We start from the raw sequence: 57,264 nt of genomic DNA, 5'->3' as shown, positions 1-57,264 counted from the left end.
CTCGGCCTTTTCGGCGAGATTGGCGAGCCAGGGATTGGCGTCGCAGAAGTCGAAGATCACCCGGGCGTTGGCGTCTGCCCGCGCCATCAGCGCCTTCAGGCCGCCGAGTTCCTTCGCCCAGAGCAGCGCGTCGATATAGTCTTCGACGCAGAGCATGGAGGGCGTGTTGATCGTCTCGCCCTGAAAGATGCCTTCGATCAGCTTGCCGCCCTTGGTCATGCGGAAGATCTTCGGCAGCGGCCAGGCCGGCTCATAGCTTTCGAGACGCGCCACGGCCCGCGGGCTGAGGATGATCACGCCATGCGCGCCCTCGCCGCCCAGCACTTTCTGCCAGGAGTAGGTGACGACGTCGAGTTTAGTGAAATCGAGGTTCTGCGCGAACGCCGCCGAAGTGGCGTCGCAGATCGTCAGGCCCTGGCGGTCGGCCGGGATGAAGTCGCCATTGGCGACGCGCACGCCCGAGGTCGTGCCGTTCCAGGTGAAGACCACGTCGCGATCGAAATCGATGGCGGAAAGGTCGGGAAGTTTGCCGTAATCGGCGGTGAACTTGCGGACGTCGGCGAGCTTCAGTTCCTTGACGACGTCGGAGACCCAGCCGGAGCCGAAGCTTTCCCAGGCGACCATGTCGACGCCGCGCGCGCCCAGCAGCGACCAGAGCGCCATTTCAACTGCGCCGGTGTCGGACGCGGGCACGATGCCGATGCGATAATCGGCGGGCACGTCGAGAATTTCGCGGGTGAGATCGATCGCCTGCTTGAGCTTGTTCTTGCCGAGCTTGGAGCGATGTGAGCGGCCCAGCGCTGCATCTTGGAGCGCGGCGAGCGACCAGTTCGGACGCTTCGAGCAGGGGCCGGAGGAGAAATGCGAATTTGCCGGGCGCAATGCCGGCGCGGCGAGTTCTACCATGATAAACTACCCTTCCAGGTATATGGCCTCTCGTTGGGGAGAGGTGTCCCGCCGCCGTGTTTATGGGAGCGGCAGAGTCGGGTCAAGTCGTTTTTCAGAACGTTTTTGTCTTTTTTGGAATGGGTCGTCGATGAAATAGGAAACCGGCCGAAGTTTACTCCGGCCGGTGAAGATACTCGTATTTGCCGCGGGCTTACCAGCCGGTGACGCGCACGCCCATGCGGATCTCGTGCCGCGTGAAGCCATCATCTTTGCCCTTGGTTCCAAACGCCCCGTTGAACTCGTCATGGTCGTTGAAGGAGAACATGTCGCCGCTGCCGATCTGGGAGAAGCGGTAGCCGAGATCGAGCTTCATCCGGTCGGTGATGTCGTAGGATGCGCCGGCCATCAGGGCATAGGTGAAGCGCCAGCTTTCCTCGCCGTTTTCCTTGGAATGCGAGTAGTCGAGACCGCCGCAATCGGATTTGTCGGCATAGGCGCAACCGCGCTTGCCCGAAACGTCCGACCATTTGACATAGCTAACGCCGGCGCCGGCGCCGGCATAGGGCGTCAGGCCCCAATAGGTGCCGAGGTCGACATAGGCGTTGGCGAGCGTCGACAGCGCCGAGACGGATTGAGAATCGTAACGGCAATAGCCGGTGGCGCTTTCATTGGCGACGGTGCACTGGCTCCAGCCGGTCTTGCCGTTATGCGTCGCCTTGAAATAATCGAGCGTCACGTCGCTGCGCAGGAAATCGTTGAACTGGTAACCGACGCCCGTGGAGAAGGTGGCGTCCCGATCCATGCGGCTCCTGTCGAAGCCGCTGGTGGTGGATGTCTGCGTCGTCGCGTCATAGGTCTTATAGGTCGGATCGCCGGCGTCCAGCTTCAGATTGTAGCCGATGTCGCCGCGGAAATACCAGCCGGCGGGGTCGGAGATCGGGCCGTCGATCTCCGGCGCGTCGACCATCGGCGGCAGGTCCACGGCCAGCGCCTGAGTGGTGGCGGATGCGATCAGCAGGGACGCGAAAGCGAGGCGAAAAGCAACGGACATGGACTGTCTCCCGACGGCCGACGGACGGCAAAAGTGCGATTTGTGGTTAACTATGCCGCCGAGTGGTTAAGACGCCGTTAAGCATGCCGCTTCACGTTTTGGTAAGGTTCGATCGCCCGCCTCGGAAAAGTCCCAATGAAGATCGAACGATCCGCCTGCTGGAACGTTTGACCAGCGTCCGCTTCGGCGGAACAACGGTTTTTGACAGGCTGAAGCGGCGCCGATGATCGGCGCCCGCTCAGAGGAGAATGACGATGATGAAGAAAATCCTCACGACGGTCGCGGCTTTGGCCGCGGTTTCCTCCGCCGCGGGCCTGGCGCGCGCCGCCGATATGACCGCCTATGACGAGGCGCCGCAGGTTCAGGCCGAAAGCGATTATCATGGCGGCGTCAAGATCGGCTATCTCTCTTGCGACGTCGGCTCGGGCGCAGGCTTCCTGATCGGCTCGGCCAAGGAGCTCGATTGCTCCTTCCGCTCGGCGCGCGGCGCCCGCAGCGACAGCTATAGCGGTTATGTGAAGAAGCTCGGCATCGATGTCGGCTACACGACGCGCGGCAAGATGGTCTGGGCCGTATTCGCTCCCACCGCAGGTTATCATCGCGGCTCGCTCGGCGGCACCTATGTCGGCGCGGCCGCGGAAGCGACGGTGGGCGCCGGCATTGGCGCCAATGTGCTGCTCGGCGGCACCGAAGGCTCGATCCAGCTTCAGCCGGTCAGCGTCGAGGGCCAGCTCGGCCTCAACGTCGCCGCCGCCGGCGCGACCGTGACGCTGCATCCGGTCAACTGATCTCTACGGTCCGGGCGGTTGTCGCCGTCCGGACCGCGTCAGACATAGAGCGGCGCCATTCTTCGCCAGGCGCTGCCGCGATGGGCGCGTCCATCCCAGATCTGAATCTGGTGACCGACCCCCTTCTCCCACAATACCCGGCTCAAATGCCTGTTGTTGTCGAGGAATGGATCGTCTCGGCCGATCGCGAGCACGATGTCCATTCGCCTCAGGCATTCGAGCCGCCATTCGCATTCCAGCCCCGGCAGGAAATGCGACGGGTTGAGGTAATAGACGCCGTCGTCGTAATATCCTTCGAACAGATCGCCGAAGCTTTCGACCTTAAGCGTCAGGTCATAGCGGCCCGACAGCAGGACCAACTTTCGAAAATACTGGGGATGACGGAAAGCCAGGCTCGCCGCCTGAAAGGCGCCGAGGCTGCAGCCCACCGCCATGGTGCAATCATGGCCGTTGCGAACCGCCATCAGTTGCATCACTTCGTTGAGAACATAATCTTCGAAGGCGTGATAGCGGCGAAGCCTGTCGCCCGGCGAGCGGGACCGATCATAAAAAGTTTCCTGCGCCAGCCCTTCGACACAATAGAGCTGGATATGTCCCGCCTCGATCTTGTCGGCGAGACTTGTGACGACGCCGAGTTGATCATACTCCCAGAAGCGCCCTTCGCGGGTCGGAAACATCAGGGCCTTCGCGCCGGCATGGCCGAAGATCAGCAACTCCATGTCGCGCCCGAGACGCGGACTATGCCAACGATGATATTCCCGGTTCATAGGTCCCCGAAAAACCGTCCGATCGTGTCGCGGAGCCTCCCATGCTCCTCTTGCGCCTCAGGATAATCGAAATGCCCGGCCTTGAGGATGAAGATTTCATGATCGTTCTGCAACGAATTGGCGATTGCGAACTGACACGGCGGCGCGACGGCAGGGTCGAAAAGCGCCACTGCGCAGAGCGTCGGCTGCGCGATGTGTCGGGCGGCCGAGGCGGCGTCGAAATAGGTCAGGGTGTCCGCGACGTTCGGATGGTCTGCGGCATAGACCTGTAGCCCTTGCGCGCTGCCAATGCTCGGCAGGCTCAGGCGAAGCGGCTGGGCGCCGAAGGTCGGAACCTCGATCTGGCCCCGGGTCAAGCGCGGATCGAAAGCGAGCGCGAAACTCCCGACACCGCCGCCGAGACTGATGCCGCTATAGCCGATATGTCCGTCGAGCCAGGGATAGAGTTGCAATAGAACCGTCACCGAAACCCAGACATCATCCACGCAGCCGCCGATGATATAGGCGTCGCGATCATCGATATCGTGCAGCACATGCCAATTGGGATCGGTGGAGATCGGCGGTTTGGCGCTGCGCGACAATCCTCTCAAGCAGGGAAACAACAACACTGCGTCCTCGACCGGAAAATCCAGGTCCGGGGCGTCGCGGCCGCCATAACCATGGCCGATCACCAGACCGCGCTTCACAGGGCCTCGCTTCGGCGCGCAAAGCCACCCACCGAGCTCGAAACCGCCGGTCGAGCGGAAGCGAATATCGAGGATCGTCCAATCCGGGTGAGAGGCGGCGCTTTTCGACGGAGCGGGTTCTGGATCGACGCTCAGGGCGCGCTGGTGGCGATCGCGCCAGAAAAGGTCGAACCCGTCCGGCTCGGGGGGCGCGGCCACCGCGCGCAAATCCGCCAGGCTGTAGCCGTAGGAAGGGTTGAACGGATAGCCATGGGTGAACGGATCGGCCATGCGGCGGTCTCCCTCGATCGTCCCCGCCGTCGTGACGAGAATGGAGCTGAAACACGAAAGCCGCCCCGGAGGGCGGCTTTGCAGAAAGTGGCGGGATCTTACTTGAAAACCGGCTGTTCCTGCTGCGGCATATCGGCCGGGGGCAGGTAGGCCTGCTCGGCGCAGCCGCCGAAGGCGTAGCGAACGCCGGCGCGGGCTTCATGAATGTCGAAGCCCTTGTCCTTGCCAGGACCGCCATTGGACTTGTAGCCGAACATGTCGCCGTCATCGACGCGGCGATAGCGATAGCCGACATCGGCCTTGAGATTGCAGTTGATGTCGATGGCGGTGCCGAGCATCAGGCCATAGGTCAAACGCCAGCTGCCTTTGCCCTTATGGCTGACCGTGTCGTCGCACAGTTCCGGATTGGTGGCGCTGCAGGCGGTGTTCTTGAGGTCGTCCCACTTGACATAGGTGCCGCCGAGGCCGGCGCCGACATACGGCGTCAACATGCCGTAATGGCCGATATCGACATAGGCGTTGGCCATCAGGCTGTAGGCGGTCATGGCGGAGACGTCGCGCGACTTGCAGGTGTCGGTGCAAGCGCCGAAATCGGAGCCGCCGCCGGTGGTCGAACCACGGAAATCGGCCGAGAACAGATAGTCGAACGTGGTGTCGACGCGGAAGTGATCGTTGACCTGGTAACCGACGCCGACGCCGATATTTCCGGTATTGTCGATGTCGGATTCATGGAAGTCCACCATGCGACGCGAGCTGCCGCCCTGGTAGAACTTGGCGCCGCGCAGGTTCATGACGTCATAGGAGGCGTCGCCGCGAATATACCAGCCGCTGGTCTCCACGACCGGAGCCGGCTCATACGGGGCCGGCTGAGGCTCGGGAGTATAGAGGTCTGCCGCCGATGCGGCGCCGGCCATGGCCAACATCAGGGCTGCGGAAGTCAAAAGTCTTTTCATGATCCAAACTCCAGATAACCCGGTCCGGCCCATGGGACCTCGGGAAGGTGCTGTGGTTGGATAATGAATGGCAAAGGTTAAATAGCGCTTAACCACGCTTCTTTACCATGACGCTTCGAAAGCAATCTCTCAAATGCAAAAATCCCGGCCGAAACCGACCGGGATTTCAAAGTTTTTCCGGAAAATGATCTTTCAGGCGGCGTTCTTCACGCCGCCGATCAGGTCGATCAGACCGTCGACGATTCGCTTCAGCTGATTTTCATCGTCGCCTTCCGCCATGACGCGGATCAGAGGCTCGGTGCCGGAGGGGCGGATCACCAGTCGGCCGCGGCCGGCGAGCTCGCTTTCGGCGTCGGCGATGGCTTCCCGGACGATCGGATCTTCGAGCGGCTTGCCGCCTTCGTAGCGGACATTCTTGAGCAGTTGCGGAGCCGGCTCGAAACGGCGGCAGACCTCGCTCACCGTCTTGCCCTGACGGCGCACCGCCGCCAATACCTGCAGCGCCGCCACCAGGCCGTCGCCCGTGGTGCCGAAATCCGACAGCACGATATGGCCCGACTGCTCGCCGCCGACGTTGAAATCGTTCTGGCGCATATGCTCGACGACATAGCGGTCGCCGACCTTGGTGCGGGCGAGCTGCAAGCCGCGCTGCTGCATGAAGCGCTCGAGGCCGAGATTCGACATGATGGTCGCGACGATGCCGTTGCCGCGCAACAATCCGTCATTGGCCCAGGTCTCTCCGATCAGCGCCATCAGCTGGTCGCCGTCGACGATGGTGCCTTTCTCATCGACGATGATGACGCGGTCTGCGTCGCCATCGAGCGCGATGCCGATATCGGCCCTGACCTCATGCACCTTCCTGATCAGCGCATCCGGATGGGTGGAGCCGCATTGGTCGTTGATATTGACGCCGTTCGGCTCGTTGCCGATGGTCACCACTTCCGCGCCGAGCTCCCAGAGCACGGCGGGAGCGACCTTGTAGGCTGCGCCGTTGGCGCAGTCGATCGCGACCCTCAGACCCTTCAGCGTCACGTCGCGCGGCAGAGTGCGCTTGGCGAATTCGATATAGCGGTCATGCACGCCGTCGACGCGCTTGGCGCGGCCGATCGCGTCGGATACGGCCAGTTGCGGAATGATGTCCTTGTCGAGCAAGGCCTCGATCTGCGCCTCGATCTCGTCCGACAATTTATAGCCGTCCGGGCCGAACAGCTTGATGCCGTTGTCCTGATAGGGATTGTGCGAGGCCGACACCATCACGCCGATATCGCAGCGCAAGGAGCGCGTCAGCATGGCCACCGCCGGCGTCGGGATCGGGCCGAGGACGAAGGCGTCGACGCCCGCGGCGGTGAAGCCCGCCACCAGCGCGTTTTCCAGCATGTAACCCGACAGGCGCGTGTCCTTGCCGATCACAACGCGGTGGCGATGGCCGCCGCGCCGGAAGATCGTGCCGGCGGCGATGCCGACCCGCATGGCCAGATCCGGCGTCATCGGAAATTTGTTGGACTGGCCGCGAATGCCGTCGGTGCCGAAATAACGTCTCGTCATGTTCATTCCAGTGCTGAGTTCTCGTCGGGTTCTAGATGCCACAAAGATCGCGTTCTGCCACATCAAATTGTCTCACCCGCGCAAACAGAATGTTAACGTGAAAAAGCCCGGCCGAGGAGACCGGGCTTTTTCCGTGATCCGCCGCTGGATCCTATCAGAACTTGACCTTGATGCCGGTCGAGACCGCGCCGACGAAGTCGGAGCCGAAATCATAGCTGTTGTCCGCGCCGTAGGTGACGCCGTCATAGACATAGGAGCCCGACGAACCGGACTTCATCCAGCCGATGGCGCCGGACAACTTGATGTCGACATTCTTGGTCGCCGCGAAATTGGCGCCGGCGCCGAACAGCCAGGTGTCGGTCTGCGAGCCGTAACCTTGCGACGTGCCGCGATCCCAGGTCACCGACACGGCGCCCGACCATTTCTGGGTGAACTGGTGGCCGACGCCGCCGGTGACCGTCCAGCCGTCGCGATAGAACAGGTCGAGCGAGGTGGCCTGGATATTGGTGCCGTCGAGATAGAACGGGATCGTCTGCAACTGGCTCCAGTCCGTCCACTTGACGCTGCCGAAGGCGAGCCAATCGGGCGCGATGCCGGATTGAATCGCCAATTCGAGCGAATCCGGCATCTTGGTCGAGCCGTACACATCCCAGACAGCGCCGCCCAGACCGGGCACCAGGATCGGCGAGACGTTCGAGAGGTCCAGCGTGCCGGTGATGCCGTCGAGCTTGACTTCGCTGTTGTAGATCAACGACGCGCGGAAGGCGTATTCCGGGATTTCGTAGGCGACGCCCGCGCGCCATCCCCAACCGTCCGAATCCAGTTCCAGGCGGCCGGTGCCGTCAAAGCCCGGAACCAGTCCCGGAGGCGTCACCAGGCTTTCCTTGAAGCCGTCGACCTGCTGATAGAAACCGCCGCCGATCAGGCGAAGCTGACCTTTGCCCATGTCGAATTTGTAGGAGCAGGTCAGGCCGTAATTGTCGCTGTTGATTTTCGTTTCGGCGTTTTCCGTGGATCCTGTCCAATTCAAGCCGGGCGCCGAATGGGCGCCCCAGGGCTGCGAATAGTCGACCAGGCAGTCGACGCCTTCGACCACGCGCGCTTTCACGCCGACAGCGCCGCTGAAGTAATCCTTGGTGTCGCGGACGTCGGGATCGGTTCCGCCGATACCGCTGAAATTCTGCGAATTGGTGTATTCCCGATGCGGCGACACATAGGTCGCGGTGCTCTCCACGGCGATATTGGAGGGATCGAAAAGCAGATCGATATTATAACCATTGCGCTCGATGCCGCCGGCATAGGCCGCGCCGGACATCAGAGCCGCTGAAATGATCGTCAAAAAACCAATGCGGAGCATTGTTTCCCCCATGTTGTCCTCCCACTGAACAAGGTTGGAGGTAGTTTATGCACGTTGGGGATGATTACAATTCGGCCTTGCGGCAAACTGACGCCGGCAAATCTCTAAAAATTTACGTAAGATTTCGATACGCCTGATCACATTTGACCAGACCGGATGAATTTTTTGCCAAACAGCAAGAAAATGGCGGGAATAGAGAATTTCATGCTCAAGTCCATGGCCTGCGTCACAAATGTGCAACAACGCCATTTTCAATCACCGGGCCTTGTGGACGATCATCGCGTCGCCTCAATTTCTGCGCCGAGCCCGTCGAAACCCTAAAGAATCAAACACGAAACCCCGCGCGATGGCGGGGTTTCGATGACGGCGTCATGCGGCTCCGGGTATTTACTGCGGCTGAGGCTCGTATCCGCCTTCGGCTTCGGGCGCGCCATCCTTGCCCCGCGAACCGGCCGAGGGCACGGCGGAACCGCGGCTCGGAGTCGTATCGTCGAAGGCGTCGCGCGACGGCGGCTTGCCGTTCATGAGATCGCGCAACTCGTCGCCGGTCAGCGTCTCGAATTCGAGCAGCGCTTCGGCAATCGCGATGAACTGATCACGATTGTCGGCGATGATGGTGCGGGCGTTGGTTTCGCCCTCCTCGATCAGCCGGCGCACTTCTTCGTCGATCAGCTTGGCCGTCTCGTCCGACATATTGGTCGACTGGCTCACGGAATGACCCAGGAACACTTCCTGCTCGTTCGGGCGATAACGCACGCGGCCGAGTTTCTCGCTCATGCCCCATTCCATCACCATGGATCGGGCCAGGCCCGTCGCCATCTGGATGTCGCCGGAAGCGCCCGTGGTGACCTTTTCGGGACCGAACGTGATGATCTCGGCTTCGCGACCGCCGAACAGCATGGTCAGGCGGGCGATGGCCTTCTCATAGGTCCAGTTGTAACGATCGCTTTCCGGCAGGGTCATCACCATGCCGAGCGCACGGCCGCGGGGGATGATGGTCGCCTTGTGGATCGGATCGATGGCGCCGGCGAGCTTGAGCGCGATGATGGCGTGACCGGCTTCATGATAGGCGGTGTTGCGCTTCTCTTCCGGGGTCATGGCGAGCGACTTGCGCTCGGCGCCCATCATCACCTTGTCCTTGGCGTCTTCGAACTCCGCCATGGTGACAAGGCGCTTGTTGCGGCGCGCGGCGAGGAGAGCGGCCTCGTTCACGAGATTCATGAGGTCGGCGCCCGAGAAACCCGGGGTGCCGCGCGCCATGATTTTGAGGTCGACATTCGGAGCCAGCGGCACGTTGCGCACATGCACCTTGAGGATTTTTTCGCGGCCGTTGACATCCGGGTTCGGCACGGTGATCTGACGGTCGAAACGGCCGGGACGCAAGAGCGCGGGGTCGAGGACGTCGGGACGGTTGGTCGCGGCGATGATGATCACGCCTTCGTTCTGCTCGAAGCCGTCCATCTCGACCAGCAACTGGTTGAGCGTCTGTTCCCGTTCGTCGTTGCCGCCGCCGAGACCGGCGCCGCGATGACGGCCGACCGCGTCGATTTCGTCGATGAAGATGATGCAGGGCGCATTCTTCTTGGCCTGTTCGAACATGTCGCGGACGCGGCTCGCACCGACGCCGACGAACATTTCCACGAAGTCCGAACCGGAAATCGTGAAGAACGGCACGTTCGCTTCGCCGGCAACGGCGCGCGCGGTCAACGTCTTACCGGTGCCCGGAGGGCCGACCAGCAGAACGCCGCGGGGAATACGGCCGCCGAGACGCTGGAACTTCTGCGGGTCGCGCAGGAATTCGACGACTTCCTCGAGGTCCTGCTTGGCTTCGTCGATACCGGCGACATCCTCGAAGGTGACGCGGCCATGCGCCTCGGTCAGCAGCTTGGCCTTGGACTTGCCGAAGCCCATCGCGCCGCGCGAGCCGCCCTGCATCTGGCGCATCAGGAACAGCCAGACGCCGATGATCAGCAGCACCGGAAGCAGATTGATCAGATAGCCGAAGATGCTCGACGAACCGTCGCTCTCCGGCCGGAGAGACACGATGACGTTCTTGTCCTGCAGACGCTGCATCAGCGCGTCATCGATGTTCGGCGTATAGGTCTGGAAGACCGAGCCATTGTCGCTGAACTGGCCGCGGGCCCGATTCCCGATGAATTCCACTTGCCGCACCCGGCCCGCATCCACCGCCTTGACGAAATCCGAATAGGGGATCTCGCTCGAACTGACGCGTTCGCCCTGGGACTGGAACATGCTGAACAACGCGACCAGCAGGACCGCGATGATGGCCCAGAGGGCAAAATTTCTGAAATTCGGGTTCATTGACCTCACCGACATAGTTTGACCGCGGGATTAAACCCGGCATACGGCCATTTCAAGGTGAAAGATAGGAGCACCTCCGCCACTTGCCAAGCGGCGACAGCGTCGATTTCACGCCGGATGCCGAAACATAGGCAAAGGAAAGTGCGGCAAACCCATGAGTTTGGCAAGGACATTGCCCAGGTCCAACCGCTCCAGCGGCAGAAATCTGTCATATCCGGCCAAGAAAACCGACATCAGGGGCTGCATTGCGCCGCGCGGTCGACACAGTGGCCCGGTGCGAAGCGCGAGTTGTCGCACCCGTGCAGGAAGGTGGTCGAACCGCGCAGGCGCGATGAGCGGCTCCCCGTCCACCGGGCCAACCGAGATGTCGCCGTCGCTTCGGTTGAGGATCCGCAGTCGGTTGTCCCAAGTCGCGGCCGCGCCGGGCGGAATGACGATGGTCGGCAGATCCCTGTTCTCGCGCTGCAGATACAGGTGATCGCCGCGTTTGTCGAACGTGACGCGGACCAGGGTCATCTGCCCATGCTCGACTGAGAGCAGGCGCCGGATGGCGTTGCGGCCCTCCCCTCCGGGCGGATGGTCGCGTCCGCCGATGACGGCGGCGAGCGCCGAAACCGCTTCCAATGCGGCGGGGTCGGCGACGGCGAGGCCAGAGAGATCCACGACCGCCACCTTCTGGCCGATCATCTGAGCCCGGTCGTTCAAGAGACGGGCCGCCGCCTGCATGCGCGCACGCCGCGCCCGCATCAGGTCAGCGAAATCCGGAGGAGGCGTCTGTCGCTGCGACGCCCGCAGTCGGGCGCGCTCGAAGTCTGGATTGCCGTTGCTCGGATCGTCGACCCAGGGCGTCGCCCGGGCGCGCAGATAGTCGCGGATCTCCTCTCGCCGCAGAGCGAGCAACGGCCGCGCCGCCCAGATCCTGCCGAACAGCAGCACGGCCTCCGCCATGCCGTGGCCCTCGGCGTCGGCGTTTCGCGACCGGCGCATAAGACAGGTTTCCACGTCGTCGTCGAGATTATGCCCGGTCAGGATGATGTCGGCGCCGTGGGAAAGCGCGTGGCGGCACAGCAGATCGTAGCGCGCCTCGCGCGCCGCCGCCTGAATTCCGGACTTGGGTTTGTCTCCGATCCAGGCGAGAATCTGGTGAGGGACGTCGAGGCTTTCCGACAGCCGTCCGGCCGCGATGGCTTCCTGCTGCGAGTCGGGACGCAGACCGTGGTCAACCGTGGCGGCGATGAGGTCTAGGCTCGCATCCCTGCGACGCGCGCGGATCGCGCTGAGCGCCGCCAGAAGCCCGACGGAGTCGCCGCCGCCGGAAAGGGCGATCAGGATCCGGCAGGGCCGACCGCATCTGTCGAGAAACTCTTCGAGAACAGCCTCCACTCTGTCCGCGCTCGACGCGTGAAGCGGAGCCGTGCGGACAGGATCGGGCTTCGTCATCCGCAGGCGAGGCGCTTCTGTTCGCTGGCGACCTTGGAGATCACAGCGCGAGACGCTTTCGGATAGGATTTCGTCACTTCGCGCAGCGTCGCGCAGGCGGTGTCCTTGCTGTCGAGGGCCGCCAGCGACATTGCGAGCTTCAGCAGCATTTCCGGCGCCTTGCCCGAAGAGCCGTAGGTCTTGTAGGCGTTCAGGAAGGTCTTGGCGGAATCCGTATATTTTTCCTGGGAATACTGGGCTTCGCCAAGCCAGAAATTGGCGTCTGCGATGCGCTTGCTGTCGGGATGATTGGCCACGAATTCGGCGAAGCCGGCTTCCGCGCCGGCATAGTCGCCCGCCAGGATGCGGTTGTAGGCGGCCTGATATTGGCCTTCGTCTCCGCCGGACACTGCCGCGGCGTCGGCGCCGGACGTTGAGGCGGGCGGCGGCAAGGCGGTCGTGTCGACGCCCGACGAATTGGGATTGGCGCGGGTGATGGGATTGCCATTCTGGTCGAATTCGATCGAGCCGAGATCCGAGGGCGGGGCTCCGAGGGCTGGATCTTCGCTGGACCCGCCGTCCATCGGCTGCTGGTCGGCGCTGTCGAGCGTCTGGTCTGCTTCCGGCGATTGCGCGCCGGAAGCATTGGCTGTGTTGACGTCGCCGGCGCCGGGGACGACCTCGATGGAGCTTTTCTTCTTGCCCCCCCCTTCCAGTTCCTGGAAGCGGAATTCGTTGTCTTCCTGCGCCTTGCGCAACTGTTCCTGCATCTGCAGCAGTTGGAAGCTCATTTCCTCGACGCGCCCGTTGAGCTGTCGAAGCTGTTCTTCCAGTTGCTGCACCCGCATTTCGGCGTCGCCGGCCTGCGCCAAGACAACGGCGCTTTTTTCCTGCCGCCGCGGCTGGCTGTCGTCCGACCCGAACAGACTGAAGGCGCCGGCAGCCGTAACCCCCATCATCGAGACGGCAAGCGCCAATACGCCGGCCATGACCCTGTTTCTCATCGTGTCATCCTGCTTGGTGTGATGTTGCGCGAAGCAGCGCAACATCGGGATGTTTTCCAATTTTGCGACCAAAAAGCAACGGAGTCTGGCCAAAGTAAGGAAAACAAAAAGGACGGCCCCGAAGGACCGCCCCGAAATTTCCCGGTTGCGAACCGTCTCTGCGTATCAGCCGCCGTTGAGCGCGGTGACGGCGCGGCGGTTCTGCGACCAGCAGGAAATGTCGTCACAGACGGCGACCGGCTTTTCCTTGCCGTAGGAGATGGTGCGCAGCCGATTGCCGGCGACTCCGCGCGAGGCGAGATAGTCGCGTGTGGCTTCGGCGCGGCGGGCGCCGAGCGCGAGGTTGTATTCGCGGGTGCCGCGTTCGTCGGCGTGACCTTCGACGGTGATCCGGTAGTTCGGATACTGGTTCAGCCACTGTGCCTGACGGTCGAGAGTCTGGGCCGCGTCCGGACGGATCGACGAGGAGTCGGTGTCGAAGAAGATGCGGTCGCCGACATTGACCGTGAAGTCCTGCTGCGAGCCCGGAGTGGCGGAATTGGCGCCGTTCAAGCCGAGGTCGGAGGCGCTGTCGAGCTTGTTCTTCTTAGAGCAGCCGGCGAGCGCCAGACCGGCGACCAGCGCGATTGCGAAGGGATTGCGCGCGAGCTTCGCCAAAGCTCCCGGCTGATAGGTTTGAATATGGCTCATCGGCCTGCTCCTGAATTCTTAATTCTTAGGGTTTCCAGACTGTAACCCGACGGGGTTAATCTCACTTCAACGCGTATGGTTAACAAACCGGAAATCGGCGCGGCTCGGGGCGATTTTTTTCGCCCCTGCGCGCCGATTTTCCGGTTCTCGTCACTCCAGAAGCGGCGACCAGGCCGGGTCCGACGCGAAAGCCGGGGTCGGGATCGGCTGTTCGTTGTAGCCCGAAATGTCGATCGAATAGAGCTTCGGACCGCCCGAACCGGCGGGCTGGCGGAAGAACATCAGCACGCGTCCGTTCGGCGCCCAGGTCGGGCCTTCGTTGTGGAAGCCCGTGGTGAGGATGCGTTCGCCCGAACCATCCGGCTTCATCACGCCGATCGAGAACTTGCCGCCGGACTGCTTCGTGAAGGCGATCAGGTCGCCCTTGGGAGACCAGACCGGCGTCGAATAGGAGCCGTCCCCGAACGAGATGCGCTGCTGGCCGGAACCGTCCGCGCCCATCACATAGAGCTGCTGACGTCCGCCACGGTCGCTTTCGAACACGATGCGCTGACCGTCGGGCGAATAGGACGGAGACGTGTCGATCGCCGCCGTCGAGGTCAGGCGGGTCGTCGTGCGCGAGCGCAGGTCCATGGTGAAAATGTTGGCGTTGCCTTTTTCCTGCAGGCTCATGATCACCCGCTGGCCGTCAGGCGAAAAGCGCGGCGAGAATGTCATGCCGGGGAAATTGCCGACCACTTCACGCTGTCCGGTTTCCAGCTGCAGCAGATAGACCCGCGGCTGCTCGCCTTCAAAGGACATATAGGTGATTTCCTGCTGGTTCGGCGAGAAGCGCGGCGTCAGCACGATGGCGCGCGACTTGGTCAGGATACGCATATTGGCGCCGTCCTGGTCCATGATCGCGAGCTGGCGAACGCGCTCGGTCTTCGGGCCGCTTTCGGACACGAACACCACGCGGGTGTCGAAATAGCCGGTTTCGCCCGTCAGCTTCTGATAGATCTGGTCGGCGATGATATGGGCGACGCGGCGCCAGTTTTCCGGCTGGGTGAAGAACTGCTGGCCGATCAGCTGCGAACCGGCATAGACATCCCAGAGGCGGAATTCGGCGCGCAAGCGACCGTCGCCTTCCTGAGTGACGCGGCCGGTCACCAGCGCCTGCGCATTGATCGTCTTCCAGTCCTCAAAGCGGGGCGCTGCGTCCGGATTGGAGATCTGCTGCACGAAAGCGCGCTGGTCGATCGGCGCAAACAGGCCCGAACGCTTGAGGTCGGCGGCGATGACCTGGGTCACCTGCGCGCCGAGATCGCCGCTGGATTGTAGATTGGTGATCGCGATCGGAAGCGGTTCGACGTTGCCCTTGCGCAAGTCGATCGTGATTTCAGCCTGAGCGGCGCTCGCCGCGAGACACAGAAATCCGGCCATGATCGCCAGAAACTTGAGGTAAAGGTGTTTCATCGTCCTCTCTCAGCCTTTCAGCCTAATTGTTCTCGTTGGTTGCCGGCTCCCCACGCTCCTGTCCCGCGTCTTCGCCAGCATCACATCATCTCGCTCGGATAGAAGTTCACCGTCACCTTGCTCCAGGTGTCGTATTTGTCCTTCGGCAGCTTGTCGAACGGGGCCGACCGCATCACCGCACGAAGCGCGCCGCCCTCAAGCGCCGAGAGCGAGGAGCCGTCGCCGCCCGATCCCTTGACCTCGGGACGACCGACCACTTGGCCATTCTCGTCGAGTTCGAAGGTCACCGTGATCATGATGTCGCTCGAACTGACCTGACCCGGCATGATCGACCAGTTCTTTTCGATGATCCCCTTCAGAGCATCCAATTCGCTCTGAGACAGCTTGTTCCCGCCCGTCGCGATCTTCGCGCCCAGGGCCTTGTCGCTGTTCGAGCGCTTGGCGCCACCGGGATTGTCCTCGGTCTTGTTGAGAAGCGTGGCGATCTCGTCAGCGCTGAAATCGGAATCCTTCTTTGTCGTCGACTTCTTCGTCTTCTGATCCTTGTCGGATTTCTTGGCCTTCGAGTTCTGGTCTTTCTTCTTCTCGGTGACCTTGGCGTCCTTCTTCTCTTCCGTTTTCTTCTCTTCGGTCTTTTCCGGCTTCTTCTCTTCGGTTTTTTCAACCTTTTTCGGCTCTTCCTTCGGGCGCGTGGTCGGGATCGGCACGCTGTCCGGCAAGGGCTCTTCCTGCGCCGCCTCTTCGACCGGCGTTTCCTTGGCGGGTTCCGGGGTCGGCTCGGTCTTCAACTCCGGCTTCGGCACTTCGGCGGAGGCCATTTCCTGGATGGCGGGTTCGACAGCCGTGTCCTCGACGGCCTGGCTGTCGGCCTCCTGCACGGTATTGTCCTGTTGCGGATTGGGATCCTCGGTCTTTTCGGGCGCGCCGGCCTTGGAGACGTTGCTCGGCTTCTCGGTGGGCGTCGGCACCGACTTCAGGTCGAAGTCGTTTTCGCCGGCGTTCATCGCGTCGGGCTGCTCGTCCTGCTTCTGGGTCTTGTCGAGCGCAGACTTCTCCGCCTTCGGCGCTTCCTTGTCGCCCTGCTGCAACTGCGCGACATCCTCGATCGGCACGAGGTCGACGGGCATGGCTTCGGAAATGGCCATATCCATCGGCTTGGGCGAAATGCCGATCAGCATCGCGCCCAGGAGAACCACATGCAATGCCACCGATGTGACGACGCTACTGCGCATGTATAAGCCTTAACCGCCTGTTTCCGGCTGGGTCACCAGTCCGATATTCTTGTAGCCCGAGGCCTGGATGCGGCCCATCACGGCCATGATCTGCCCATATTCCGTGCCGGCGTCGCCGCGCACGAAGATGCGTTCTTCCGCGCCCGCCTTGGCCATGGCCTGCAGCTTCGGCACGACCTCGTCGATCGGCACGGCCACTTCGGTCTCGTCGCCGAAATAGATCTGCCCGTCCTTGGCGATCGATACGGTGATCGGCTTGGTGTCCGAATTCATCTCCTTGGCCTGCGTCTCCGGCAGGTCGATCGGCACGCCCGTCGTCATCAACGGCGCGGCCACCATGAAGATGATCAAAAGCACGAGCATGACGTCGACCAGCGGCGTCACGTTGATTTCGCTCACCGGGGCGCGGCGTCCTCCGCCGCGACGGCTGCCGCGGCGACCCCCCGATCCTCCGCCCTGAGGCCCTGCTGACATACCCATCCTGGCGTCCCCCGAATTTACTGCGCCGCCTGGCGCGGCTGCAGTCTCTCATCGATCTGGCGCGAGAGTATGGCGGAGAATTCGTCGGCGAAGCCTTCCATGCGCGCGACCAGTTTGCCGGCGTCGCCGGAGAACTTGTTGTAGGCGATGACGGCGGGAATAGCCGCGACGAGGCCGATGGCGGTGGCGAGCAGCGCTTCGGCGATACCGGGCGCGACGACGGCGAGATTGGTCGATTTCGACGCGGCGATGCCCTGGAACGAGGTCATGATGCCGACGACGGTGCCGAACAGGCCGACAAAGGGACCGGCCGAACCGATGGTGGCGAGCGACGACAGCCGCGCTTCCAGCGCTTCGGATTCACGCGCCAGCGTCACGTCCATGGCGCGGTCGATGCGCATCTGCAGGCCGATCGGTGAACGGGCGCCGCGCTCGAAGCTCTTCTTCCATTCGCGCATGGCGCCGACGAAAATCGCAGCCATTCCGGACACTTGCCGTTCCGACAGCGTGCGGTAGAGCTCTTCGAGCGACTGGCCGGACCAGAAAACCTGTTCAAAACTGTCGAGCTGACGCCTGAACTTGTTGTAGCTGATCAATTTGTCGACCACCATGGCCCAAGTCCATACCGATGCGCCGAGCAAGCCGATCATGACGAGCTTGACGACCCAGCCCGCCTGCATGAAGAGCGCCCAGAGCGACATGTCCGCATGGGCTGCCGCCAGATTTGCCGTTTCCATATCTTAAGTCCCCGAATCCAAACACCCGGCCTCGATCGCGATCCGAGCCGGGCGGCGTTCAATGTGGTGTCCGTCGCTAATCGGCCGCCGAGCGGCCTTTGGCCTTGACCGTTTACGCTCTGGACCGCCTTTTTTACGCCAAATTTGGTGAAACGAAGGCGTGCGGCGCACAAAACCCGAGCGATCCGAGTAAGACCTCATTATCGTTAAAAGTTGGTTATCACAATGCAGCGCGTTTCGATCCGCATCCCATCGGTGGAGTCGGAGGCTCCAGACATAACGAAGACAGCAGGGCGAATTCTCAAGTTTAATAAGAAACGAGATATGTATATAATTCTCAAAAATAGGACAAAATAACGTATATTTTTAAAACCGTACGGATTTTACATTATGGTTTTAAAGTCGATTATATGGGTATAGAATAACTGCATGGCAATGATTCGCCGCGGAACGCGGGTTTTCCAGGTGGGACGGACAGACGCTGCGCAAGACACCTTGGAGAGACAAGATGACCAGCGTAACTGCCGCATCCAGCGGCGCTGCGGCGATGATCGCTCGACAGCAAGACATGTTCAACAAGACGGATACGGACCAGAATGGCGCATTGAGCCAGTCTGAATTCGTATCCAGCCGCCCCACCAAAATGTCGGAGGAGACGGCAACCAAACTTTATTCCAAGATCGATACGGAAGGCACCGGGTCGGTCAGCTTCGATCAGTTTTCGGCGTCCATGCAGGCGCCGGAATCGCGGATGGGCGGCGAGGCCATGGGCGCGATGATGGGCCTTCGCCAACAGGGCGGCATGCCGCCGATGGCGGGAATGGGCGATCCGAGCAGCCTCTACGAAGATCTCGACGCCGATGCAGACGGCAGAATGACCGAGTCCGAATTCCTCGCCAAAGCGCCTGGCGGCCAGGACGACGCCAAGGCGAAGGAACTGTTTTCCGCCATCGATTCGGAAAACCAAGGCTATGTCACCGAGGAGCAGTTCACGACATTCATGTCTGAAAATGCCCCCAAGGGCCCGATGGGACCGCCGCGGGGCGGCCTGGGCATGCCTCCCTTCTCTGAAGAAACCGCCGCCTGACGGCATCGCGCGACCGGACGAGACTGGTCCGGTCGCGTTTCCGCTGGCAGACGTCTTCGCCTCTTAGCAGGCTCAACCCTGCATCAGGATATTGGCCGCCTTCACCGCCGCCGAGGCGCGATTTTCTACCCCGAGCTTCACATAGATCTGTTCGAGATGCTTGTTCACCGTCCGCGACGACAGGCCGAGGATCTCTCCGATGTCGCGGTTCGATTTCCCCTTGGCGATCCAGACCAGCACTTCCGCCTCGCGGATGGTCAGCTGGAAATGCTGACGCAACCGCTCGTCATCCTGCGCCTGGGTCTGGCTGGTCAGCCGGAACAGGTTTTCATCCTGACCGATCGCGCCGATGAAAGTCAGCGACAGCGACGCTTCGCGTCCGGTCTCGATGGTGATCGCCTGTGCGTCATTCGATGATGAGAGACGACGGTCGCGAATCCACACGCCGATCTTGTCGGCCACCAGATCGAGCCCGTCGTCGCGGCCGGTGGCGGCGTTGACGAGCCGCGTCGCCTGCGGCGTCGACCAGAGGATCTTGCCGTCGTCGCGCGCCGCGAGAAGATGCCGGCCGGCCGCGTCGAGCGCCACGCGCGCGCTCTGGGCCGAGCGGGCATTGGCGAGATGGACACGAATGCGGGCCCGCAATTCCTCGACATTGATCGGCTTGGTCAGATAATCCACGCCGCCGGCGCCGAGCGCGCGCACCACATGTTCGGTCTCGGTCAGTCCGGTCATGAAGATCACCGGCGCCTGCGCCACGCTGCCCATGCCCTTCAAACGGGCGCAGGTCTCGAACCCGTCCATGCCCGGCATAACCGCGTCGAGCAGAATGAGATCCGGCGTGATCCGCTCGGAGATCGACAGGGCCGCTGCGCCCGATGTGGCGATCAGCACGGAATAGCCGGACGCCTCGAGCGCGTCTGTCAGGAAACTCAATGAGTCCGGGCTGTCGTCGACCAGGAGAATAATGTCGCGGGGCGCTTGCTGACTGGTCATGACGAGGCGTCCTCGCGCTCGAGCTTTCGAAGATCGGCGAGCAGGGCGTCCATGTTGAAGGCGCGGATATGAGCGGTCATGACATCGGTGAAGTGCCTGTTTTCCTCGGTTTTGGCAAGCTCGCCGAGCTTGCTTTCGATACCCCTGACATAACCGATCTCGCCCAGCCGGATGAGATCCTGAAGATGGGAGGCGCCGGGGCTGCGCAGATCGGCGGGCGCGGTGGACATTTCGGGCGCCGTGATCGCATAGACCCAGTCGACGCCGAGCCAAAGGGCGAGCTTGTCCTGCAATTGCCGGAAGTCGACGGGCTTGGAAAGCGTGTCGTTGTGATCGCCGGTCGCCGCCGTGGGCGCGCCGTCGCCGACATTGGCCGACAGCATCACGATCGGCGCGGTCTGGCCGATCTCGCGCAGTCTGGCGACCAGTCGCCAGCCGTTCATGCCGGGCATCGAGATATCGACAAGGAAGATGTCGGGATTGACGCCTTCGATCAGCATCAGGCAATCCGGCCCGGATTCGGCGGTCAGCACCACGAAATCCAGCGGCGCCAGCAATTCCCGCATCAATTCGCGATGATCCTCGTTGTCGTCGACCACCATGATCGTGCGTCGGGGACCGGTATAGGTCAGAATCTTCTGGTCCGCCTTGGGCTTTTCCGATCGCGCCAGGCCGTAGAGCATCAGCCGCACCTTGAAGGTCGTCCCCTTTCCCAACCGGCTGTCGACGGTGATCTCGCCGCCGAGCGTCTGGGTCAGGAGCCGCGTGATGGTCAGCCCGAGCCCGAGCCCCGGCGCCAGCTTCGACTGTGCGCCGGAGCCCCGCTGGAACGGCTCGAACACGACCTTGAGATCGTCCTCCGAGATGCCGGCCCCCGTATCGACCACCGTGAACGTGGCGACCTGGTTGCGATACTGCACATCGAGGACCACGCTGCCGGCGGCGGTGTATTTGACCGCGTTGGACAGGAGATTGACGAGGATCTGCCGCAGCCGCTTTTCGTCGGTCCGGACATATTGCGGCAGCGCGGCATCACGCCGCAGCTTGAAATCCAGCCCCTTGGCTTCGGCTTGCGGCGCCATCATGCCGACGATCTGGTCGAGGAAATCATAGACGTTGATTTCGTTCGACGTGACCTGCAGCCGCCCCGCCTCGATGCGGGAAATATCGAGCAGCCCGTCGATCAGGCCGGACAGATGGTCGGCGCTGCGCTTGATGACCTTGAGCGCCGAGCGCTTGGCGTCGGGGATCGCCTCGTCGCGTTCGAGCAGCTGCGCGTAACCGAGCACGGCGTTGAGCGGCGTGCGCAATTCATGCGTCAGCCCCACCACATAGCGGCTCTTGGCGCGGTTGGCGGCTTCCGCCGTTTCCTTGGCCTGTTGCAGCGCCGCGTCCGTCTTCTTATGCGCCGAGATTTCCTTGAGCAGCAGCGAGGTCTGGCGCGAGCTTTCCTCCTCGGCCACCACCCGGCTGTCATGGGCGAGCACGAAGAACCAGGCGGCGATGCCTGCAAGCATGGAAAACACCACGAAGACCAGCATGGCGGTGGCGTTCACCACCTGGGCGGTCTCCGGCGTTTGCGCCCCCGCATGCTGGGCGATCATCCACAAGGTCGCGCCGATGATCGTCAGCGCCGCCGCCAGGATCATGCCGTAGCGACCGAGCCGTGTCCCCAGCGCCGCGATGGCGCGTTCCGGAAGGAACGTCGCCGCGACTTCCCGCGCCTGATATTCGAGCCGCGCCTTGGGCTTGCAGAGGTCGTGACAGCGGCTGTCGAGCGAACAGCACAGCGAACAGATCGGCGCGGCGTATGCCGGGCACCAGGCCATGTCCTCGGGCTCGAACGGGTGTTCGCAGATCGAGCAAGTAATGGTCGAGAGGGTCTTCCACGACTGGCGCGGCTTGCGGGCGAGATAATACTTCCCCTTGGTCGCCCAGGCGATCCCCGGCGTGGCGATGAAGGCGACGATCGGAACGAGATAGATGGCCAACGCCGCGGCGAAATCGCCGAACAGGCCGAAATGCGCCGTCAGCGCCACAGCCGCCGAGATCAGCATGCCGCCCATGCCGACCGGATTGATGTCGTAGAGATGGGCGCGCTTGAACTCGATGCCGGGCGGGGCGAGCCCCAGCGGCTTGTTGATGAAGAGATCGGCCGAAATCGTGCACAGCCAGGCGGCGGCGACGATCGAGAAGACGCCGAACACCTCTTCGAGCAGCTTGTAGATGCCGATTTCCATCAACAACAGCGCGATGGCGACGTTGAAGAACAGCCAGACGACCCGGCCCGGATGGCTGTGCGTCAGCCGCGAAAAAAAGTTCGACCAGGCGAGCGAGCCCGCATAGGCGTTCATGACATTGATCTTGAGCTGCGACACCACCACGAAGCCGGCGGTGAGGATCAGGGCGGCGGTCTGGTTCGGAACCATATAGCCGAAGGCCGTCACATACATATGGGCGGGATCGGCGGCGAGCTCGGCCGGCACGCCGGAACTGAGCGCCAGCACCACGAGGAACGATCCCGCCAGGAGCTTAGGGGCGCCCACCACCACCCAGCCCGGACCGGCGAGAAAGCGGGCGATCTTCTGGCCGAGCGTCTGCGGCTTGCCCTCGGCCGGCAGGAAGCGGAGAAAGTCCACCTGTTCGCCGATCTGCGCCATCAGCGCCAGGATCACCGCCGAGGCCGCGCCGAACATGGCGAGATCGAAGGGCGCGATCGTGCCGATCTCCCCCGATTCATGGCCGCGCCCCCCGAAGCCGAGCCACATCTCGAACTTCTGCCAGTCGGCCAGCGCGATGAAGATGAAGGGCAGGATGTTGAGGATGATCCAGATCGGCTGGGTGATCAGCTGGAAGCGCGAGATCAGCTTCACGCCATGGGTGACCAGCGGGATCACCGCCACCGCGCTGATGACATAGCCGAGCCACAGCGGCACGCCGAAAGCGAGCTCCAGCGCCCCGGTCATGATCGAGGCCTCGATGGCGAACAGGATGAAGGTGAAGGTCGCATAGATCAGCGACGTCACCGTCGAGCCGATATAGCCGAAGCCCGCGCCGCGCGTCAGAAGGTCGATGTCGACCCCGTGACGGATCGCATAGCGGCTGATGGGAATTCCGATCAGCAACAGCAGGATCGAGGCGACCACGATGGCGAAAATCGCATTCGTGGTGCCATAGGACAAAGTGATCGCCCCGCCCACGGCCTCCAGCGCCAGAAACGAGATCGCCCCGATCGCCGTCTGCGAAATCCGGCTCGGCGTATAGCGACGGGCGCTCTTGGCTGTAAACCTGAGCGCATAATCTTCGAGCGTCTGGTTGGCCACCCAGCGATTATAGTCGCGCCGAACGGGAATGATCCGCTGCCGTGCCGTCATGCCTAAAAACTAGCGCCCCAATGAAATTGATCATCAAAAGGGCATGTTCATGAGAATGCGCCGCTTGGCAAGAGCCTATCGGAACACCGCCGCCGATCCCCGGCTGTTTCGATGATCTCCCGATCGACTGTTTACGAACGAAGACTTTTGGATTCGAGGGATGCGCCCAATCCGTTCGTCATGCGGCGACTGGCGAACAGCTGGCTGCGCGTGAACAATCCTGCTTTCGACGAGGCCGCTGGATGCGCTTATGCGTCGGCCAAAGTGATCGCCGTCTGCTCGTCGGTAATGAAGGTGGTCGGCAAGACAGTGCTGATCGCAGCCTTGAGCGCGAGGATCTTTTCTTTGCCGCCAGAGATCAGCACGCGCTCGGGCGTCCGGCCCAAACGCGTCGGATTGACCGAGATCACCCTGGAGTTCACTTCATGATCGAGAATCTCGCCATTCTTGCCGATGAAATTGTAGAGCACATCGCCGACGGCCCCAGCCTCGATCAGCGAGCGCCGGTCGGCTTCGCTGATATAGCCGGCGCGATAGCTCGTGGTCAGCGTCGAGATGCCGCCAACGGACAGAAGCGCAACGTCCAGCTTGTCGGCCATTTCGAAGATCGCCGCCAGGCCGCAACGCTCCAGCAGCGCATGCTTGGTCTCGATACTGTCTACGACCGCCGGCGCGGGCACCAGATAGCCGTCGCCCTGGAACAGTTCGGCGAATTGCCACGCGAATTCGGCAGGGTTGAACCTGCGGGCGGCGGCGATGCCGCCGAGTAGCGAGACGACGCGGAAATCCTCGAGCGTGCCGCCGTTGATGAAGGGCAGCGTGTTGTAGAGCGTGCGCCCCCACCCCACGCCCACGGTCAGGCCCGATTTCATGATCCCGGAAATGAAATTGCCGGCGGCGGCGGCGATAACCCGGACGGGATCGCCTTCCGGATCGGAAAAGGGCGCGACGATGACCCTGGCGATGCCGAACCGCTTCTCGACCGTCCGCTCGAGCTCGACCAGTTCGGCGAGCGGCGCGGACACCGTGACCCGCACCTCGTTGCGCCTCCTTGCGTCAGCCAGGGCCCGGACGACCATGACGCGGTTGATGCCGAGTTGGTTGGCGATCTCGTTCTGCGTCAGCCCTTCGACATGATAGAGCCAGACGGCGCGCGCGCGAATTCGGTCGGCATCGCTCTGCACGCCAGTCAAGGGTTGCGCCACTTGCATCCTCTGTGTGTCCTCCTTGAGACATCATCACACGGGCGCCATGGTGGACACGATATGGCGGCGAATGATCCTGGCGAGTCGCTCAGGACATTCGATCTGCGGCGTATGACCCGTATTGTTCAGGAGATGAATACCAAAATCCCCGTCAACCGCAAGCGCATGCCTCATGGGAAGTATGTGGTCACGCTTTCCCCAGACCATCACCGTGGGCGCCGTCAGCCGCCCGACCGCGGGGCGCAGATCGAAGGATTGCACGCCGTCAGGAAACAGGACGTCGCACAGATCGCTCTGGTAGGACCTCAAGCGCGGCGCCGTGCGGGCGCGCATCGCAGCCTTCGCATAGTCGTCGCGGACGCCTTCGGGATAGGCCGTCAGCCGGCGTAGCCACGGCGCCAGGCTTTCGACGCGGGTGGCGCGGGCGATGCCCTGCAACGCCGGCCCGTCGATCTCGGGCCCGAGACCGCCGGGCGCCAAGAGGGACAGCGACGCGATCATTTTCGGCCTGATATCGGCGACGGCGATCGCCACCGCGCCGCCGAGCGAATGTCCCACAAGGTGGATCGGACCGGCCCCCGCCTCGGCGTGCACTGCCCTGCCGACAAGCTTGGCGAGTTCGGCGAAACCGCCGATTTTCAACATCGGCGACTTTCCATGCCCGGGAAGATCGATGCGGATCAGCGGATTGGGCAGACGCAATTCCCTCTCGAACGGCGTCCAGCTCGGACTATCGGCCGCAAAGCCGTGAATGAGCACGATCGGGACGCCTTCGCCGCTCCGCCGCGACACATGCAAAGGCCCGCTTTCGGGGCTCCATCCGGATGGCGCAGACGAGGTCGGCGCAGGCATCCCGTCGAGATGACGACGCACATCCTCGGCCTGGATTCGCCCGAGAGGACCCGTCCCGGCGACATCCGCAAGCGACAGGGAGGATGTGCGCGCCGCGGCGCGCGCCGCGGGGGTTGCGCGGACGCCGCCCGCTCTCGCGTCCCTCGAACCGGAGACCTCTCCGCCCTGCGAGCCCTCGAAGGACGGCGACCGTTCCAAAGGTGTGACCACTTTATGAGGAGACCGCGCGACGACAGGTTTTGCGGACGGCGCATGCTCCATCTGAACGCCCGGAGGGCAGATATAGGCGATGACCCGCCCCACCGGCGCGCGATCGCCGGGGGCGGCGTTTACCTGCCGCAACACACCGCTGGCCGGGGCTTCCACCTCCATCGCCGCCTTGTCCGTTTCGATGTCGAACAGCGGCGCGCCCTTCTCCACATAATCGCCTTCCGCGACATGCCAGGTCGCAAGCGTGCCATGGGTCATGTCCATGTCCACTTTCGGAAGGATCACCTCGACGATGCCGGGGGCAGACGTCGCACTATCGTCGCGTGGTTCGTCCGCATCCATCACGACCGGCGCGGTCTCGCCCTCGGCAAGCAGGAAGGCGACCACGGAGCCGACGGCAATCCTGTCTCCCGCCCTCGCCGTCACCGCGCTCAGCCGTCCGCTCGCGGGAGCCTCGACTTCCATCGCCGCCTTGTCTGTTTCGATGTCGAACAGCGGCGCGCCTTTTTCCACATAGTCGCCTTCCGCGACATGCCATATCGCGAGCGTGCCATGGGTCATGTCCATGTCCACTTTCGGCAGGATCACCTCGACAGGCATGTCAGACCTCGCCGCCGAGCAGACGGCGGGCCGCCGCCTCGATCGTGTCGACCTGCGGCACAGAGGCGCGCTCCAGGTCGGGATTGTAGGGCACGGGCGCTTCCGCGCCGCCCAAACGCAGGATCGGCGCGTCGAGGAAATCGAAAGCGTCGCTTTCGGCGACCATCGCGCTGATCTCCGCGCCCACGCCGTAACTCTTCACCCCTTCATAGACGACCATGAGTTTTCCCGTCTTCCGCACCGAGGCGAGGATCGTGTCGCGGTCGATCGGACGCACCGATCGGAGATCGACGACCTCGACATCCATGCCTTCGACCGAAAGACGTTCGGCGGCCTCGAGCGCGCGATGCGCCATGATCGAACTGGCGACGATGGTGAGATCTTTGCCCTGCCTACGCACCGCCGCCTTGCCGATCGGCACGGTGTAATGGCCCTTGGGCACATGGCCCTTCATCTTGTAGAGGAGTTTGTGCTCGAAAATCAGCACGGGATCCGGATCGGCGAGCGCCGCGAGGAGAAGGCCCTTGGCGTCTTCCGGCGTGGAGGGCTGCACGACCTTGAGACCGGGAACATGGCCGAACCACGCCTCCAGGCTCTGGCTGTGTTGCGCCGCGGCGCCCGTGCCCGACCCTGCCGGCATGCGGAAGACGACCGGCACCGACGCCTCGCCGCCCAGCATGTAGCGCAGCTTGGCGGCCTGATTGACGATCTGCTCCATGGCGAGCGCAGCGAAATCGGAAAACTGAAATTCGAAGATCGGCTTCAGGCCGGTCAGCGCCGCGCCGACGGCCACGCCCGCGCCGCCGAGTTCGGAGATCGGCGTGTCCATCACTCGATCCGGACCATATTTGTCGATGAGATCGAGCGTCACCTGAAAGGCGCCGCCGTAGACGCCGATATCCTCGCCCATCAAAATCACGGTGGGATCGGCGTCCATGGCGAGCGACATCGCCTCGCGGATGGCTTCCGAATAGGAGAGCGTGCGTTCGTCGAGGTTTCGCGCGACAGCGTTCATCTCAGGCCTCTGCATAAACATAGCGGGTCACTTCGCCGATCGATGGGGCGAGGCTCGCTTTGGCGAATTCGATGCCGGCCTGCACTGCCGCGACGGCCGCCTCTTCGATGGACTTGGCGCCGGTTTCATCGAGAATTCCATGACCGATCAGGTCCGCGCGGAAGCGGGCGATGGGATCGCGCCCCATCCATTCCTCGATCTCCTCCTTCGTCCGGTAACGATTGCGGTCGGACTTGGAATGGCCGCGCCAACGATAGGTCAGGTTTTCGACCAGGCTCGGTCCTTCGCCGGCGCGGGCGCGGGCGATCGCGTGATGCACGGCCTCGGCGACGGCGGAAAAATCATTGCCGTCGACGGTGACGCCCGGCATGGAATAGGCGGCGGCGCGCTCGGCGATATTTTTTACCGCCGTTGATCGAGACACGGCGGTGGACATGCCGTAGCGATTGTTCTCGCAGACGAAGATCACCGGCAGTTTCCAGATGGCCGCCATGTTCAGCGCCTCGTGAAACGCCCCTTCATTGTTGGCGCCGTCGCCGAAAAAGCAGATCGTCACGTCGCTCTTGCCCAGGCGCTTGGCCGAGAGCGCCGCGCCGACCGCGATCGGTAGACCGCCGCCGACAATGCCGTTGGCGCCGAGATTGCCGGTCTTGACGTCGGCGATATGCATCGAGCCGCCGCGGCCATGGCAGTATCCGGTCTCCTTGCCGAAGAATTCGGCGAACATCCGGCCGACATCCGCGCCCTTGGCGATACAGTGCCCGTGACCGCGATGGGTGGAGGTGATCTTGTCCTGATCCGTCAGTTCCATGCAGGTCGCCATCGCGCTGGCTTCCTGGCCGATCGACAGATGCATCGTGCCGTGAATGAGCCCGCGCATATAACTCTCTTCGGCGCCTTCTTCGAAGCGCCGGATCAGAATCATGCGCTTGAGCGCTTCCCGCAAATGCTCGGGGGAATAGGTGCGGATGGCGAAGGGTCTGTTGTCCGGCGCCGTCATGGTCAGAGCCCCAGCATGGCGTCTTGGCGCGCGCGCAGCGCGGCGATCTTGCTGTCGGCGGGAACCGAGGCATTGGCGGCGGTGATCAACTCACCCTTCTTGATCGGACGCGTGACGGTCGCGCCAGCCAGCAGACCGCAGGGAATGGCGCCGGCCGATTTGGCGTCCTCCACCGTCATGATCCAGGCGCGATAGCAGTATTCGCCGATCTGATCGAGGCGGTCGCCGGGCTGCAGGTCCTTTTTGGCGAGCGCGCCGACTTCGGCGACCGGACGGGGCAGCGGCTGCATGTCGGCCTTGCCGTAGAGCACGACACGGGCGCAGGTCAGCGGCACTTCGAGCGACGTCAGATGATAGGGGCGGAAGAAGGTGAAGTAGGGGCCCTTGCCCATCTTCAGATCCTCCATCCGCTCCCAGATCCGCGGATGATCCATTTCGGCGACGACAAAGACGCCGGGCGCCACGCCCTTGCCGATGGTGAAGTCGACGCGGCCTTCCGCGGACGACAGGACGCCGCCGGCGCTCTCGGGGACCAGCACTTTACTCAGCTCTTCGCGGCTGCAAGCGGGGCCGTGCATGCCGGGTTTATCGGGGGTCAGGCCGGTGGCGTTGGCGATGGCCGCCATTTCGACCATGGTCTTGGAGCCGTCGACGAACTCCACCAGCATGCGCGGATTCATGTGACGCTCGGCGGCTTCTTTCGCATAGGCGTCGGGGGTGGCGTCGATGTTGAGCGGATTGTTCTTGCCCTTGCCGGCGCTGATGATCCGGTGGCCCATGGCGCTGACGAACTCGATGAGCTCCATGCAGCTCGACGGTTCGTCGCCTGCCCCCAGAGAGTAGACGACGCCCAGCCGCTCCGCTTCGGCGCGCAGATAGGCGCCGATGGTGATGTCGGCCTCGACATTCATCATGACGAGATGCTTGCCGCGCTCCATCGCGGTCAGGCCGATCTCGGCGCCGACGGCGGGAATGCCGGTCGCGTCGACCACGACGTCGATGAGGCCGGCGTCGAGAAGCGCGCCGACATTGTCCGTGATGGCGATCTTGCCCTGTTCCATCGCCGCGTTTGCCTGATCGGCATTGCCGATTTCGGCGGCGCGGTCCTTGGATCCATAGGCGATTTCCACCGACCTCGCAGCGGCGCCCGGCTTCAGCTCGCTGATCGCGCCGATCTCCACGCCCGTCATATGAGCGACGCGACTGACGATGTCGGTGCCCATTTCGCCAGCCCCGACCAATCCGATGCGTATGGGATTTCCAGCGTCGGCTCGGGCGGCAAGGTCGCGGGCGAGGCCCGTCAGGGCGACATTCGTAGGCATGGTTTCCTCCACGGTTATTGCCTCGGTTATTGCACATTTGTTTTTTCTGTCAACATTAGTTTATGCTGCGTTGCCGCAAAGAATGCCGTAAGGCAGGGATTGACACGCAAAATAAACCGTACATAGTTGATATCCGTGAAACGAAAGTTCACTTCAGGCAAAAGGCGCGGGGGAATAGGAGTCGCGTCTCGATAGTCAGCCTGAAAGACCGGTCACTCGGGAGAGTGACGTTTGGGAGGATTCCGACAATGACATTGTTCAAACAAAGCGTATCTCGCCGCTCGTTTCTGCGCACGACCGCCACGGTGGGTCTCGCCGCAGGCGCGGCCGGGCTGAAGCTGCCGGCTTTCGCGCAGTCCAACTTGCCCGACATCCAGGCGACCCTCGACAAGATCTCGGTCGACGGCTACGTGCGTGAAGACTACCGCAAGCTCTACAAGCTCAGCTCAGATCCGCTCTGGGATCCCGCCAAGGACTGGATCCGCACCGTCGATTGGGAAAAGGTCCGCTCGGAGCAGTCCGGCAAGACCGTTCGCTTCGCCATCGGCGCGGCCGACCAGGATTCCGCCGCCGAGGGCCTCAAGCCGTTCGAGGCGTTGTCCGGCATCAAGGTCGAACTCGTGCCGATCCCGGACGACAGCTTCTATGACAAGGCCGTCGCCGAATTCGTGTCCGGCAACGCGTCCTTCGATGCGCTGCAGTTCTTCTCGCCCTGGCTCGGCGACTTCGCCGCTCCCGGCTTCCTCGCCGAACTCGACGACTACGCCGCCAAGTGGAAGCTGCCGCTCGACGATTTCTACGACACCTATCGCCTGAACTACGGTTATTTCGGCGGCAAGCTCGTCGGCATCCCCTTCGACTGCGATATCCAGATGGTGCATCTGCGCAAGTCGATCATCGAAAAGATCCTCGGCGGACCGATCGACAAATCCAAGTCCGTTGCCTCCTATGACGAACTCATCCGCATCAGCGGCGAGGCCAACAAGCTCGGCGGCGGCGTGGCCGGCCTCGGCATGATGCTCGCCCGCGGCTTCTGGTCGACCTACACCTGGGAGCATATCGGCGCTCAGGCCGGGCTGAAGCTGTTCGACGAGCAGTGGAATCCACAGCTCGCTTCCGACGCTGGCATGAAGGCCATGGACATTATCATGGCGCTGCAGAAGAATGCGATCGAGGGGACCTCCGGCGCAGGCTGGGGCGAAAACCGCGCCGCATGGTTGGGAGGCCAGGTTGCGACAAACATCAGCTGGCAGGATTCGGGAACGCAAGCCATGCGGCCCGACCAATCGAAAATCGTCGACGATTTCGTCACCATTTACGAGCCGCGCATCGAGGGCGGCGTGTTCGCTCCGCCGAACATCGCGGGCTCGACCTCTTGCGTCGCCGCCACCTCGCAGAACCCGGAGGGCGCCTTCCTGATGCTCGCCTTCCTCACCACCTCCTCGATCATGGCGATGAACGAAGCCAACGCCAACGGCGTCGCCCCCGGCTATCGTTCGGTGCTCGGCAACGAAAAGCTGCGCGCCATCTCGCAGCCGATGGAAGTCTGGGCCAACAGCCTCGAACACGCCTGGTGCGCCCCGCGCCTGCCCGGCATGTTCGAAATGGAGCAGGCGCTCGGCAACGAGATCAACCGCGCCGTCACCGGCCAGATTTCCGCCAAGGAAGCGCTCGAAAACGGCCAGGCCGCCTGGAAGAAGATCATGGAGAAGAACGGCTTTTCGGGCGGCAAGGCGCCGGTCGCTTATGCGGATGTCGCGCCCGGCATGTATGTCGGCGCCGGCAAGCCGCTGCCGTTCTGAGGCGATGATGGCTACTTACGCAAGCAGCCAGACCGCAGGGGCGCATCGCGCCGCCCCTGCGCGTCCGTATAAGCGACGTTCGCCCCTGCTGCGGGCCGCCTTCCCCTACCTGCTCGTCGCGCCCGCTTTGATATACCTTCTGGCGATCACGCTCTATCCCGGCGTTTTCGCCATCTACCAAAGCCTGTTCGTCGTCAAATTCGTCAAATGGACCTGGGCCGGCTTCGACAATTACGTCGAGATTCTGCAGGATCGGGAATTCTGGGCCGCGCTCGGCAATACGCTGATCATCGGCGGCGTCTCTCTGTGCCTGCAGACGGTGATCGCGCTGGCCATCGCCTATTTCGCCTATCGGGATCCTATGGTGCGCGGTTGGCGCATCGTGTTCCTGATGCCGATGCTGTTCATGCCGTCCGCCGTCGCCTTCATCTGGAAGCTGGCCTTCAATGACGGGCGGGTGATCTCGGATCTCCTGATGCGTGTCGGCGTCGTCGGCGGCAACGTCGACTGGCTCGGCTCGATCTGGCTTTCGCGCCTCACGCTCATCGTCGCCGATGTCTGGCAGTGGACCCCGTTTCTCTTCATCATCTTCGTCGCGGCGCTCCAGGGACAGGACCAGGAAATCGAAGAGGCAGCGCGTCTCGACGGCGCCTCCTGGCCTGCGATCTTCTGGAACATCTCGCTGCCGATGATGCGTCCGGTGATCGTGGTGGCGGTCACGCTTCGCGCCATCGACATCACCACCATGTTCGCCAATGTCTTCATCATGACGCAGGGCACGCCGGGCGGGACCACGGAAACCATGAGCTACTTCATCTATCGCACCGGCTTCCGCATGTTCAATTTCGGCTATGCCTCCGCCGCCTCGGTCCTGATGCTGATCATCACCATTGTCCTGGCGCAGACGATCGTCAAACGCGCCTTCCATTCGGGGAAGAGCTGATGGCTTCCGTACGTAGGACCCGCGGCGAAAGCCTTCTGATCCGTTACCTCGTGCTCGGCGCCTGGGCGCTTGTCTGCCTCGCCCCGATCCTGTGGTTCATGACCATCGCCTTCCGCCCGAGAACCGAGATCATCACGACATCGCCGATCTACTTTCCCACCTTCTCGCTCGACGCCTGGCGTCATTTGCTGGAAGACTGGCCGATCGGCAAATATCTGCGCAATTCGCTGGTCGCCGTCACCGGCTCGGTGATCATCGATCTCGCTCTGGCGATCCCGGCGGCCTTCGCGCTGTCCCGCTACGAGTTCAAGGGGCGCGAGGATATCGGCTTCTACATCCTGTCCACCCGGATGATGGCCCCGGCGATCGTGGCGATCCCGATCTTCTTCCTGTTCAAGAAGCTCGGCCTGCTCGATTCCGTCTGGGCGCTGATGCTGGTCTATGCCGCCGTCAACCTGTCGCTGGTGACCTGGATCATCCGCAGCTACATGCTGGATATTCCGAAAGAGCTGGAAGACGCCGCCCGCACCGACGGCGCCGGCGACCTGACGATCCTTCGGGAGATCATCATCCCCGCCTGTCTGCCCGGCATCATCACCGCGGCGGTCATCGCGGCGATCTTCGCGATCAACGAGTTTCTCTTCACACTGCTTCTCGCCTCCACCGAGAACGCCTATACGATGTCGGTCGCGCTCGCCAATTTTACCGGCGGCTCCGACGGCGTCATTTACAATGCCATAGCCCTCGTCTCCTTCCTCGCCTTTGCGCCGATCCTGATCCTGGTTGTCCTCATCCAGAAGCATCTGTCGCGCGGCCTGACGATGGGCGCTGTGAAAGGATAAGCCATGGGTTCGATCAAGCTTCAGAACATCGTCAAGCGATACGGCGCCTTCATCGGCGTCCAGCATATGTCGCTCGACATCGAAGACGAGGAATTCCTCGTGCTGCTCGGCCCTTCCGGCTGCGGCAAGACCACGACCATGCGGATGATCGCCGGGCTGGAGCAGCCCAGCGAAGGCGAGGTCATCATCGGCGACGAGGTGATGAACGACATCGACGCCCGCGACCGCGACGTCGCCATGGTCTTCCAAGGCTATGCGCTCTATCCGAACATGTCGATCTACGAAAACATCCGCTTTCCCCTGAGGATGCGGAAGATCCCCGCCGACAGGCACGACCAGATGATCCGCAACGCCGCCGCCATGGTGGAACTCGGCGAATATCTCGATCGCAAGCCGTCGGCGCTGTCGGGCGGCCAGCGCCAGCGCGCGGCGCTCGCCCGCGCCGTGGTGCGCCAGCCCCAGGTCTTCCTGATGGACGAGCCTTTGTCCAATCTTGACGCCAAGCTCCGCGCCTCGATGCGGGTGCAGATCAAGCATCTTCAGCGCCAGCTGAAGGTGACGACCGTCTATGTGACGCATGACCAGATCGAGGCGATGACGCTCGCCGACCGGATCGTGATCATGAACCGGGGCGTGATCCAGCAGGTCGGCACGCCGGACCAGATCTATTCCGATCCCGCCAACACCTTCGTCGCCGGCTTCATCGGCAGCCCGCCGATGAACCTGATCGAGGGCGTAGCAGGCGGAGGCGTCTTCAACGCGCCGGGCGTCTCCGCCCCCTGCCCTGCCTATGTGTCCGGACCTGTAACGCTCGGCATTCGCCCCGAAGACTGCCGCGTGACGGAAGGCGGATATATCAACGGAACCGTCTATGGCGTCGAGCCGACCGGCGACGTCACCTATCTCACCATCGCGGCGGGCGCCAGGCAGATCGAGATCAAGGCCGACAGACAGTTTCGTCGCGACATCGACGCCCCGATCGGCATCAGCTTCGATCTGGCGAACACGTTCTTCTTCGACCAGGCCGGACAGCGGATACGGGGTTAAATCATGGCGCCGAAATTCGACTACACCTCGATGGGCTTCATCACATTCGACGCCCTCTGCCGTCCCGTCACCGCCATTCCTCCGGGCGGCGACACCTATTTCGTCGACGAGTTCACGCTGGCCGTGTCCGGCGCGGCCGGCAGCGCCGTCATCGTCGCCGCCAAGCATGGTTTGAAAGCGCGCGCCGTGGGCGGCGTCGGTCATGACGACATGGGCGATTGGGTGCTGATGAAGCTTGCGAGCTTCGGCATCGACATCTCGCTGATGAGCCGATGCGAGGGCTTTGCGACCTCCTCCTCCGTCGTCACCACCCGGCCGGACGGCCAGCGTCCCGCCTTGCACAAGCGCGGCGCGACGGACGGCTTCTTCATCGAGGATTCCGAGATCGAAGACCTCCTGGACACGAAGATCCTGCATGTCGGCGGCGTCGGCCTGATGAACCGGATGGACGACAGCGGGCGCACCCGCGAAATCATGGCGGAAGCCAGGCGTCGCGGCGTCATCACCACGCTCGACGTTTTCGCCTCGACCAAGGCGGACCTTCCAAAGGTCGAGGCGCTCCTCCCCTTTACCGACTACTTCCTGCCGTCGGAGGAAGAAGCGTCGGCATTGTCGGGGCTGACCGGCAATCGCGAACTGGCGCAGTTCCTGATCGATCGCGGCGCAAGGAGTGTCATCCTCACGATGGGCGGCAATGGCGCCTATTATCTCGACCACGACGGCCAGGAGATCCGCTCTCAGGCTTATGACGTCGATGTGAAATGCACCTGCGGCTGCGGGGACTGCTTCAACGGCGGCTTCGCGACCGGTTTGGTGAAGGGTCTTCCGCTTCCGGCGGCCGTCGATCTCGGTCAGGCGTCCTCTGCGCAGAACGCGACGGGACTCGGCAGCCAGGCCGGCGTCCGCGACTATCAATCCACGCTGGAATTCATGCGGCGGACGGCGCGTCGCCCTCTGCTCTGAGGCTTCCCCATCCGGCGGCTTTGAACTATGTTCTCTTCGTCTGCAATGGAGTTGACAAGTGGGGACATCGCCACGGCCCAATCTGATCGATCCCGTTCCGCTCCGCGAGATGCTGCGCGGCATCCGCTTCATGGTCAAGCGCGGCGGAGAGGCGTTGAAATCGCGCGCGACAACCGAACGGCTGCCGAAGCCGGCGGCGGATTTCGCCAATGCCGTCCTCGACGAGATGATGGGGCTGGGCCACAAGGTCAACGCCCAGATGTCGGTGCTGGCCAAATCCATGATCGGCACGGAACCCGACTCCGACATCCTGCTCGCAGATCTTGCCGCGCAGGAGCAGCCCGCGACCCTTTTCGCCGCGACCATCTATCCGGCGCTGAAGCTCGCGGCGGCGCGGATGTGCCTTTCCGGCGTCTTCGTCAGCGAAGCAGCCGCCCGCAAGGCGTTCCTGGCGACTGTCGACGCCTCCCGGCATCTTTCCGGCGCCGATGTGGCGGCGGCGCTGACTTTCGCCCTGATCGACGCGCAGGTGCTGCAAGGACCCGTCATCAGCGGAGATCCGTCCCTGAGTGGACATGAGGCGACGACGGTGACGATCTTCGCGGTGCTTCTCTGGTTGCAATCGCCACGCGACGAGGCGGACCAGGAGATGGCGCTGATGTCGGCCATCGACCTGTCCCAGGTCTTCGCCCGACAGATCGTCACGGCTTGCGCAGCGAGGGACGCGGGCGCGCTGTCGGCGCTTTATGCGAAGTATGCAGACAATGTCTGACCAGATCAAACCGATCGCGACTCTGCCGCCCACCAACGAGCCCTATCGCGTCGCTGTGCGCCGGCTGCGGTGGTTCAAGGCCGCATTTCTGAGGTTCGTCGAGATACAGGAAGACGAACTCGGCTGCGACTTCGAAATCGAAGAAACCAAGATCGCCGCCGTCTTCGTGCGTTGGCTCGAAATGATCGACCGCCAAAGGCCCAGCGACAAGAGTGAGCGGCCGGCCTTCTTCGCTTTTGCCGCCTCGCTGATGTTTCGCGAACTGATCGCCGACATGCCGATCATGGCGCGTGGCCCCGCGACGAAGCAGGACGCCGACGCGCCCGGCGCCTTCTGGCCCGAAGGCTATGTCTGCACGATGTTCTGCCTTTCCGTGCACGCCGCGGCGATGGAGCAGGAATTCCATTTGCAAACTCATGTCGCGCCCGACATCGGCAATATCCGGTCCTGGTGGTCCTTCCGGGAAAACGCCCTTGAGAACGGCGGCTTCGCCGCGGGTTTCCTGCAGAAAATGCTGGGCTACGAACCCAACTGGTTCATGCCGGCCTCCTTCGTCTCGCGGATCGGCGACTGGATGGTTTCGCCGGAGGCGACGTCGAAGGATGAAACGCTGCGGAGGCTCTGAACCGTCCGGTGCGCGGCACACCCCGCGCTTTACTCTTTCCAAGAAGCCTTCATCGCCGAAGCGCCGCCAGGTCACGCATAGTCCGACAGCATGTCGAAAACCGGCAACCGAACACGCAGTTTCATCGCGAGAAGCGCCATGCCGGTGATCTTGCGCTGCAGGAACATCTTGTCCGGAGACGGCAGCGCCCAGAGCGACCGGTCCGCGAAGATCGGCTGCGCCCTCTCCCACACCGCGACGAGCGGCCCCCGATCGCCGAAATCGACCAGCCCGTCCGGCGCTTTGAGCGTATGATGAAGCACCGTCGCCGTCATCTCGTCGAGCGCGCGGCCGTGACGAGCGACCTGCGCCGGAGAGAGATAGCCCATGTCGATGAGAGCCGCGCGCACCATGTCGACGCTGCCGCTCGATATGGCCCGCAACAATGCCCGATAGGCGTCCGCGCTGTCGGACGATACGGGCCGCACGGCGCCGAAATCGAGGAGCGCGATACGCCCATCCTCCGGTCGCCAGAGATAATTGCCGAAATTCGGATCGGTCTGCATGACGCCGAAGGTGAAGAGCTCCGACAGAGCGAGGTCCGCCATCGCCCGCATGGCCGTCTCGCGCGTCGCCTGCGACGCCGCGACGAGGCGTTCCAGTGGAACGCCATCGACGAAATCCATCGGCAGCACGGTGGGGCGAACAAGGTCTTCCACCGGAGCTGGAGCCACAAAGCGCGCATCCCCTGCCAGCAGCGTCCGAAAGCGGCGCATCTGATCGGCCTCGCGAAGATAATCAGCCTCTTCGTGAAGCTGCCGCTTGGCTTCGGCCAGATGCGGCGCGAGATCGACGCCCGCAGGAACAAGACCGGAGAGCCGCAGGAAGGTCGCGACATTGTCGATATCGGCATCGATGCTCCTGGCGACGCCGGGATACTGAACCTTGACCGCGACGGCGCGGCCCGAGACGAGCACGGCCCGGTGCACCTGCCCGATCGATGCGGCCGCCACCGGCGTCATGTCGAATTGGCTGAAATGACGTCGCCAATCCGGCCCCCAGGCGCTTGCGAGGCAGGCGGACAACTGGCCGGGCGGCATGAAATGCGCCGACGACCGCAGTTGGGAAAAGATAGCCTGCATTTCCGGCGGCAGAAACTCGCCCGGGTCGAGCGACGCCATCTGACCGAGCTTCATCGCCGCGCCGCGCATACGTGACAGTTGATCCGCCGCCTTGCGGGCGTTCGACGGCGTCAGCAGAAGATCGCGGAGATGCGGTCGTTCGCCCTTGGCCAGGCGGCTCAGCCCTTCGGACACGACGCCTGAGGCAATGCCGCCGGCGATCTGGCCGAGCGCCGCCAACCGGCTCAATCGACCCTCGGGAACCGGACGGTAACGATCTCCGCCGCTCATGACGCCAACCTCTGCAGATGGGGGCGGATGCGGAGGAAGACGAGATAGGCATTTTCGAACACGGGCCTCGCCCAGGGCAGATCCGCGAGCAGGCCCAGAGGCCGGAGAATGGGGATCGCCCGCCACATGGCGGCGAAGGCGCGCGCGCCCGAGAAGAGCCGTCCATCCTCCGAAGCGTGAAAGCGGGCGAGCAGCGCCTTCTGGTCGATCGGACAGGTCGTCGCATCGCCGGACACATCGACAAAACGGATCGCGCCGCGGCGATCGAGCCGGCGCATCAGGGCGATTTCGCGCCTGCAGAGCGGACAGGCTCCATCGAAAAACACGGTTACCTCCGGCGCCATTCAGGATCTCCCACCGTCAATCAGCTGAGGGATTTTCTCCCTGAGCGCGAAGAAGCCTTTTCGACAATGCGGCCATATGCGCCGGTCCCAGTCGCGCATAAACTCCGTGAAGGCCACTCCCTGCCGACCCCGCGCTTCCGCATGCAGCGGCGCGAGGGTGTCGGCCATCGGTCCCACGGGAAGAAAGGCGGTCGCAATCTGCGTGCATCCCGCCGCATGCGCGGCCTCCGACAGATGAGCCGGATCGACCACGCCCAGGAACTCTGCTTCCGGCCAGGCTTGGCGAGCGCGCCGCACGCCGTCGGCGAGCGCGATCCGGTCCCAATCGTCGCGGCCGTCGATGAAGGCGATCGCCCGGACGGAAAGGCCGCGGAACTCCGCCGCCGACTCCACCGACAGGTCTTCCGAGGTCGATAGAAGCAAAGTCGGCGCGGACGGATCGGGGCATGCAACAGGCCGAATGGTGCAGGCTTGCGGCGTCGATAGACAGTCGGTGGGAATGATCGCCGCGCGCGCCAATCCCCTCGGCGAAAAACGACCCTCCGTCATCGACCGGATGCGTTCGGAATCGGCGAGATAGGCTTTGCCTGCAGTGTGCAGTCCCGCCACCCAGCGCCACGACAATGTGTTGGACGCGGGATCGGCGTCGATCAGCCGGTCGAACAGGAAGGCGGCGCCGAGCTCCCACGGCAGGCCCAGGGTAAAAATCCAGATCGAGGCGACCTGCATGCGGGCCCAGTTGTGAAGATAGCCCGTGTCGCAGAGCTCCTCCACCCACCCGTCGAAACAATCGATGCCCGTTCGCGCCCCTATCGCCGCCTCATGGCGGGTCTTCAGATCGGAAGACGCATCGAGACGGTCCTTCGCCCGGCTCACGGCCGAGAGGTAGTCCCTCCACACAGACGGACGCTGCTCCATCCACCCTTTCCAGTAACTCCGCCAGAACACCTCGCTGACGAATTTCTCGGCCGATGCAAAATCATGATGCGACAGGACAGCCTCGACGACCTCTTCCTCGCTCACGAGCCGTCGGCGCAACGCCGCCGAAAGCCGCGACACATGCACATGCCTGCCCCGCCCATGATCCTGGTTGCGCAGCCGCGCATAGTGGCTTCCCGCCTTCGGCGCAAATGATTTCAGACGATGAAATGCATCGGCTCGGTTGAGAGGGAAGCTGATGTCTGTCATGGTCAAGCCGATGCCTGAGGAACTAAGTTTCAGTTGGTTTGGGGCAGGTCTCTATCTCGACGCGCCGATCGCCCACGGATGCGCCGAACCCTTTCTACGAAAGACGCATCAGAGTGGACCAAGCGCGTCTCGGACTGGAAGGAGCGACATCCCATTTCGCCTGCGCAGGGTCGCCGACATGGGGAAAACGCCCTGTCCCGATCCGCAATCGACGGGTCGTGATGACCGAGAATCCGGTCGCGACGTCAACCCTTCTTGAACTCGGTCATCACGAAATCCGGCGTTGCGCCGTATCGGGCGGCCAACGACTCCAGGTCTTTCGCCGACGCGCCCGACAGGATCCCCGTGCGAACCAGGCAGGAGGCCAAGCCGACGCTTTTGGCGCCGGCAATGTCGTGTTCCAGGCTGTCGCCGATACAGACGACATCGCCGGATCGTGGGCGTCCGGCCAGGGACAGAGCATGTTCGTAGATGTCAGGATGCGGCTTCCCGAACCAGCGAACCTCACCCCCGAGCTCCTCATAGAGCCCTGCAATGCTGCCGGCGCCGGGCGCCGTGGCGCCGTTGGCCAGTTTGTGACGATCCGGATTGGTGCAATAGCAGGCGACGTTGCGCATGGCGGCCGGCCTCAGCATGTCCCGATAGACATCGAGCGGAACGATTTCGGCGTCGCTGCCCGAAACAATGACGAGATCTGCATGCGCAGCATCCGCGACGGCGATGTAGCCGAGGCGGTCGGATAAATTGCGGTCGCCGCCGCTCGATATCGTCAGGCAATTCTTCGGAGCGGCGGACGCGCCGTTCTCCCGTTTCAACACATCGTAGGCCACGTCGCCCGAGGTCACAAAATGATCGAAGCCGGCCCGGTCAAATCCCATGCCTTCGAAGCGCTGCGCGTTGTAGACCCCGCTACGGCCGGAATTGGAGAGGATGATGACGGTCTTGCCGAGCGACTTGAGATAGAGAAGAGCCTCATTGGCGCCGGGATAGGCGGACCGATCGTCGCGCAGCACGCCGAACTGATCGATGAAGAAAGTGTCGTAGCGCAACGCCAGTTGATGAAGACCCACGGAGACGGCAAGCGTCATGCCTGACGCTCCTGTCCCGACAGCACCAGAAACGCCGCGCCGACCGCCGCCTCCGCCGAGCGCGGCTCGAGACATGGAACCCCGAGCGCGCGCTCGCGCATCCGCGTCCAGCCTGCATTGGCCGCCCCTCCGCCGACGGAGCGTATGGAGCGCAGCGCCGGGCCGCCGAGCTCGACGAGCCGATCATAGCCTGATTTCTCGATGCCCGTGATGCCTTCGAGCACGCCCTGAAAAAAGGTCGCGTCGTGCGCCGGCCTCGGAACGAGCCGGGGCGGAAGGGTCGGATCGTTGATGGGAAACCGTTCGCCCGGCCGCAACAGCGGATAATAGTCGAGCCCGGTGGGATGATCGGGATCGAGCGCGGAGGTCAGTTGCGCAAGCGCGGCGGCGTCGAACAGGCTGCGGATCACCGCGCCGCCGGAGTTGGACGCGCCACCCGCCAGCCAGAAGCCCAGCACGCGATGCGAATAGACGCCATAGACGCTGGAACTGATCGGTGAAGGACAAGCGAGCTTCAGCACCAGCGTCGAGCCCAGCGCCGTCACCCCGTCGCCGGCTTCACGTGCGCCTGTGGCGAGGAAGGACGCACAGCCATCCGTCGTGCCTGCGTGCAGAATGACATTGCTGGATAAGCCGAAGCGCTGCCCTGAAGGGCCGATTTCGGCAATCGGGGCGCCCGCTCTGTGGACTTGCGGCAGCAGGTCGACATCCATGCCGACGCCTTCGAGCCAGTCCGGCCAGCATTCCGCTTCGAGATCATAGCCCGTCTTGAGCGCATTGTTCTCGTCCGACGCCGCGCCGCCCAGGCCGAGCCGCCAGAGTATCCAGTCGGCCTGATGAACGACCTTATGAACGCCGTCGCGGCGCGACAGGTAGATCGCCCTCGCCAATGCCGAGGCCGCGCCGCGGGCCGGACTGCCATCCGGAGCGACGTCCCCGATCCGGGCGACGATGTCCATGTCAGGACAGGTGTCGTTATACATCAGGACATCGCCAAGCGGCCGCCCATCTTTGTCGACGGCCAGCATCGTGCCGGAGGTCCCGTCGACCGCAAGGCCGCGGACGCTGGAGAGCGAAACGCGCCCGGCGAGTTCGAAGAGACAGATTTCTACCCCGCGCCACCATGACGACGGATCGCGTCCGGCTGGCGCATCGTCATAGGCGAAGGCGGCAAGATGCAGCACCGCCCCGTCTTCGGATAAGGCAGCGGCCCGCACACCCGACGTGCCGAGGTCGATGCCGATGGCGTGGGCCAGGGTCATGCCTTCAGGCTCGCCTTGCGGTCCAGCGCCTGCCGATACTGTTCGGCCTCCCAATGGGTCAGTTCATGCTCCTGGGCGCCGTTGAGATAAATCGGCCTCCGTCCAGCTGGAATGCGGGAAGAAACCTCGGCGAGACAACGCGCCATGACCCGTCCGCCGGCGGTAAGCTCATTGGAGAGCAGCACCCCTTTGTTCGGCGCCAACACCATCTTCGGCATCGGCCGACCTGCCTCCCGTCGTCCAGCGGCGTAACTGGCGACTGGTTGACCCTCTGCGAGCACTCCGATCTCCACACCGAGAAAGATGACATGGTCGGGATAAAGCGAGCCCCCGGTCGCGACGGCGAGACTGACCGCATCCAGCGCGGTTTTGTGGCTCCCGGCGTCTTCGGCGACATGGAATTCGGATCCTTCCGCCAGTTGGCGCAGCGCGGCGAAATCCGCCTGGGTTCCCGCACGCTCCGGCATCGCCAGCGCGGACGTCACCCTATCGATGCGTTCGCGCACGTCATCGACCGTCTCGCCGGTGACGATGATGCCGTGGTTGTAGAGGATCAGCACATCCGGACGGTCGCCGGCCGCGCGGTCGATCTCCATCGCCAGCGGCGTGCCGGGCCGGCGATAGGGAATGGCGGCCCAAGTGAGGTCGGGCAGATCGGCCATGCGTTCGGCGATCAGCGCATCGCGCCCCTCGAGCACCGACAGCGCGATCGTGTTGACGCAGTGGTAATGGGCGACCACTCTCTGCGGCAAAGCGGCATGAAAGCTCGTCTCGATCGACGGACGCAGGCCGGAGCCGTTGAGCTCGGCAATGACGAAATCCGTCGCCTTTTCCGCGCGAGGGTCGCCTTGGCGCAAGGCGCTCACCAGCGGCGCGATCTCGACGGGCACCATGATGTCGCGTTCCGCCGCCTGAGAAAGCCACGTGCCAGAGGCCTTCACCCACATCCTCCCGTCGCGTTTGAACGAGGTGTTGCCCCCAGCCCCCTGCGTCTTCAGCAAATCACGGCCGATATCCGTCGACAGGGCGAGAAAGCCCTCGAAATCCTGCCCAGCGCCTGAAGGCATGCGAGCTCCTCCTCAACCCTACCAGCCCGAACAAGGAAATTTGTCATTGCTACGAGCGATCTTCGGCCGGCATCGTATTGCGGTGATCAAATATCGTCAAGCGGTGAGGAATTTAAATCATCGTACTTGAACGTCTGCAATAACTGTGATTATCTTCACTCATCGGCGAGGGAGACGCCGGGAGGAAACCGTGAACGACACCGACCGTCACAAGGCTATCATCGACCTTCTGCGCGAAACCCCGTTCGCATCCGTGCGGGATCTGCAGGAACGGCTCGGCGTGTCTCCGGCCACCATCCGTCGTGACATCGACAAGCTCCACGAACTGGGTCGCGCCCGCAAAGTCTATGGCGGCATTTCCGCCAGCGAGGCGTCCAACAGCCGGCTCGCGGCCAAGCCCTTTGACGAGAACCGCGACATAGCGGTGGAGGCCAAGCGGGCGATCGCCGAAAAAGCGGCGGCGCTGATCCGGGACGGGGATTCCCTGATCGTCCATGCGGGCTCGACATGCTACCAGCTCGGCACGTTGCTGGCCTATCGCAATCTGCGCATCTGGACCAATTCCATGCCTCTGGCCGCCTATCTCGGCGAGCATGGAACCTGCCATCTCAGCGTCGCAGGCGGCGATCTCTATCGCGAACCGGGCATCATCCATGACGCCTCCGGCGGCGCGCCGGGTTTTTTCGCGTCGCGTCTCTTTCTGGGCGCGCAGGGCATCGACGCCAATGGCGTGCTCGAATCCCATCCTCTGCTGGTCAAGGTGATCAACGAGTTGGCCGGCTGCGCCGACGAGATCGTACTGCTCGCCGACAGCCGCAAGTTCTCGATGAAGCCGCGCAACGTCGCGCTTCCGCTGTCCCGCATCAGCATGGTCATCACCGACGACGGCCTGCCGGACGCGGCCGCCAAGATGATGGAAGACGCCGGAATCTCCGTTTGCATCGCTGACATCGGAGGTGGCGCATGACCTCTCCGATCGCCGTCTTCGATCTCGGAAAGACCAACTCCAAGCTCTTCGTGATAGCCGGGGACGGCGCGGTCATCGACGAAGTCAGGACCAGGCCGGTCTGGCGCGATCACGGCGACATCAGGGTTCTCGATGACGAGGCCCTCTTCGAATGGATGCGTCGCGAGCTGGCGCGTGTGGTCGAAGGCTACGCCGTGAGCCGCATCATGTTCTCCGGCCACGGTTGCACCTTCGCGTTGGCGGCCGGCGGCGAACTCGTCCACCCGATCATGGACTACGAGCAAGAGCCGCCCGGCGAGATCGCCGATCGGATCGACGCGATGGCTCCCGATTTCCATGAGACGTTTTCGCCTCGTCTGCCTCTCGGCTTCAATTATGGCCGCCATCTGCTCTGGCTCGACGCGCGCGACCCGTCGCTGATCGACAAGACGGAGTCGATCCTCCCTTATCCGCAGTTCTGGACATGGAAATTCAGCGGACGCCCGCTGTCCGAGGTCTCCTATCTCGGCTGCCACTCCCATCTATGGGCGCCGCTGAAGGATGATTTCTCGAGCCTGGTCGACCGCATGGGCTGGCGATCCAAAATGCCGCCGCTCGTGGCGGCGGGAGAAGACGTCGGACGCTATGCGCTGACGCTCTCGGATGGCCGGACGACCGACGTGGCCGTGCACAATGGCGTGCATGACAGCAACTCGGCGCTCTATTTCTACCGCTCGCTGGGCTTTGCCGACTTCACGCTGGTGTCCAGCGGCACCTGGGTCGTCATCTTCAATCCGGCAAGCGCGCTCGACCGACTGGACCCGGCGCGCGACATGCTGGCCAATGTCACGGTCGACCATAAACCTGTCGCGACGATCCGGTTCATGGGCGGTCGCGAATATGAGGTGGCGAGCCGAGGCTGGGTGAAGCCGATTTCGATCGAGGCGATCCAGTCGGTCATCGCCCAACGCTCTTTCGCGTTGCCGTCCTTCGCCGCCGGCGGCCCGGTTCAGGGCCACGCTGGCCGCTTCGTCGGCCCATCCGTGGAAGGGGAGGAACGCGCCGCCGCGGCGCTCCTCTATATCGCCCTGATGACCGACCTTTCGCTCGATCTCATCGGCTCGGACAACGCCATCGTCATCGACGGCGGACTTGTGAAGTCGGCCCTCTATGCGCCGCTGCTGGCGGCGCTGAGACCCGGCCAGATCGTCCACACCAGCAACAATCCGGAAGGCAGCGCGCTGGGCGCCGCGGCCCTCGTCTTCGACGCGGTCGGCAAAAGCCCCTTCATCAACGACTGCGCGGAGGCAGCACCCCTCCCGATGCCCGGGCTGGACGATTATCGCCGCACATGGCGGCAGATGGTCGAGACGATGCAAGGCGACACCGCTCCGAAGGAGAAGCGCGCATGACGACCCGCCCTCTCCTCGAAATGCGCGCGATCAGCAAGACCTTCGGTCCGGCCAGGGCGCTGTCGGGCGTCGATCTGGATGCCTATGCCGGCGAGGTCCATGCGCTCATGGGCGAGAATGGCGCCGGCAAGTCGACATTGATGAAGATCCTGTCGGGAGCCTATACCGCCGATCCCGGCGGTTCGGTTCTGATCGATGGGCTGCCGGTGGCGCTCGGCAATCCGCTCAAGGCCAAGGCGAACGGCATCGCCGTGATCTACCAGGAGCTTTCGCTCGCCCCGAACCTGAGCGTGGCTCAAAACATGTTCCTCGGCGCCGAACCCGCGCGCTTCGGCGTCATCGACCGCGCCGGCTTGCAACGGCTTGCCCAACCGATTCTCACACAGCTCGGCATCGGATTCGGCCCCGGCGCCAGGGTGTCGGAGCTGTCGCTCGGCGAGCGTCAGATGGTCGAAATCGCCCGCGCGCTGACGACGAAGGCCCGGATCATCGTCATGGACGAGCCGACGACCTCACTGACCAGCCGCGAGACCGAGCGGCTGTTCGACGTCATCGAACGGCTCAAGGCCGATGGTATCGCCGTCATCTATATCAGCCACAGGATGGAGGAGATCTATCAGCTCTCCGACCGCGTGAGCGTGCTGCGCGACGGCGCCTATGTCGGCACTCTGATGCGCGAGGAGCTGACCGCGTCGAAGCTGGTGTCCATGATGGTCGGCCGCGATCTGTCGACCTTCTACAAAAAGGAGCACCGCGCGGCCGACGACGCCCGCGCCGCAGTGCTCGAAATCAAGGATATCGGCGACGGCCGGCGTGTTCACCGCTGCAGCTTCGATGTGAAGGCGGGCGAAGTGCTCGGCATCGCGGGACTGGTCGGCTCGGGCCGCACCGAACTGGCGCGATTGATCTATGGCGCCGATCCAAAAACCTCGGGCGAGCTTTTTCTCAATGGGCAGGCGCTCTCCATCGGCTCGCCGCGCGAAGCGCTGGACGCGGGCATCGCCTACCTGACCGAAGATCGAAAATCCCTCGGCCTGTTTCTGGACATGTCGATCAGCGACAACATCAATATCGGGGTGATCGGCAAGGACTCCCAGCTGGCCGGCATCCGCAACTTCGCGCGAGCCAGGGAGCGCGCGCTCAAGGCCATCTCGACGCTGTCGATCCGTACGACGGGCGCCAACGTGAATGTCGGCGCGCTGTCGGGCGGCAATCAGCAGAAGGCGCTGCTGGCGCGCCTGCTCGAAACAAAACCTAAGGTTGTTTTCCTCGATGAACCGACGCGCGGCGTCGATGTTGGAGCGAAGTCGGAGATCTACCGCATCATCGACGAACTCGCCCAAAACGGCATCGCCATCGTCGTCATCTCGAGCGACCTGCCGGAAATCATCGGCATTGCAGACCGTGTTCTCGTCATGCGCGAGGGACGGATCGCGGGCGAGGTCGGCGGCGCGACGGGCGCCGCGATCGAACAGGAAGCCATAATGGCGCTGGCCACCGGCACGATGGAGCCGGCGGCATGACCGAAACACAGAAAAAACACGGACGGACCTCATGAGCGCGACCGAAACCGACCAGACAGTGATGGACCGGATCAGACTGCGCTCGACGCTGACGGCGCTCGGCATGCTCCCGGTGCTGATCTTGCTGTCCATAGGGTTCCATGTGTTGAGCGGACGCTTTCTCAGCGTCAACAACCTGTCGATCGTCATGCAGCAGGCGTCCATCAACACGGTGCTGGCCGCCGGCATGACCTTCGTGATCCTCACCGGCGGCATCGATCTTTCGGTCGGCTCGATTCTCGCCGCATCGGCTATGGTGGCGGTCATCGTCTCGCTCGTGCCTGATTTGGGAATGCTCGGTATAGCCGCCGCCATATTGAGCGGGCTGGCCTGCGGCTTCGCCAACGGGGCGATCATCGCTTATCTCAAGCTGCCGCCCTTCATCGTCACGCTCGGCTCGCTGACCGCGATCCGCGGCGTCGCCCGCCTGCTCGGCGGCGACACTACCGTCTTCAACGCGGACCTCCCTTTCGACTTCATCGGCAACGGCACGATCCTCGGACTTCCCTGGCTGGCCGTGATCGCCGTCTCCACCATCTTGCTGTCCTGGTTCATTCTCAAGCGCACCGTGCTCGGCGCCTGGATCTATGCGGTCGGCGGCAATACCGAGGCTGCGCGACTGACCGGCATCAAGGTGCCGCTGGTGTTGCTCTTCGTCTATTCCATGTCCGGCCTGCTCGCCGGCCTCGGCGGCGCCATGTCGGCGGCGCGCCTCTACGCCGCGAATGGCCTGCAACTCGGCCAAGCCTATGAACTCGACGCCATAGCCGCGGTCATACTCGGCGGCACCAGCTTCGTCGGCGGCGTAGGATCGATCTGGGGCACATTGATCGGCGCGCTCATCATCGCCGTTCTCTCCAACGGCCTCATCCTCGTGGGGGTGTCCGACATCTGGCAGTACATCATTAAAGGCCTCGTCATCATCGTCGCCGTTGGCCTCGATCGCTACAGGCTCAAGGGACTTAGCCGGACATGACGTCGGGCTGAGCGAACCGGGAAATCCGGAAACAGAAGGCGCGGGAGCGTCATACTAGGAGGAGAAGCATGCGTCTAATTTCCAAATTGCTCATCGGTACGGCCATGGCAGCTGCGCTGGCAATGCCCGCCGCCGCGAAGGACCTCAACAAGATCGGCATTTCCGTCGGTCTGCTCGGCAACCCGTTCTTCGTCGCCACGATCAAGGGCATCGAGGACCGCGCCAAAGAAATTAATCCGAATGTCGAGGTCATTTCGGTTTCCTCCGATTATGACCTCAACAAGCAGGTCTCCCAGATCGACAGCTTCATCGCCGCCGGCGTCGACATCATCATGCTCAACGCCGTCGACGCCAAGGCGATCGCGCCGGCCGTGAAGAAGGCCCAGGCGGCCGGCGTCATCGTCGCCGCCTTCGACGTGTCTGCGCCGGGCGCCGACGTGACCGTGATGACCAACAATGTGATGGCCGGAGCCAAAGCCTGCGACTACATCGCCGACAAGCTCGGCGGCAAGGGCGACGTGGTGATCATCAATGGCCCCGCGTCTTCTTCGATCCTGGAGCGCGTCCAGGGTTGCAAGGAATCGCTCGCCAAGCACTCCGACATCAAGATCCTCTCGGACGACCAGAACGGCCAGGCGTCGCGTGACGGCGGCCTCGCGGTCATGCAGGGTCTGCTGACCCGCTTCGACAAGATCGACGCCGTCTTCGCGATCAACGATCCCACCGCCATCGGCGCCGAACTTGCGGCCAAGCAACTCGGTCGCAAGGAGTTCATCATCACTGCCGTCGACGGCGCGCCCGACATCGAAAAGTCGCTCGCCGACGCGAATTCGATGATCAAGGCCTCTGCCTCTCAGGACCCGTATGTGATGGCGGGGCAATCCCTGAAGATGGCCGTCGATGTGCTGAACGGGAAGAAGCCGGCCGAACCCGTAGTTCTGCTCGACCCGCAGCTCATCACCGCCGACAATCTGAAGGACTACAAGGGTTGGACCGCGGCGCGCTGAGCGCCTCCTCCCGGCAGCGAGGCCGGCGCGGTTCCGGCCGGCCTCGCGCTCCATTCACCCCCGATTCGAAAGCATCCGTCCCATGTCCAAGATTGGTGTCCATTCTTTCGTCTGGAGCGCAGGCTCTTCCCGCGCGGAGCTCGAGAAGGCGCTCAACAGCACACACGCGCTCGGCTACAAGCTCATCGAGTTTTCATATCTCGACCCGACCCAGGTCGACATCAAATGGCTCGCCGGTCGGATCGACGAACTCGGCCTGGACGTCGCGGTCAGCATGGGCCTGCCGCCGGAGGGCGACATCACCAGCGACGACGCCTCGATCGTCGCTCGCGGCGAGGCCATCCTCGACCAGGCAGTGGCGATGGTGCGCGACATCGGCGGCTCCAAGCTCGCCGGCATACTGAGCTCCGCCCATGGTAAGCAGGAAACGACGCTGACCCGCCGCGGCTGGGATACGAGTGTGCAGACGCTCGCCAAGGTGGCCGACCGGGCCGCGGCTGCCGGAGTGACGCTCAATATCGAGATCGTCAATCGCTTCGAGAGCAATATGCTCAACACCGCCGCCCAGGGACTGGCCTATATCCACGACACCGGCTCCTCCAACATCTTCCTGCATCTCGATACGTTCCACATGAACATCGAGGAAGCCGATGTAGGCCTTGCGATCCGCAATGCGGCGGACAAGATCGGCTATGTCCATATCGGCGAGAGCCACCGCGGCTATCTCGGCACCGGCTCCGTCGATTTCACCGGCATTTTCGACGCGCTGGCGGCCATCGGCTGGAACGATTACGTCACGTTCGAATCTTTTTCGACGGCCATCGTCGACAAGGATCTATCGCTCAAGACCGCGATCTGGCGAAATCTCTGGGAGGACAACACCGCGCTGGCCCGCCACGCCCACAAGTTCATCGACCTGGGGCTCGAAACGGCGAGACTCAAGGCGGACCTCGTCAAAACGCCGCATCTGCCCTCGCTCTGAACAAAGCCGAACCCTCCACCGCCTTAAGGCAAGGTATCGGGGCCGTTTGGCCCCGGCCATTCCGGCGGTGGTTTCTTTTCCCCCTCCCCTTACGTCAAATGACGTATGTCGCATTGCACAATCCGGACGGATAGTCCCCTCAGACAACGGACATTAAGACTTCGTTAAACCGTTGCGCCACCAAGCGAGAGGGGAATTCCATGAAACTCAAGTCCATGCTCACCAGCGCATTCGTCGCCGGCATGCTTTCGACGACCGCCTTCCAGGGCGCGTTCGCCGCCGACGATACGATCAAGATCGGCATCCTGCATTCGCTGTCCGGCACCATGGCCATTTCCGAGACCACGCTCAAGGACGCCATGCTGATGCTCGTCGAGGAGCAGAACAAGAAGGGCGGCGTTCTCGGCAAGAAGCTCGAAGCCGTCGTCGTCGACCCGGCGTCGGATTGGCCGCTGTTTGCCGAAAAGGCCCGCGACCTGATCGAAAAGGACAAGGTGGCCGCCGTGTTCGGTTGCTGGACCTCGTCGTCGCGCAAGTCGGTCCTGCCGGTTTTCGAAGAGCTGAACTCCATCCTCTTCTACCCGGTCCAGTATGAAGGCGAAGAGTCCTCGCGCAACATCTTCTACACCGGCGCGGCTCCGAACCAGCAGGCCATTCCGGCCGTCGACTATCTCGCCGCCACCGAAGGCGTCGAGCGCTGGGTGCTGGCCGGCACCGACTACGTCTATCCCCAGACGACCAACAAGATCCTGAAGGCCTACCTGATGTCCAAGGGCGTCAAGGAAGAGGACATCATGATCAACTACACGCCGTTCGGTCACTCCGACTGGCAGACGATCGTCTCCGACATCAAGAAGTTCGGCTCCGCCGGCAAGAAGACCGCCGTCGTCTCCACCATCAACGGCGACGCCAACGTGCCCTTCTACAAGGAACTGGCCAACCAGGGCATCAAGGCCGAAGACATCCCGGTCGTCGCCTTCTCGGTGGGCGAAGAAGAACTCGCCGGCCTCGACACCGCCCCGCTCGTCGGCCACCTGGCTGCCTGGAACTACTTCCAGTCCGTCGACGCCCCGGTCAATGCCGAGTTCATCAAGACCTGGCACGCCTTTACCAAGAACGACAAGCGCGTCACCAACGACCCGATGGAAGCCGCCTATATCGGCTTCAACGCCTGGGTGAAGGCCGTCGAAGCCGCCGGCACCACCGACACGGACCCGGTCCTCGATTCGATCATCGGCGTCTCCGTCCCCAATCTGTCGGGCGGCACCTCCACCGTCATGCCGAACCATCACATCACCAAGCCGGTGCTGATCGGCGAAATCCAGGCCGACGGCCAGTTCGACATCGTCCAGCAGACGGCCGCCGTCGTCGGCGACGAATGGTCCGATTACCTGCCGGACTCCAAGGATCTGATCTCCGACTGGCGCAAGCCGATGTCCTGCGGCAACTTCAACGTCGCCACCGGCAAGTGCGGCGGCAAGGGCTCCTGAGTGCATCCTCTAACCCCAAGAGGATGAGTTGAGGAGCGGGCAGTCACGGGCTGCCCGCTCTGTTTTCGAGGGTTCGGCGCCGACGCTAGAAGGTGCGGACCGCTCGCATTCCCGGGCGAAACACTGGTGGACACCATAATGTCACGCGCATTCAGAACCATTTTCCTCGCCATGTCGCTGTTGCTGAGCGCCGCCGCGACGGTTGCATGGGCCCAGCAGGACCTGAAGACACAGATCAACGCCTTGGCGTCCGCCAAGCTGCCCGATATTCCCGCCATCGTTCAGGCGCTCGCGGCCGCCGGCGACCCCAGCGTGGTTCCGGTGCTCGAGGCGCTCGGCGAAGGCGACCTCTATTTCCGCAAGTCCGACAAATCCGTATTCCTGACCAAACCCGCCGGCGCGAATCTTTCGCTGATCGACCCGCTGTCGGGAGAGGTTGTCGGCGAGGAGCCGAAAGGCGCGTTGACCAAGATCAGGGTCAACAACAATCTCCGCCGCGCCATCCGTTCGGCTCTGGGCGGGCTGACCCTGCTCAGCCCCGATCGCAATGTCCGGCTTCAGGCGGCCGACGCCGTGCTGAAATCTCCGAGCGCCGAAAATCTCGGCCTGCTGGAGGCAGCCATCGCCAAGGAGACCGACGCCGTCGTCAAGACCCGCATGGAAACTGCCCGCTCGGTCTCGGTTCTCGGGTCCGATCTCGGAGCGGACGAAAAGAAGGCCGCGATTGAAACGATCCGGGACAAGATCGGCGGCCGCGACGCCATCGGCATCCTGATGGCCGCCGCCGGCAAGGCCGATCCTGCGGTCAAGCCCGATATCGATGCGGCGATCGCCTCCATCCAGGGTAATCTCGCGCTGTGGGACACGCTCCAGAATATCTGGTACGGCATGTCGCTCGGCTCGGTTCTGCTGCTCGCCGCCATCGGCCTCGCCATCACCTTCGGCGTCATGGGCATCATCAATATGGCGCATGGCGAAATGGTCATGCTCGGCGCCTATTCGACCTTCGTGGTGCAGGACGTCATCCGCGACAATTATCCGGGCCTGTTCGACGTGTCGCTGGCGATCGCGCTGCCGGTCGCCTTCCTCGTCACGGGCGCCGTGGGTCTGATCATCGAACGCGGCGTCATTCGCTTCCTTTATGGCCGGCCGCTGGAAACGCTCCTGGCGACCTGGGGCGTTTCTCTGATCCTGCAGCAGCTCGTCCGCACCATTTTCGGCCCGACCAATCAGGAAGTCGGCAATCCCTCCTGGATGGCCGGCTCCTTCCCGCTCGGCGGCATGACGATCACCTGGAACCGCCTCTGGATCGTCGTTTTCTCGCTGTCGGTCTTCTTCGCGCTGCTGATGCTGATGAAACGCTCGGCTTACGGCCTGCAGATGCGCGCCGTCACCCAGAACCGCCGGATGGCCTCCTCCATGGGCATCCGCACCCCTTGGGTCGACGCGCTGACCTTTGCGCTGGGATCCGGCATCGCCGGGATCGCCGGGGTGGCGCTCAGCCAGATCGACAACGTCTCTCCGAACCTCGGCCAGTCCTACATCATCGACAGCTTCATGGTCGTGGTGTTCGGCGGCGTCGGCAATCTCTGGGGCACGCTGGTCGGCGCCCTGTCGCTCGGCGTCCTCAACAAATTCCTCGAGCCGACCGTCGGCGCCGTTCTCGGCAAGATCCTGGTGCTGGTTCTCATCATCCTCTTCATCCAGAAGCGGCCGCGTGGTCTCTTCGCACTCAAGGGAAGGGCGATCGAAGCATGATCACCGGCTTTTTGCTCCGCGCGTTGGATCAACGCATCGTCATCGCCATCGCGGTCATTCTCGCGATCGGCATCCTGGTCCCGGCGTCCAATCTGCTGTTGCCCGTCGACAGCGCCTTCCGCATACCGACCTATGTCATGAGCCTGTTCGGGAAATACCTGACCTATGCGCTGCTGGCGCTCACTCTGGATCTGGTCTGGGGCTATTGCGGCATCCTCTCGCTCGGCCATGCCGCCTTCTTCGCGCTCGGCGGTTATGCGATGGGCATGTATCTTATGCGCCAGATCGGCCCGCGCGGCGTCTATGGCGACCCTGTCCTTCCCGATTTCATGGTCTTCCTGAACTGGAAGGAGCTGCCTTGGTTCTGGCATGGCTTCGACATGTTCTGGTTCGCGATGCTGATGGTGATCGCCGCGCCCGGCATTCTCGCCTTCATCTTCGGCTGGTTCGCTTTCCGCTCGCGCGTCAACGGCGTCTATCTCTCGATCATCACCCAGGCGATGACCTATGCGCTGCTGCTCGCCTTCTTCCGCAACGACATGGGTTTCGGCGGCAATAACGGCCTGACCGATTTCAAGGACATCCTCGGCTATTCGGTCCAGTCAGACGGAACCCGCGCGACGCTGTTCTTCATGAGCGCGCTGATGCTGGCGCTGTGTCTGCTGCTGTCCTCGGCCATCGTCCGCTCCAAATACGGAAAGGTGCTGATCGGCGTCCGCGACGCCGAAAGCCGGACCCGCTTCCTCGGCTACCGGGTGGAAAACATCAAGCTGTTCACCTTCGTCGTCTCCGCCATGATGGCGGGCATCGCCGGCGCGCTGTTCGTGCCGCAGGTCGGCATCATCAATCCCGGCGAATTCGAGCCCGGCAATTCGATCGAGGTCGTCATCTGGACCGCGGTCGGCGGTCGCGGCACGCTGATCGGGCCGATCATCGGCGCGGTGCTGGTCAATGCAGGCAAGACCTTCTTCACCGGCGCCTTTCCCGAATTCTGGCTCTTCGCCCTCGGCGGCCTGTTCGTTCTGGTGACGCTGTTCCTGCCCAAGGGCATCGTCGGCACGGTGACCCAGTATTTCGCCACCCGTAAATCCTATCAGAAGGCCGCAGACGACGAGAAGGCGCGCGACGCCGCCCTCGCCGCCGGGGCCGAAGCCGCGGAGTAAGACGATGAGCGATATCAAGCCCCGGAGCATTCTCTATCTCGACGGCGTCTCGGTGTCTTTCGACGGGTTCAAGGCGCTCAACTCGCTGTCCTTCGTGGTCGAACCCGGCGAACTGCGCGCCATCATCGGCCCCAACGGCGCCGGCAAGACCACGATGATGGACATCATCACCGGCAAGACCCGGCCCGATTCCGGCGAAGTTTTCTTCAATGGCGAGATTGATCTCACCAAGAAGGATGAGGCCGACATCGCCCAGCTCGGCATCGGCCGTAAGTTCCAGAAGCCGACCGTGTTCGAGAGCCATACGGTGTGGGACAATCTCGAACTGGCGCTCAACCGCAAGCGCGGCGTCTTCGCGACGCTCTTCTATTCGCTGTCGGCGGCCGACAAGGCGCGCATCGAGGAGATCCTCGAAACGGTGCGGCTGACAGCCCGCAAGGACGATTACGCCGCCAATCTCAGCCATGGCCAGAAGCAGTGGCTGGAGATCGGCATGCTGCTCGCCCAGGAGCCGAAACTGCTCCTCGTCGATGAACCCGTCGCAGGCATGACCGACGCCGAGACGGCGGAGACCGCGATCCTGCTGAAGGAAATCGCCAAGACCCGCTCCGTGGTGGTGGTCGAGCACGACATGGGCTTCATCCGCGACCTCGGCGTCAAGGTGACGTGCCTCGCCGAAGGCTCGGTGCTGGCCGAGGGCTCGATCGATTTCGTGTCGAGCGATCCCAAGGTCATCGAGAACTATCTGGGGCGGTGAGGAGATGATGGAGCATCAAGATCAGCCCCCCTCTGCCCTGCCGGGCATCTCCCCCACAAGGGGGGAGAACGGCGCGACGCCGACCGCATTCGTCCCCTCTCCCCCCTTGTGGGGGAGATGTCACGCAGTGACAGAGGGGGGTGAATATCACACCGCAGCTTTCGCTGGAGATTTCTGATGCTGACCGTCGACAAAGCCAACCTTCACTACGGCGCGGCGCAGGCGCTGCGCGGCGTCTCCATCACGGCCGAAATGGGCAAGATCACCTGCGTGCTCGGCCGCAACGGCGTCGGCAAATCCTCCCTGCTGCGCGCCGTCACCGGCCAGCATCCGGTCAGCGGCGGCGCGATCGCCTTCAACGGCGCGACGCTGAACGGCCTGGCGCCCTATGCCCGCGCCAAGCTCGGCATCGGTTATGTGCCGCAGGGCCGCGAAATCTTTCCGCTGCTGACGGTAAAGGAAAACCTGGAGACGGGCTACGCGCCGGTCAAACGCGGCGACCGCAACATTCCCGACGACATTTTCAGCCTGTTTCCTGTGCTGCAATCCATGCTCGGCCGCCGGGGCGGCGATCTCTCGGGCGGTCAGCAACAGCAATTGGCGATCGGCCGCGCCCTGGTGACGCGCCCCAAGATCCTCGTGCTCGACGAGCCGACCGAGGGCATCCAGCCCTCGATCATCAAGGATATCGGCCGCGCCATCAAATATCTGCGCGACTCCACCGGCATGGCGATCCTGCTGGTCGAGCAATATCTCGATTTCTGCCGCGAACTCGCCGACCACGTCTATATCATGGATCGCGGCGAGATCGTGCACGAGGGCGCAGCCGAGACGCTGGATACGGCCGAGGCGCGCCGGCATCTGACGGTTTGACCGGGCCTGGCTCATACCGGGCGAAGATTGGCGCTTTTTTCAGCAATCGACAAATCAGCCTAATCGATTGACAGATTCGCTCAGGCTTGAAAAAACACGATCAAGACCAGGCCGGCGCTCATGCCGGTCTTTGCATGGTGACCCGTGACAGCACTCGCCCAGATTCGCCCGCAACGCGCCAAGGGCCGCGCCCGCCTCGTGACCAAAGCTCTGGCGGGCCGCACCCGGCTCGACGTCTTCTATCAGGAAGGCGCGGCCAAGATCCGCATGCCGGAATCCTTCGACGGGCGCATGGAGGCGGTGCTGATCAACACGTCGGGCGGCCTGACCGGCGGCGACCGGATCGACTGGACCGTCGAGGCCGGCTCCGACACGCATGTCACCGTCACCACCCAGGCCTGCGAACGCGTCTACCGTTCCTCGGGCGGCCATGCGTCCGTCGATACGGTTCTCAAGGTGGGCGCCGATGCGGCGCTGCATTGGCTGCCCCAGGAAACCATCCTGTTCGACCAAGGCGCGCTGAAGCGCAGCCTCGATGTCGATCTCGCCGCCTCCGCCCGATTTCTCGGGCTCGAAGCCGTATTGCTCGGTCGCAAGGCCATGGGAGAATCAGTGACGTCAGGCCTGTTCAGGGACAGCTGGCGCATCCGCCGCGCCGGCCGCTTGATCCATGCCGAGGAGTTGCGGCTCGACGGCGACATCGCCGATCTACAGGCGCGCAAGGCGGTGCTTTCGGGAAACCGCGCCTTCGCGACGCTTCTCTATTGCGGGCCCGACGCGGAGGCGAAACTGGCCGCCGCGCGCGCGCTCGTCGACCGCCCGGGCTGCGGCGCAAGCCATTGGAACGACAAGCTGATCCTGCGGCTCACCGCGTCGGAGGGCTTCGAGCTCCGAAAAATCCTGATCCCGGCAATTTCGCTCTTGCGAAACGGCGCCGCCCCGCCGAAAGTGTGGCATCTCTGACCGTTCGTCCACCGTCGTTTGGCGTATTGCCAGACCGTGTCGACCGGATTTGATTGCGTCCAGACCAGCATCCATGCGGAGCAGCCGATGAACCTCTCTCCACGCGAAAAAGACAAGCTCCTGATCTCGATGGCGGCCATGGTGGCTCGCCGCCGGCTGGAGCGCGGCGTCAAGCTCAACTATCCCGAAGCCATCGCGCTGATTTCCGATTTCGTCGTCGAAGGCGCCCGCGACGGCCGCTCGGTAGCCGATCTGATGGAAGCCGGCGCCCATGTCATCACCCGCGACCAGGTGATGGAAGGCATCGCCGAGATGATCCATGACGTGCAGGTCGAGGCGACATTTCCGGACGGCACCAAACTGGTGACCGTACACGAACCGATCCGCTGAACAGGAGCGACAGTCATGATCCCAGGCGAACTCATTGCCGCATCAGGCGAGATCGAACTCAATGCCGGCCTGCCCACGGTGACGATCGACGTCGCCAACACCGGCGACCGTCCGATCCAGGTCGGCAGCCATTATCATTTCTATGAGACCAACAAGGGGCTGGATTTCGACCGCGACAAGGCGCGCGGCATGCGCCTCGACATCCCCTCCGGCACCGCCGTCCGTTTCGAGCCGGGCCAGAAGCGCACCGTCACGCTGATCCCGCTGTCCGGCATGCGCGAAGTCTACGGCTTTCGCCAGCAGGTGATGGGCGCGCTGTGACGGATGGATTGTTCACGCAATCTCC

Annotated in this window: 51 protein-coding genes (1 of these 51 running past the window's edge); 23 read left to right on the top strand and 28 right to left on the bottom strand. The window is 63.1% G+C overall.

What is annotated here, in order from left to right:
* Window positions 1-906: the 5' portion of a phosphoserine transaminase gene (locus OCK01_RS10315; RefSeq protein WP_263823851.1), read on the bottom strand. It extends 273 nt beyond the left edge of the window; 906 of the gene's 1,179 nt are visible here — the first part of the coding sequence; the start codon lies at window positions 904-906; its stop codon lies beyond the left edge, outside the window.
* Window positions 907-1,099: 193 nt separating this feature from the next.
* Window positions 1,100-1,939: an outer membrane protein gene (locus tag OCK01_RS10310; RefSeq protein WP_263823850.1), complete on the bottom strand. Its 840-nt coding sequence runs from the start codon at window positions 1,937-1,939 to the stop codon at window positions 1,100-1,102.
* A gap of 254 nt (window positions 1,940-2,193) precedes the next feature.
* On the opposite strand from OCK01_RS10310, the gene OCK01_RS10305 reads away from it, so the two are divergent.
* On the top strand, window positions 2,194-2,727 hold the full coding sequence (locus OCK01_RS10305) for a DUF992 domain-containing protein (protein WP_263823849.1): 534 nt from the start codon (window positions 2,194-2,196) through the stop codon (window positions 2,725-2,727).
* Between the two features lie 38 nt (window positions 2,728-2,765).
* Here OCK01_RS10305 and OCK01_RS10300 read toward each other — a convergent pair whose 3' ends face one another.
* The 13 genes from OCK01_RS10300 to tolQ all read right to left on the bottom strand — a co-directional run bounded on the left by OCK01_RS10300 (window position 2,766) and on the right by tolQ (window position 17,644).
* The gene (locus tag OCK01_RS10300) at window positions 2,766-3,494 is read right to left on the bottom strand and encodes an esterase family protein (protein ID WP_263823848.1); all 729 of its coding nucleotides are present in this window, start codon (window positions 3,492-3,494) and stop codon (window positions 2,766-2,768) included.
* A complete protein-coding gene (locus tag OCK01_RS10295; protein ID WP_263823847.1) occupies window positions 3,491-4,450 on the bottom strand; it encodes an acetylxylan esterase in 960 nt (319 codons plus the stop codon). Before OCK01_RS10295 ends, OCK01_RS10300 begins: the two co-directional genes overlap by 4 nt.
* Window positions 4,451-4,548: 98 nt before the next feature.
* Window positions 4,549-5,403 carry an outer membrane protein gene (locus OCK01_RS10290; RefSeq protein ID WP_263823846.1) on the bottom strand — a complete coding sequence of 285 codons (855 nt, stop codon included), beginning with the start codon at window positions 5,401-5,403 and terminating at the stop codon, window positions 4,549-4,551.
* Window positions 5,404-5,595: 192 nt separating this feature from the next.
* Complete coding sequence (gene glmM / locus OCK01_RS10285; RefSeq protein WP_263823845.1) at window positions 5,596-6,948, bottom strand: phosphoglucosamine mutase; 1,353 nt, start codon at window positions 6,946-6,948, stop codon at window positions 5,596-5,598.
* A 154-nt stretch (window positions 6,949-7,102) separates the two neighbouring features.
* The gene (locus tag OCK01_RS10280) at window positions 7,103-8,317 is read right to left on the bottom strand and encodes an OmpP1/FadL family transporter (RefSeq protein WP_412178995.1); all 1,215 of its coding nucleotides are present in this window, start codon (window positions 8,315-8,317) and stop codon (window positions 7,103-7,105) included.
* A gap of 375 nt (window positions 8,318-8,692) precedes the next feature.
* On the bottom strand, window positions 8,693-10,627 hold the full coding sequence (gene ftsH / locus OCK01_RS10275) for an ATP-dependent zinc metalloprotease FtsH (protein ID WP_263823843.1): 1,935 nt from the start codon (window positions 10,625-10,627) through the stop codon (window positions 8,693-8,695).
* Window positions 10,628-10,735: 108 nt separating this feature from the next.
* Window positions 10,736-12,067: a tRNA lysidine(34) synthetase TilS gene (tilS, locus tag OCK01_RS10270; protein ID WP_263823842.1), complete on the bottom strand. Its 1,332-nt coding sequence runs from the start codon at window positions 12,065-12,067 to the stop codon at window positions 10,736-10,738.
* Window positions 12,064-13,050 (bottom strand): tol-pal system protein YbgF, encoded by a 987-nt coding sequence (gene ybgF, locus OCK01_RS10265; RefSeq protein WP_263823841.1) that lies wholly within the window; start codon window positions 13,048-13,050, stop codon window positions 12,064-12,066. Before ybgF ends, tilS begins: the two co-directional genes overlap by 4 nt.
* 165 nt (window positions 13,051-13,215) lie before the next feature.
* Entirely contained in the window at window positions 13,216-13,740 is a 525-nt protein-coding gene (pal, locus tag OCK01_RS10260) for a peptidoglycan-associated lipoprotein Pal (protein ID WP_182828418.1), read from the bottom strand.
* A gap of 150 nt (window positions 13,741-13,890) precedes the next feature.
* A complete protein-coding gene (gene tolB, locus OCK01_RS10255) occupies window positions 13,891-15,162 on the bottom strand; it encodes a Tol-Pal system beta propeller repeat protein TolB (protein WP_412179002.1) in 1,272 nt (423 codons plus the stop codon).
* Between the two features lie 113 nt (window positions 15,163-15,275).
* Complete coding sequence (locus OCK01_RS10250) at window positions 15,276-16,427, bottom strand: cell envelope integrity protein TolA (RefSeq protein WP_263823839.1); 1,152 nt, start codon at window positions 16,425-16,427, stop codon at window positions 15,276-15,278.
* A gap of 9 nt (window positions 16,428-16,436) precedes the next feature.
* Window positions 16,437-16,907 (bottom strand): protein TolR, encoded by a 471-nt coding sequence (tolR, locus tag OCK01_RS10245; RefSeq protein ID WP_182828415.1) that lies wholly within the window; start codon window positions 16,905-16,907, stop codon window positions 16,437-16,439.
* A gap of 17 nt (window positions 16,908-16,924) precedes the next feature.
* Window positions 16,925-17,644, bottom strand: a complete 720-nt coding sequence (gene tolQ, locus OCK01_RS10240) for a protein TolQ (protein ID WP_182828414.1) — start codon at window positions 17,642-17,644, stop codon at window positions 16,925-16,927.
* A 508-nt stretch (window positions 17,645-18,152) separates the two neighbouring features.
* Between tolQ and OCK01_RS10235 the strand changes: the two genes are divergently transcribed.
* Window positions 18,153-18,731 (top strand): EF-hand domain-containing protein, encoded by a 579-nt coding sequence (locus OCK01_RS10235; RefSeq protein ID WP_263823838.1) that lies wholly within the window; start codon window positions 18,153-18,155, stop codon window positions 18,729-18,731.
* Between the two features lie 72 nt (window positions 18,732-18,803).
* Here OCK01_RS10235 and OCK01_RS10230 read toward each other — a convergent pair whose 3' ends face one another.
* From OCK01_RS10230 to OCK01_RS10200, 7 genes are all read right to left on the bottom strand, one after another.
* On the bottom strand, window positions 18,804-19,727 hold the full coding sequence (locus OCK01_RS10230; protein WP_182828412.1) for a DNA-binding response regulator: 924 nt from the start codon (window positions 19,725-19,727) through the stop codon (window positions 18,804-18,806).
* Complete coding sequence (locus tag OCK01_RS10225; RefSeq protein ID WP_263823837.1) at window positions 19,724-23,101, bottom strand: ATP-binding protein; 3,378 nt, start codon at window positions 23,099-23,101, stop codon at window positions 19,724-19,726. Before OCK01_RS10225 ends, OCK01_RS10230 begins: the two co-directional genes overlap by 4 nt.
* A gap of 248 nt (window positions 23,102-23,349) precedes the next feature.
* A complete protein-coding gene (locus OCK01_RS10220; RefSeq protein ID WP_263823836.1) occupies window positions 23,350-24,312 on the bottom strand; it encodes a sugar-binding transcriptional regulator in 963 nt (320 codons plus the stop codon).
* Between the two features lie 27 nt (window positions 24,313-24,339).
* Window positions 24,340-25,968 carry an acetoin dehydrogenase dihydrolipoyllysine-residue acetyltransferase subunit gene (locus tag OCK01_RS10215; protein WP_263823835.1) on the bottom strand — a complete coding sequence of 543 codons (1,629 nt, stop codon included), beginning with the start codon at window positions 25,966-25,968 and terminating at the stop codon, window positions 24,340-24,342.
* A 1-nt stretch (window position 25,969) separates the two neighbouring features.
* Window positions 25,970-26,983, bottom strand: coding sequence for an alpha-ketoacid dehydrogenase subunit beta (locus OCK01_RS10210; RefSeq protein ID WP_263823834.1), 1,014 nt, complete (start codon window positions 26,981-26,983; stop codon window positions 25,970-25,972).
* Window position 26,984: 1 nt separating this feature from the next.
* Window positions 26,985-27,983 carry a thiamine pyrophosphate-dependent dehydrogenase E1 component subunit alpha gene (locus tag OCK01_RS10205; RefSeq protein ID WP_263823833.1) on the bottom strand — a complete coding sequence of 333 codons (999 nt, stop codon included), beginning with the start codon at window positions 27,981-27,983 and terminating at the stop codon, window positions 26,985-26,987.
* A 2-nt stretch (window positions 27,984-27,985) separates the two neighbouring features.
* On the bottom strand, window positions 27,986-29,305 hold the full coding sequence (locus OCK01_RS10200) for an NAD(P)H-dependent oxidoreductase (RefSeq protein WP_182828409.1): 1,320 nt from the start codon (window positions 29,303-29,305) through the stop codon (window positions 27,986-27,988).
* 248 nt (window positions 29,306-29,553) lie between these two features.
* Here OCK01_RS10200 and OCK01_RS10195 point away from each other — a divergent pair, with 248 nt between their 5' ends.
* The 7 genes from OCK01_RS10195 to OCK01_RS10165 are packed head-to-tail and all read left to right on the top strand — an operon-like array spanning window position 29,554 to window position 36,299.
* A complete protein-coding gene (locus OCK01_RS10195) occupies window positions 29,554-31,107 on the top strand; it encodes an ABC transporter substrate-binding protein (protein ID WP_263823832.1) in 1,554 nt (517 codons plus the stop codon).
* A 7-nt stretch (window positions 31,108-31,114) separates the two neighbouring features.
* Window positions 31,115-32,050 carry a carbohydrate ABC transporter permease gene (locus OCK01_RS10190; RefSeq protein ID WP_263823831.1) on the top strand — a complete coding sequence of 312 codons (936 nt, stop codon included), beginning with the start codon at window positions 31,115-31,117 and terminating at the stop codon, window positions 32,048-32,050.
* On the top strand, window positions 32,050-32,892 hold the full coding sequence (locus OCK01_RS10185; RefSeq protein ID WP_182828407.1) for a carbohydrate ABC transporter permease: 843 nt from the start codon (window positions 32,050-32,052) through the stop codon (window positions 32,890-32,892). Before OCK01_RS10190 ends, OCK01_RS10185 begins: the two co-directional genes overlap by 1 nt.
* Window positions 32,893-32,895: 3 nt before the next feature.
* The gene (locus tag OCK01_RS10180; RefSeq protein WP_263823830.1) at window positions 32,896-33,939 is read left to right on the top strand and encodes an ABC transporter ATP-binding protein; all 1,044 of its coding nucleotides are present in this window, start codon (window positions 32,896-32,898) and stop codon (window positions 33,937-33,939) included.
* A 3-nt stretch (window positions 33,940-33,942) separates the two neighbouring features.
* Window positions 33,943-34,902 carry a carbohydrate kinase family protein gene (locus tag OCK01_RS10175; RefSeq protein ID WP_263823829.1) on the top strand — a complete coding sequence of 320 codons (960 nt, stop codon included), beginning with the start codon at window positions 33,943-33,945 and terminating at the stop codon, window positions 34,900-34,902.
* 58 nt (window positions 34,903-34,960) lie between these two features.
* On the top strand, window positions 34,961-35,674 hold the full coding sequence (locus OCK01_RS10170; RefSeq protein ID WP_182828404.1) for a hypothetical protein: 714 nt from the start codon (window positions 34,961-34,963) through the stop codon (window positions 35,672-35,674).
* Window positions 35,667-36,299: a hypothetical protein gene (locus OCK01_RS10165; RefSeq protein ID WP_263823828.1), complete on the top strand. Its 633-nt coding sequence runs from the start codon at window positions 35,667-35,669 to the stop codon at window positions 36,297-36,299. Before OCK01_RS10170 ends, OCK01_RS10165 begins: the two co-directional genes overlap by 8 nt.
* Window positions 36,300-36,370: 71 nt before the next feature.
* On the opposite strand, the gene OCK01_RS10160 is transcribed toward OCK01_RS10165, so the two are convergent.
* The 6 genes from OCK01_RS10160 to OCK01_RS10135 form a co-directional block, all read right to left on the bottom strand.
* Entirely contained in the window at window positions 36,371-37,690 is a 1,320-nt protein-coding gene (locus OCK01_RS10160; RefSeq protein WP_263823827.1) for an ABC1 kinase family protein, read from the bottom strand.
* Window positions 37,687-38,034 carry a thiol-disulfide oxidoreductase DCC family protein gene (locus OCK01_RS10155; protein ID WP_263823826.1) on the bottom strand — a complete coding sequence of 116 codons (348 nt, stop codon included), beginning with the start codon at window positions 38,032-38,034 and terminating at the stop codon, window positions 37,687-37,689. The genes OCK01_RS10160 and OCK01_RS10155 overlap by 4 nt, the downstream gene beginning before the upstream one ends.
* Window positions 38,035-39,222 (bottom strand): FAD-binding domain-containing protein, encoded by a 1,188-nt coding sequence (locus tag OCK01_RS10150; RefSeq protein WP_263823825.1) that lies wholly within the window; start codon window positions 39,220-39,222, stop codon window positions 38,035-38,037. It abuts the gene before it with no gap.
* Between the two features lie 245 nt (window positions 39,223-39,467).
* Entirely contained in the window at window positions 39,468-40,310 is an 843-nt protein-coding gene (locus OCK01_RS10145; RefSeq protein ID WP_263823824.1) for a TIGR01459 family HAD-type hydrolase, read from the bottom strand.
* Window positions 40,307-41,572, bottom strand: coding sequence for an FGGY-family carbohydrate kinase (locus OCK01_RS10140; protein WP_263823823.1), 1,266 nt, complete (start codon window positions 41,570-41,572; stop codon window positions 40,307-40,309). Before OCK01_RS10140 ends, OCK01_RS10145 begins: the two co-directional genes overlap by 4 nt.
* Window positions 41,569-42,639 carry a class II aldolase/adducin family protein gene (locus tag OCK01_RS10135; protein WP_263823822.1) on the bottom strand — a complete coding sequence of 357 codons (1,071 nt, stop codon included), beginning with the start codon at window positions 42,637-42,639 and terminating at the stop codon, window positions 41,569-41,571. Before OCK01_RS10135 ends, OCK01_RS10140 begins: the two co-directional genes overlap by 4 nt.
* Before the next feature lie 190 nt (window positions 42,640-42,829).
* Between OCK01_RS10135 and OCK01_RS10130 the strand changes: the two genes are divergently transcribed.
* The 14 genes from OCK01_RS10130 to OCK01_RS10065 all read left to right on the top strand — a co-directional run bounded on the left by OCK01_RS10130 (window position 42,830) and on the right by OCK01_RS10065 (window position 57,239).
* Window positions 42,830-43,606 (top strand): DeoR/GlpR family DNA-binding transcription regulator, encoded by a 777-nt coding sequence (locus OCK01_RS10130; RefSeq protein WP_263823821.1) that lies wholly within the window; start codon window positions 42,830-42,832, stop codon window positions 43,604-43,606.
* Window positions 43,603-44,997, top strand: a complete 1,395-nt coding sequence (locus tag OCK01_RS10125; protein ID WP_263823820.1) for an FGGY-family carbohydrate kinase — start codon at window positions 43,603-43,605, stop codon at window positions 44,995-44,997. Before OCK01_RS10130 ends, OCK01_RS10125 begins: the two co-directional genes overlap by 4 nt.
* Window positions 44,994-46,520 carry a sugar ABC transporter ATP-binding protein gene (locus OCK01_RS10120; RefSeq protein ID WP_263823819.1) on the top strand — a complete coding sequence of 509 codons (1,527 nt, stop codon included), beginning with the start codon at window positions 44,994-44,996 and terminating at the stop codon, window positions 46,518-46,520. Before OCK01_RS10125 ends, OCK01_RS10120 begins: the two co-directional genes overlap by 4 nt.
* Window positions 46,521-46,551: 31 nt before the next feature.
* Window positions 46,552-47,535 (top strand): ABC transporter permease subunit, encoded by a 984-nt coding sequence (locus tag OCK01_RS10115; RefSeq protein WP_263823818.1) that lies wholly within the window; start codon window positions 46,552-46,554, stop codon window positions 47,533-47,535.
* A gap of 68 nt (window positions 47,536-47,603) precedes the next feature.
* On the top strand, window positions 47,604-48,542 hold the full coding sequence (locus tag OCK01_RS10110; protein ID WP_263823817.1) for an ABC transporter substrate-binding protein: 939 nt from the start codon (window positions 47,604-47,606) through the stop codon (window positions 48,540-48,542).
* Between the two features lie 82 nt (window positions 48,543-48,624).
* Complete coding sequence (locus OCK01_RS10105) at window positions 48,625-49,524, top strand: sugar phosphate isomerase/epimerase family protein (protein WP_263823816.1); 900 nt, start codon at window positions 48,625-48,627, stop codon at window positions 49,522-49,524.
* Window positions 49,525-49,724: 200 nt separating this feature from the next.
* Complete coding sequence (gene urtA / locus OCK01_RS10100; RefSeq protein WP_263823815.1) at window positions 49,725-51,014, top strand: urea ABC transporter substrate-binding protein; 1,290 nt, start codon at window positions 49,725-49,727, stop codon at window positions 51,012-51,014.
* 138 nt (window positions 51,015-51,152) lie between these two features.
* Window positions 51,153-52,772, top strand: a complete 1,620-nt coding sequence (gene urtB, locus OCK01_RS10095; protein WP_412178994.1) for an urea ABC transporter permease subunit UrtB — start codon at window positions 51,153-51,155, stop codon at window positions 52,770-52,772.
* Entirely contained in the window at window positions 52,769-53,935 is a 1,167-nt protein-coding gene (urtC, locus tag OCK01_RS10090) for an urea ABC transporter permease subunit UrtC (RefSeq protein ID WP_263823814.1), read from the top strand. The genes urtB and urtC overlap by 4 nt, the downstream gene beginning before the upstream one ends.
* Window positions 53,936-53,939: 4 nt before the next feature.
* Window positions 53,940-54,692, top strand: coding sequence for an urea ABC transporter ATP-binding protein UrtD (gene urtD / locus OCK01_RS10085; RefSeq protein ID WP_263823813.1), 753 nt, complete (start codon window positions 53,940-53,942; stop codon window positions 54,690-54,692).
* Window positions 54,693-54,869: 177 nt separating this feature from the next.
* The gene (gene urtE, locus OCK01_RS10080) at window positions 54,870-55,565 is read left to right on the top strand and encodes an urea ABC transporter ATP-binding subunit UrtE (protein ID WP_263823812.1); all 696 of its coding nucleotides are present in this window, start codon (window positions 54,870-54,872) and stop codon (window positions 55,563-55,565) included.
* Between the two features lie 144 nt (window positions 55,566-55,709).
* The gene (locus OCK01_RS10075; RefSeq protein ID WP_263823811.1) at window positions 55,710-56,528 is read left to right on the top strand and encodes an urease accessory protein UreD; all 819 of its coding nucleotides are present in this window, start codon (window positions 55,710-55,712) and stop codon (window positions 56,526-56,528) included.
* A gap of 87 nt (window positions 56,529-56,615) precedes the next feature.
* Window positions 56,616-56,918 carry an urease subunit gamma gene (locus OCK01_RS10070; RefSeq protein ID WP_263823810.1) on the top strand — a complete coding sequence of 101 codons (303 nt, stop codon included), beginning with the start codon at window positions 56,616-56,618 and terminating at the stop codon, window positions 56,916-56,918.
* Window positions 56,919-56,933: 15 nt separating this feature from the next.
* Entirely contained in the window at window positions 56,934-57,239 is a 306-nt protein-coding gene (locus tag OCK01_RS10065; RefSeq protein WP_263823809.1) for an urease subunit beta, read from the top strand.
* Window positions 57,240-57,264 lie beyond the last annotated feature (25 nt).

The sequence above is a fragment of the Rhizobium sp. TRM95796 genome (assembly GCF_025779995.1).
Taxonomy (GTDB): Bacteria; Pseudomonadota; Alphaproteobacteria; order Rhizobiales; family Rhizobiaceae; genus Rhizobium_E.
This window is presented reverse-complemented; position numbering and strand designations above follow the sequence as displayed.

Excerpts from the sequence above, each read along its gene's own strand:
- tolR (WP_182828415.1), bottom strand. The coding sequence starts at position 16,907 with ATGGGTATGTCAGCAGGGCCTCAGGGCGGAGGATCGGGGGGTCGCCGC.
- OCK01_RS10070 (WP_263823810.1), top strand. The coding sequence starts at position 56,616 with ATGAACCTCTCTCCACGCGAAAAAGACAAGCTCCTGATCTCGATGGCG.
- OCK01_RS10205 (WP_263823833.1), bottom strand. The coding sequence starts at position 27,983 with ATGACGGCGCCGGACAACAGACCCTTCGCCATCCGCACCTATTCCCCC.
- OCK01_RS10290 (WP_263823846.1), bottom strand. The coding sequence starts at position 5,403 with ATGAAAAGACTTTTGACTTCCGCAGCCCTGATGTTGGCCATGGCCGGC.
- OCK01_RS10120 (WP_263823819.1), top strand. The coding sequence starts at position 44,994 with ATGACGACCCGCCCTCTCCTCGAAATGCGCGCGATCAGCAAGACCTTC.
- OCK01_RS10235 (WP_263823838.1), top strand. The coding sequence starts at position 18,153 with ATGACCAGCGTAACTGCCGCATCCAGCGGCGCTGCGGCGATGATCGCT.
- OCK01_RS10210 (WP_263823834.1), bottom strand. The coding sequence starts at position 26,983 with ATGAACGCTGTCGCGCGAAACCTCGACGAACGCACGCTCTCCTATTCG.
- OCK01_RS10200 (WP_182828409.1), bottom strand. The coding sequence starts at position 29,305 with ATGCCTACGAATGTCGCCCTGACGGGCCTCGCCCGCGACCTTGCCGCC.
- OCK01_RS10190 (WP_263823831.1), top strand. The coding sequence starts at position 31,115 with ATGGCTACTTACGCAAGCAGCCAGACCGCAGGGGCGCATCGCGCCGCC.
- OCK01_RS10145 (WP_263823824.1), bottom strand. The coding sequence starts at position 40,310 with ATGACGCTTGCCGTCTCCGTGGGTCTTCATCAACTGGCGTTGCGCTAC.
- OCK01_RS10220 (WP_263823836.1), bottom strand. The coding sequence starts at position 24,312 with ATGCAAGTGGCGCAACCCTTGACTGGCGTGCAGAGCGATGCCGACCGA.
- tolQ (WP_182828414.1), bottom strand. The coding sequence starts at position 17,644 with ATGGAAACGGCAAATCTGGCGGCAGCCCATGCGGACATGTCGCTCTGG.
- urtA (WP_263823815.1), top strand. The coding sequence starts at position 49,725 with ATGAAACTCAAGTCCATGCTCACCAGCGCATTCGTCGCCGGCATGCTT.
- OCK01_RS10280 (WP_412178995.1), bottom strand. The coding sequence starts at position 8,317 with ATGGGGGAAACAATGCTCCGCATTGGTTTTTTGACGATCATTTCAGCG.
- OCK01_RS10230 (WP_182828412.1), bottom strand. The coding sequence starts at position 19,727 with ATGACCAGTCAGCAAGCGCCCCGCGACATTATTCTCCTGGTCGACGAC.
- OCK01_RS10065 (WP_263823809.1), top strand. The coding sequence starts at position 56,934 with ATGATCCCAGGCGAACTCATTGCCGCATCAGGCGAGATCGAACTCAAT.
- OCK01_RS10140 (WP_263823823.1), bottom strand. The coding sequence starts at position 41,572 with ATGACCCTGGCCCACGCCATCGGCATCGACCTCGGCACGTCGGGTGTG.
- OCK01_RS10225 (WP_263823837.1), bottom strand. The coding sequence starts at position 23,101 with ATGACGGCACGGCAGCGGATCATTCCCGTTCGGCGCGACTATAATCGC.
- OCK01_RS10105 (WP_263823816.1), top strand. The coding sequence starts at position 48,625 with ATGTCCAAGATTGGTGTCCATTCTTTCGTCTGGAGCGCAGGCTCTTCC.
- OCK01_RS10125 (WP_263823820.1), top strand. The coding sequence starts at position 43,603 with ATGACCTCTCCGATCGCCGTCTTCGATCTCGGAAAGACCAACTCCAAG.
- OCK01_RS10180 (WP_263823830.1), top strand. The coding sequence starts at position 32,896 with ATGGGTTCGATCAAGCTTCAGAACATCGTCAAGCGATACGGCGCCTTC.
- OCK01_RS10175 (WP_263823829.1), top strand. The coding sequence starts at position 33,943 with ATGGCGCCGAAATTCGACTACACCTCGATGGGCTTCATCACATTCGAC.
- OCK01_RS10295 (WP_263823847.1), bottom strand. The coding sequence starts at position 4,450 with ATGGCCGATCCGTTCACCCATGGCTATCCGTTCAACCCTTCCTACGGC.
- OCK01_RS10305 (WP_263823849.1), top strand. The coding sequence starts at position 2,194 with ATGATGAAGAAAATCCTCACGACGGTCGCGGCTTTGGCCGCGGTTTCC.
- tilS (WP_263823842.1), bottom strand. The coding sequence starts at position 12,067 with ATGACGAAGCCCGATCCTGTCCGCACGGCTCCGCTTCACGCGTCGAGC.
- glmM (WP_263823845.1), bottom strand. The coding sequence starts at position 6,948 with ATGACGAGACGTTATTTCGGCACCGACGGCATTCGCGGCCAGTCCAAC.
- OCK01_RS10215 (WP_263823835.1), bottom strand. The coding sequence starts at position 25,968 with ATGCCTGTCGAGGTGATCCTGCCGAAAGTGGACATGGACATGACCCAT.
- ybgF (WP_263823841.1), bottom strand. The coding sequence starts at position 13,050 with ATGAGAAACAGGGTCATGGCCGGCGTATTGGCGCTTGCCGTCTCGATG.
- OCK01_RS10195 (WP_263823832.1), top strand. The coding sequence starts at position 29,554 with ATGACATTGTTCAAACAAAGCGTATCTCGCCGCTCGTTTCTGCGCACG.
- OCK01_RS10110 (WP_263823817.1), top strand. The coding sequence starts at position 47,604 with ATGCGTCTAATTTCCAAATTGCTCATCGGTACGGCCATGGCAGCTGCG.
- OCK01_RS10185 (WP_182828407.1), top strand. The coding sequence starts at position 32,050 with ATGGCTTCCGTACGTAGGACCCGCGGCGAAAGCCTTCTGATCCGTTAC.
- urtC (WP_263823814.1), top strand. The coding sequence starts at position 52,769 with ATGATCACCGGCTTTTTGCTCCGCGCGTTGGATCAACGCATCGTCATC.
- pal (WP_182828418.1), bottom strand. The coding sequence starts at position 13,740 with ATGAGCCATATTCAAACCTATCAGCCGGGAGCTTTGGCGAAGCTCGCG.
- urtE (WP_263823812.1), top strand. The coding sequence starts at position 54,870 with ATGCTGACCGTCGACAAAGCCAACCTTCACTACGGCGCGGCGCAGGCG.
- OCK01_RS10155 (WP_263823826.1), bottom strand. The coding sequence starts at position 38,034 with ATGGCGCCGGAGGTAACCGTGTTTTTCGATGGAGCCTGTCCGCTCTGC.
- OCK01_RS10150 (WP_263823825.1), bottom strand. The coding sequence starts at position 39,222 with ATGACAGACATCAGCTTCCCTCTCAACCGAGCCGATGCATTTCATCGT.
- urtB (WP_412178994.1), top strand. The coding sequence starts at position 51,153 with ATGTCACGCGCATTCAGAACCATTTTCCTCGCCATGTCGCTGTTGCTG.
- OCK01_RS10310 (WP_263823850.1), bottom strand. The coding sequence starts at position 1,939 with ATGTCCGTTGCTTTTCGCCTCGCTTTCGCGTCCCTGCTGATCGCATCC.
- ftsH (WP_263823843.1), bottom strand. The coding sequence starts at position 10,627 with ATGAACCCGAATTTCAGAAATTTTGCCCTCTGGGCCATCATCGCGGTC.
- OCK01_RS10165 (WP_263823828.1), top strand. The coding sequence starts at position 35,667 with ATGTCTGACCAGATCAAACCGATCGCGACTCTGCCGCCCACCAACGAG.
- tolB (WP_412179002.1), bottom strand. The coding sequence starts at position 15,162 with ATGGCCGGATTTCTGTGTCTCGCGGCGAGCGCCGCTCAGGCTGAAATC.
- urtD (WP_263823813.1), top strand. The coding sequence starts at position 53,940 with ATGAGCGATATCAAGCCCCGGAGCATTCTCTATCTCGACGGCGTCTCG.
- OCK01_RS10115 (WP_263823818.1), top strand. The coding sequence starts at position 46,552 with ATGAGCGCGACCGAAACCGACCAGACAGTGATGGACCGGATCAGACTG.
- OCK01_RS10300 (WP_263823848.1), bottom strand. The coding sequence starts at position 3,494 with ATGAACCGGGAATATCATCGTTGGCATAGTCCGCGTCTCGGGCGCGAC.
- OCK01_RS10160 (WP_263823827.1), bottom strand. The coding sequence starts at position 37,690 with ATGAGCGGCGGAGATCGTTACCGTCCGGTTCCCGAGGGTCGATTGAGC.
- OCK01_RS10250 (WP_263823839.1), bottom strand. The coding sequence starts at position 16,427 with ATGCGCAGTAGCGTCGTCACATCGGTGGCATTGCATGTGGTTCTCCTG.
- OCK01_RS10135 (WP_263823822.1), bottom strand. The coding sequence starts at position 42,639 with ATGCCTTCAGGCGCTGGGCAGGATTTCGAGGGCTTTCTCGCCCTGTCG.